33 protein-coding genes, 1 tRNA gene and 1 pseudogene are annotated in these 41428 nt (G+C 43.4%); 30 read left to right on the top strand and 5 right to left on the bottom strand.

Features of this window, described 5'->3' with window-relative positions:
- Positions 1 to 211: 211 nt before the first annotated feature.
- On the top strand, positions 212 to 2188 hold the full coding sequence (locus AB4484_RS17120) for a diguanylate cyclase domain-containing protein (protein ID WP_372079443.1): 1977 nt from the start codon (positions 212 to 214) through the stop codon (positions 2186 to 2188).
- 117 nt (positions 2189 to 2305) lie between these two features.
- Here AB4484_RS17120 and AB4484_RS17125 read toward each other — a convergent pair whose 3' ends face one another.
- Entirely contained in the window at positions 2306 to 2491 is a 186-nt protein-coding gene (locus AB4484_RS17125; protein WP_122082898.1) for a hypothetical protein, read from the bottom strand.
- A 273-nt stretch (positions 2492 to 2764) separates the two neighbouring features.
- Between AB4484_RS17125 and AB4484_RS17130 the strand changes: the two genes are divergently transcribed.
- Positions 2765 to 3433, top strand: a complete 669-nt coding sequence (locus tag AB4484_RS17130) for a DUF2726 domain-containing protein (RefSeq protein WP_061039097.1) — start codon at positions 2765 to 2767, stop codon at positions 3431 to 3433.
- Between the two features lie 266 nt (positions 3434 to 3699).
- Positions 3700 to 3776, top strand: a tRNA-Val gene (locus AB4484_RS17135).
- Between the two features lie 639 nt (positions 3777 to 4415).
- Here AB4484_RS17135 and AB4484_RS17140 read toward each other — a convergent pair.
- Positions 4416 to 5309, bottom strand: a complete 894-nt coding sequence (locus AB4484_RS17140; protein ID WP_048617232.1) for a LysR family transcriptional regulator — start codon at positions 5307 to 5309, stop codon at positions 4416 to 4418.
- A gap of 416 nt (positions 5310 to 5725) precedes the next feature.
- Between AB4484_RS17140 and AB4484_RS17145 the strand changes: the two genes are divergently transcribed.
- The 15 genes from AB4484_RS17145 to AB4484_RS17215 all read left to right on the top strand — a co-directional run bounded on the left by AB4484_RS17145 (position 5726) and on the right by AB4484_RS17215 (position 18533).
- Positions 5726 to 5932 carry a Flp family type IVb pilin gene (locus AB4484_RS17145; RefSeq protein WP_019826707.1) on the top strand — a complete coding sequence of 69 codons (207 nt, stop codon included), beginning with the start codon at positions 5726 to 5728 and terminating at the stop codon, positions 5930 to 5932.
- A 148-nt stretch (positions 5933 to 6080) separates the two neighbouring features.
- Positions 6081 to 6506: a prepilin peptidase gene (locus AB4484_RS17150; RefSeq protein ID WP_122082897.1), complete on the top strand. Its 426-nt coding sequence runs from the start codon at positions 6081 to 6083 to the stop codon at positions 6504 to 6506.
- A gap of 21 nt (positions 6507 to 6527) precedes the next feature.
- On the top strand, positions 6528 to 7352 hold the full coding sequence (gene cpaB / locus AB4484_RS17155; protein ID WP_086970046.1) for a Flp pilus assembly protein CpaB: 825 nt from the start codon (positions 6528 to 6530) through the stop codon (positions 7350 to 7352).
- Complete coding sequence (locus tag AB4484_RS17160; RefSeq protein ID WP_372079474.1) at positions 7352 to 8722, top strand: type II and III secretion system protein family protein; 1371 nt, start codon at positions 7352 to 7354, stop codon at positions 8720 to 8722. The genes cpaB and AB4484_RS17160 overlap by 1 nt, the downstream gene beginning before the upstream one ends.
- Positions 8719 to 9198 (top strand): hypothetical protein, encoded by a 480-nt coding sequence (locus tag AB4484_RS17165; protein ID WP_372079446.1) that lies wholly within the window; start codon positions 8719 to 8721, stop codon positions 9196 to 9198. Before AB4484_RS17160 ends, AB4484_RS17165 begins: the two co-directional genes overlap by 4 nt.
- Complete coding sequence (locus tag AB4484_RS17170) at positions 9198 to 10439, top strand: CpaE family protein (RefSeq protein ID WP_372079448.1); 1242 nt, start codon at positions 9198 to 9200, stop codon at positions 10437 to 10439. Before AB4484_RS17165 ends, AB4484_RS17170 begins: the two co-directional genes overlap by 1 nt.
- Positions 10436 to 11707 (top strand): CpaF family protein, encoded by a 1272-nt coding sequence (locus tag AB4484_RS17175; RefSeq protein WP_048611307.1) that lies wholly within the window; start codon positions 10436 to 10438, stop codon positions 11705 to 11707. The genes AB4484_RS17170 and AB4484_RS17175 overlap by 4 nt, the downstream gene beginning before the upstream one ends.
- Before the next feature lies 1 nt (position 11708).
- Positions 11709 to 12611 carry a type II secretion system F family protein gene (locus AB4484_RS17180; RefSeq protein WP_050650021.1) on the top strand — a complete coding sequence of 301 codons (903 nt, stop codon included), beginning with the start codon at positions 11709 to 11711 and terminating at the stop codon, positions 12609 to 12611.
- A complete protein-coding gene (locus tag AB4484_RS17185) occupies positions 12608 to 13450 on the top strand; it encodes a type II secretion system F family protein (protein ID WP_372079451.1) in 843 nt (280 codons plus the stop codon). Before AB4484_RS17180 ends, AB4484_RS17185 begins: the two co-directional genes overlap by 4 nt.
- Positions 13451 to 13459: 9 nt before the next feature.
- A complete protein-coding gene (locus AB4484_RS17190) occupies positions 13460 to 14197 on the top strand; it encodes a tetratricopeptide repeat protein (RefSeq protein WP_372079453.1) in 738 nt (245 codons plus the stop codon).
- Positions 14184 to 14666, top strand: a complete 483-nt coding sequence (locus AB4484_RS17195) for a TadE family protein (protein ID WP_050650019.1) — start codon at positions 14184 to 14186, stop codon at positions 14664 to 14666. Before AB4484_RS17190 ends, AB4484_RS17195 begins: the two co-directional genes overlap by 14 nt.
- The gene (tadF, locus tag AB4484_RS17200; protein ID WP_048611297.1) at positions 14656 to 15213 is read left to right on the top strand and encodes a tight adherence pilus pseudopilin TadF; all 558 of its coding nucleotides are present in this window, start codon (positions 14656 to 14658) and stop codon (positions 15211 to 15213) included. The genes AB4484_RS17195 and tadF overlap by 11 nt, the downstream gene beginning before the upstream one ends.
- 10 nt (positions 15214 to 15223) lie before the next feature.
- A complete protein-coding gene (locus tag AB4484_RS17205; protein WP_372079475.1) occupies positions 15224 to 16780 on the top strand; it encodes a TadE/TadG family type IV pilus assembly protein in 1557 nt (518 codons plus the stop codon).
- Between the two features lie 8 nt (positions 16781 to 16788).
- Positions 16789 to 17427: an OmpA family protein gene (locus tag AB4484_RS17210; protein ID WP_048611293.1), complete on the top strand. Its 639-nt coding sequence runs from the start codon at positions 16789 to 16791 to the stop codon at positions 17425 to 17427.
- 164 nt (positions 17428 to 17591) lie between these two features.
- Positions 17592 to 18533, top strand: coding sequence for a diguanylate cyclase domain-containing protein (locus AB4484_RS17215; protein ID WP_372079455.1), 942 nt, complete (start codon positions 17592 to 17594; stop codon positions 18531 to 18533).
- A gap of 85 nt (positions 18534 to 18618) precedes the next feature.
- Here the strand turns inward: AB4484_RS17215 and AB4484_RS17220 are convergent, their stop codons facing one another.
- Complete coding sequence (locus AB4484_RS17220; RefSeq protein ID WP_059019623.1) at positions 18619 to 19878, bottom strand: adenylosuccinate synthase; 1260 nt, start codon at positions 19876 to 19878, stop codon at positions 18619 to 18621.
- A gap of 428 nt (positions 19879 to 20306) precedes the next feature.
- Between AB4484_RS17220 and AB4484_RS17225 the strand changes: the two genes are divergently transcribed.
- The 4 genes from AB4484_RS17225 (at position 20307) to AB4484_RS17240 (ending at position 25162) form a co-directional block, all read left to right on the top strand.
- Positions 20307 to 21179, top strand: a complete 873-nt coding sequence (locus AB4484_RS17225) for a LysR family transcriptional regulator (RefSeq protein WP_372079457.1) — start codon at positions 20307 to 20309, stop codon at positions 21177 to 21179.
- A 276-nt stretch (positions 21180 to 21455) separates the two neighbouring features.
- Complete coding sequence (dmeF, locus tag AB4484_RS17230) at positions 21456 to 22427, top strand: CDF family Co(II)/Ni(II) efflux transporter DmeF (protein ID WP_372079459.1); 972 nt, start codon at positions 21456 to 21458, stop codon at positions 22425 to 22427.
- Entirely contained in the window at positions 22405 to 22821 is a 417-nt protein-coding gene (locus AB4484_RS17235) for a MarR family transcriptional regulator (RefSeq protein ID WP_280621565.1), read from the top strand. The genes dmeF and AB4484_RS17235 overlap by 23 nt, the downstream gene beginning before the upstream one ends.
- Positions 22822 to 23437: 616 nt before the next feature.
- Positions 23438 to 25162, top strand: a complete 1725-nt coding sequence (locus AB4484_RS17240; RefSeq protein ID WP_248401477.1) for a methyl-accepting chemotaxis protein — start codon at positions 23438 to 23440, stop codon at positions 25160 to 25162.
- Between the two features lie 142 nt (positions 25163 to 25304).
- Here AB4484_RS17240 and AB4484_RS17245 read toward each other — a convergent pair whose 3' ends face one another.
- Positions 25305 to 25544 (bottom strand): PAS factor family protein, encoded by a 240-nt coding sequence (locus AB4484_RS17245; protein WP_372079461.1) that lies wholly within the window; start codon positions 25542 to 25544, stop codon positions 25305 to 25307.
- A 239-nt stretch (positions 25545 to 25783) separates the two neighbouring features.
- On the opposite strand from AB4484_RS17245, the gene AB4484_RS17250 reads away from it, so the two are divergent.
- From AB4484_RS17250 to AB4484_RS17275, 6 genes are all read left to right on the top strand, one after another.
- Positions 25784 to 26782, top strand: a complete 999-nt coding sequence (locus AB4484_RS17250; protein ID WP_372079464.1) for a DHH family phosphoesterase — start codon at positions 25784 to 25786, stop codon at positions 26780 to 26782.
- 487 nt (positions 26783 to 27269) lie between these two features.
- A complete protein-coding gene (locus AB4484_RS17255) occupies positions 27270 to 29459 on the top strand; it encodes an immunoglobulin-like domain-containing protein (RefSeq protein ID WP_372079466.1) in 2190 nt (729 codons plus the stop codon).
- Positions 29460 to 30024: 565 nt separating this feature from the next.
- Entirely contained in the window at positions 30025 to 33069 is a 3045-nt protein-coding gene (locus AB4484_RS17260; RefSeq protein ID WP_372079468.1) for a beta-galactosidase, read from the top strand.
- A gap of 82 nt (positions 33070 to 33151) precedes the next feature.
- Positions 33152 to 34504, top strand: a complete 1353-nt coding sequence (gene melB, locus AB4484_RS17265) for a melibiose:sodium transporter MelB (protein ID WP_372079470.1) — start codon at positions 33152 to 33154, stop codon at positions 34502 to 34504.
- A 25-nt stretch (positions 34505 to 34529) separates the two neighbouring features.
- Positions 34530 to 35486 (top strand): hypothetical protein, encoded by a 957-nt coding sequence (locus AB4484_RS17270; protein WP_372079472.1) that lies wholly within the window; start codon positions 34530 to 34532, stop codon positions 35484 to 35486.
- A 60-nt stretch (positions 35487 to 35546) separates the two neighbouring features.
- The gene (locus AB4484_RS17275) at positions 35547 to 37124 is read left to right on the top strand and encodes a glycoside hydrolase (protein ID WP_372079473.1); all 1578 of its coding nucleotides are present in this window, start codon (positions 35547 to 35549) and stop codon (positions 37122 to 37124) included.
- A 133-nt stretch (positions 37125 to 37257) separates the two neighbouring features.
- On the opposite strand, the gene AB4484_RS17280 is transcribed toward AB4484_RS17275, so the two are convergent.
- Positions 37258 to 38262: a substrate-binding domain-containing protein gene (locus AB4484_RS17280; protein ID WP_048611268.1), complete on the bottom strand. Its 1005-nt coding sequence runs from the start codon at positions 38260 to 38262 to the stop codon at positions 37258 to 37260.
- Between the two features lie 457 nt (positions 38263 to 38719).
- Between AB4484_RS17280 and AB4484_RS17285 the strand changes: the two genes are divergently transcribed.
- Together AB4484_RS17285 and AB4484_RS17290 are read left to right on the top strand one after the other, a co-directional pair.
- Positions 38720 to 39640, top strand: coding sequence for a LysR family transcriptional regulator (locus AB4484_RS17285; RefSeq protein WP_048617194.1), 921 nt, complete (start codon positions 38720 to 38722; stop codon positions 39638 to 39640).
- Between the two features lie 181 nt (positions 39641 to 39821).
- Positions 39822 to 41411, top strand: a pseudogene (locus tag AB4484_RS17290) (TonB-dependent receptor domain-containing protein); the annotation flags it as partial.
- Positions 41412 to 41428: the final 17 nt, after the last annotated feature.

Here is a 41428-nt window from a genome sequence, read left to right on the forward strand (position 1 = left end):
TCAAGTTGATTCGGTATATAACGCCAATGAGGTAGATGATTGTCTGAGTTAAATCAAGAAAGTTGCCTGATTATTCTAATTAATGAGAAAAAGCCAACTCTGATCCACCAATGCGCAGGATTTTAATCTGTATATCTGTCGGGTATAATGTTTGACCGCTTTTAAACATACGTCGATGAAATTGGAATGCAATCAATAATGGCACTGATAAATGAATAGAAACAATGTGTTAGGTTCATTCCTTTTAGTGTTGCTGATGAGTGTTGTGCTGGGGCTGTATTTGCTCTATCCAACTTACGACGACGATTTAAAGCATATTCGACCTGAAAACCCGAGTGTTTATAGTCCAGAGAAAGAGTTATTACTCTCTCAATATGGATCTGCATTGATCGATATTCTCGATGTATCTCGTGGTGATCCCAATTTAGCTTCCCAACAACTCGAGGCTCTCCAAGCCAAGTTCCCAGACCAAGATAAAGCCATCTATCGTGCTTACGAATTGATGATTTTGTCCAACCTTGCGCAACACAAGTTGGATACCAAAGCGGTTTCCGAATACGTCAGACAGATTAAAGCGCTCGCACAACACGAACATATGGGTTGGCTAAAGGCCCAATCTCTCGTTGAATTGGCGATTGAATACATCAGTAAGGGTGAGCTAGCGGAATCTGAAATCCAAATTAGAGCAGCGATAGATATCGCAGAATCGCTCCACTATGAAGAGTTGTTGATTAAGGCCTATAACACGGCTGGAGTCATCAACAATATTCGCAATGACTTTCCCGAAGCTCAATACTTTTTCCATAAAGGTTTAGACCTTGGTAAGAAGTACCCTCAACACATCTACAACAGTAAGTTAGTGTCAAATATGGCACTGCTTTATATCTATTTGGAAGACTGGCCTAAAGCGCTCAAGCTGATTAAAAGAGCCAAAAAACTCTATTACAAGAGTGGACTACTCGAAGCGTCTACCATCGGCGTGCTGCATGTGAATGAGTCTTTTGCTTATCTGCGCAGTGGTGATTTAGTCAAAGGACGAGAAGCCTATCAAAGTGCGGCTAAGCTCAATGGCGATAACGTGAGTGAACGATACAAAATCATCCTATTAAAAGCAGAGAGTGATGTGTTGTTGGCGGAAAAGAACTTTGAGTCAGCACGACAAGTCGCAAACTTGTGTCTTAGGTACCCAGGAGTGGACAAATACACACTTCAATTGGGTCAGTGTTACCTAAATAGAGCCTTAGCGAATATTGGTTTGAACCGAGATAATTTTGTTTTTGCTGATCTAAAGCGATCGTCTGCAATGTTCGATGTTGTAGGGACTCGCAGCTGGAAGGTCCTCGGCTTAAGAACACTTGCTGAATACTATGATTCAAGAGGCGACAGCGAGAACGCACTCCGCTACTTCAAGCTCTATTATAAGGGCAACAAAGCGCTGCTTTTTGATAAGCGCCAGAGTGATATCTTTTTACTAGAGCAAGATTTTGCTACGGCATCATTAGCTCAAGAAAACGAACTACTTAACGCAGAAAAAGAGTTGGGTGAGCTGACATTAGATAAACAGCAGCTACGGAATCGAATCGTTGTTGCGTTGGGTATCATGGTGATGATCAGCGCCGCATTACTTTTGATTAGGTTACGCTCGATCCAGAAGACTAACAAAGAGTTACTCAAGCAATCAACAAGATGTGAACTGACAGGCTTATACAATAGGCGTTACTTGGAACAACGGTTAACTCAGCCGTTGCCAGACCATTTGTCGTCGTTCGGGTATACGCTCGCTATTCTAGATTTGGACAGCTTCAAACAAGTAAATGATACTTATGGGCATGATATCGGTGACCAAGTGTTGGTGGAAGTCGCTAAGCGTTTAGAGCAAATCTTATCAACAAACGATGTAGTGGCAAGATGGGGCGGGGAAGAGTTCGTTATGTTACTGGCTGGGAATCAAGAGCCTGATAAAGAGCTTGAGCTGATAAGAAAAACGATCGCTGACCGACCGATTGAAACACATTCTGGCCCACTAGAATTAACCACATCGATTGGTGCGACGACTCATCTAACGGAACAACAGTTGAATAGCCGTACCTATAAGAAACACTTGAAATCGGCAGACGACGCTCTGTATCAAGCTAAGCAGTCAGGGCGCAATAAAGTCGTTATCATTTTAGTGCCTAAACTTGGTTAATCCCCTGTAATCAAGAAACTTGAACTTCAATAACTAAGCGAATAAGAGTGCTTATCTGAATTAATACAGCTATCTACTCTTATTCGCTTAATTCATACTTTGATTTGGCTTGCTGGATTACTTAGCGACACTTTGGAGCATTTCAACCAATTCGCCTTCTGTCGCAGGTTCGCTAGCGAGTTCAATCACTGCCGAAGCGCCGCCTTTTAACATGTAGGCTTGGGTTCCGCAGTGGTCATAGTGGAACCATTTACCATCTACACATACGTCGGTATAACATCTTGGGTCTTGTTTAAGTTCCATATCAATTTCCTTATTAACATTTGCCTAACGTTTTTCAGACTAGTTGATCACAAATCTAGGTAAATTGATCTAAATCAATCTAGAGTGTAATTGATGATTTGATTATCAAAATAGGAGAGGTGTGTCTAGCGAAGGGGCGACCTCTCGCTGAGCACTGCGCTCAAAGGTCGTGATTCTGGTTGGTTACTCTCGCTCTTTTGCTTGCCAGTTGATGCTTTTCTACATACGCTAGCCACTCTCTTAATCCCTATACAGACTTGATTGTGTTGGAAAATGACTAATATCTTTATCGTTGTAATTGTTCTGGTTGTGTTCTTTTACTTTATTCAAAAGTATGTGGTGAAACACGATGACACCAAAGACCATGCTTATCAGAAGAAAGGCGCGTTGATGTCGGCGCAGCAGGCGACATTCTATAATGCGCTAAAATCCGCTGTGGGTAACCATGGGGAAGTGTTTGCGAAAGTCAGCATGTCGAATGTGCTTGTGCCAGCTAAGACGAACAACAAGAAGAATTGGTTTATCGCCAATAACAAGATCTCACGTAGTTATTTTGACTTTGTGGTTTGCGACCCGCGAACGCTAGAGCCCCGCGTGATCATCGAACTTGATAACGGCAAAGAACTCAATAAAGGGAAAGTCGATCGCGAAAAGCTACTGATTCACGTCTGTAAATCGGCAGGTTTACCCCTGATTGGAGCTTCAATTAAGCACAGCTATCAAGTGAGCCGTTTGAAGAGGTTGCTGGCAGCTCACATCGATTTAATTGAACAATCCAAAGAAGTTCGATTCTGTAAAAAGTGTGGTAGCCCGATGATCATCAAACTGGCAAGCCAAGGCGATTACAAAGGCCGACGCTTCTTCACTTGTAGCCGTCAGCCAAACTGTACCTACACCGAAAACTACAACGTTGTATTCGATGTAGATGAGGAAACGAACTAATATCTTGAGTCAAAATACTCAAGGCAGCCGTAAATAGCACAAAGCGTATCGATGTGTGTCACCATTGAAGTTGAGGTGAAATGTGATCTACTTCAAGCCATTGATCTGCTTTATGTTTAAAATTTATTCTGATTGTTGTTTTTAAAAGCAAACGAACTGTTTTGTGCAAATTTATCCTTGCACGCTACCCATTCACTCGTTATTATCCATTTCGTTCTGAAGCGTTAGCCACTTAGAAAAGCGGTTAGTTAAGTTTCACAGCATTTGCCCGCTTAGCTCAGTTGGTTAGAGTACTTGCATGACATGCAAGGTGTCACTGGTTCGAGTCCAGTAGCGGGCACCAGATTCGTTCTTTACGAACAAGCAAAAAAGCCCACCTAGTGTGGGCTTTTTTGTGTCTGAAATTCCCCGCTTTATGAATGTTCTAGTCTTCTCATCTCTTATGAGGATCTTTAGGGCTTACCTATCCAATGTTGTAGTCCGAATGTAGATTAACGTTGCTAGAAAGGTCGTTAGCATCAAAAGAGGGGCATGAGAGTCGTCTACATCGACCTACCTTCTAATCCTCTATATCGTCGCTTGTGAGAGATTAAGCGAAAGCTAAGTCGCTCTATGTCTCCTAGATACACGTATTACCTAAATAGCTCCACAGTGGACTTGTAAACGACTAATCGACAACCCCAACTGATCTCTTCGAAATACCGCCAAACACATAACCTTAGATCTTGTGACCAGTTGAATTATGAGTATGGCGATAAATAGATCTAAGTTCTTTCTGTTAATTAAATCTAAGCAATGAAAGGTTATATGTGCAGTTAAGTTTTGATTGGTGAGCTATAGAATAAACAAATTCATAACGACGTTAATTATATTTATTATCTATGATTTATTTCGGAGGTATATCAAGATGTATGGAGTTATTAGTATCACACCCTAAGCTAGTGAATGTACCAGAGCGTGATTGCCAGATTTTAAGAGAACGTTATTGAGCTAAATCAGCAACAAATGTTTGTTTGTAATTAGTTGTGGTTTGTAGCTCTTTTTTTATCCATTGGTTAAACAAGCTAAAGTCAGAATGTATGTGCCAGAAGAGGGATGCAATAACTCGTTTACCAAAAAAATCAGGGTGGTCTGTAATTACCTTAAGCTTATTCTCTTTTACGTTACCATCGATAAGAAACCCGGGTAAAAATGCGATGCCTTTTTGAGCCTTACATAAGTCGATGATGGTCCCTAAATCATCCAGTCGCCATAGGTTATATGCAGCAATGTTTGATAAGTTAAGAAGCTCTTCACAACCATCCATTAATAGCACTCGCTGTGATGGTGCGTGAGACTCAAAGGTTACCAAGTCTTCATGGGCTACCCACCAACAGTTGACGTGAAATAACTCCTCTATATTGAAGTCGTAATTTGTCTTGTGATAGGGGTTACCTAACGCTAAGTCTATCTTCCCTTCATTTATGTAGTTCCCTAAAACGAAACTCGGTTTCGTGACGACAAGTAAATCCACATTTGGGAATGCCTCTGAAAATGCCAATAGTGTCTTCTTTACGTTTTGATTGAACACCAACGGATCTATACCTACTCGGTAAACTATCTGGTCAGATATATTCATTTGTTGAGCAATGGTGACCAATTCTCGATATTTCGATACCACAGGTAAAGAGAGTTGGAATAGGCGTTCTCCTTTCTCCGTTAGCCAAACTTTAGAGTGTTCTCTATTAAATACATTGAAACCTAGATCTGACTCCAGATTCTGAACCGCTGTACTAACGGTTGACTGTGATTTTCCAAGCATGCGAGCAGCAGAGCTAAATGAACCTTCTTCAACTACTGCAATGAACGAAACAATATTTTCGAAATGTAGTTTCATGATTCGACTAACCTTTTGACACAAAGAAATTATATTTATTATTGTTTGTTGATTCGAAGAACAATAGCGTGATGATAATTGTATTTCAACAAGTTTTATAAGGAGTAATAAAGCTTGGTCAATTAATTCTTAGGTTGCTTCCAAACCTTATATAAACTTTAGATAAGTAAGAATATTGACCCGTGTCTTACTTTTTCAAGTTTATAAATTTAAATTAATATTCTTTTTGGGAATGGGTTTTATATGTAAGGTGTTGTTATTTAGCGATTTGTTTTTAATTCTTATGTTTTTATTGTGCTTATTCTGATCATTTTTTGCTCGACCTATTGATTAAATCGATAGGGGGTATTTTCCACTGAGTGGGGGCGGTAATTATAATGGCGACGAATTTTCAACAGCCCTTATAGGAAGAAATAATGATTACTAAGCTTTACGTGAAAACAAACATGTTTTTATCACAATTCAAGAACGATGAGCGCGGCGTAACTGCGATTGAATATGGTCTTATTGCTGTTGCAATGGCTGTATTAGTAACTACAGCAGTAGGCGCTGATGGCTTCATTGGTAAGCTAGAAGGTGCTTTTGAGCAAGTAGCTACGGCTATTGAAACTGCTAGCAGCTAACATCAAGCCTTATTAGCTAATGTAGAAGATATCGAAAGATATTCGTGCCAGACCCATGTTTACATTGGTCTGGCTTGGTTAATTTACATCGTGAAATAAGACTTATTCTAACCAAAATTAGGTGGTATTTCCAATTTTTAGTCATGAATTGTATTTAGTGGCTTTGGCAATGCTGAGTATATATGTGTCGGTTACTGATTTTCTCTATCGGAAGATACAAAATTACGCCCTGTACGTATTACTCTTCTTGCAGTGTTTCATATCCCCGTTAGATATTCAAATAATGAGCTTTTTACTGATGTTAGGTGGAGGGCTTATTCTTTATAAGCTGATATGGATTGGAGCGGGTGATATTAAATACGCCGCTATTTTGTCACTTACCATCCCTTTTGATGACTTATTATTGGCGTATATTCTGACGGCTTTTGCTGGTGGTATTTTAGCAGTTACTTATCTAATGACTAAAAAATTAATAAGAGGAAATACCCGTTACCAAGAGGGTATTCCATATGGGATAGCCATTAGCATTGGATTTTACTTAGTGATTTTAACTCAATCTACGCCACATATATAAACCTCCAAGAATGAGAACATTATGAGATCTCGACTGGTATTACTTGTTGCCATTGCCGCCTTGATAGTTGGCGCACTGGGCGTTAACGACTTGTTCAAGAGTGAACCTAAACCGTCAACGACCGCTGAAGTAACGGAAGAAAAAAGTGAAGAGTATGTTTCTGTTTGGATGACCACGGAACCTTATGAAAAAGGGCTTCCGCTCGATGCTCAAGGCGTCGTCAAACAACAACTCCCTCTTAGTAAAGCATTAACGCTCGGTGTCAGAGAAGACGCCCAAATCAGCTTTTCACCCTCTATTTTGTTAAATCGAAACCTTAACGCCGGCGAGGTTGTACTGCCTGAATATCAGGTGACGCCTGGTCAGCCTGGATACATTGATCTTCTGGTCACGGACGGTATGACGCTATACCCATTAAAAGTCAGCGACAAAAACCTAATTAACGACTACATCCGACCGGGTTCGTTTATCGATGTTCTGACGGTGAGTTCTCCTAATGCCAACTTGGCTGGCAATATCGATAAACCAAAGCGGTTTAGAGGAGTGAAAGCCTCAATGTTTCTTAAAAACGTCAAAGTCCTCAACATCGGAAATGACGAAACAGGCGACAGTTCTGTCACCGCTCGAGCTCCGAGCAAAGAGGACGGATTGACTACGGTAGTCATTGAAGTTAGCCCCGATGAGTTACCAAAGCTCGCACTAGCCCAGCGCACAATGCACATCGAAATTTATCGAAGCCAAACCTATACGCAACCTGAGTTCGCGGAGGTGCGCAACATTATCGATAACTATACCGGGATTGCTGAGTTACGCGGTAATGAGAATAACCCTAGAGAGGCTTTGTAATTATGATTCATCATCGAATCAAGCAAGCACTGCGTGTTTCCATATTGGCACCGCTGATTGGCTTACTTTTTATAACAAACAGTTTTGCTGCCGATCGCTCCATTACGCTCAACGATGGTCAGCACATCAAATTCAAGAGCCCGATTGGCCAAGTGTTCATTAATAACCCTGATATCGTTGACTACAAGGTAATCAATGACAACACCCTAGTAGTGTTCGCTAATAGTATTGGGCAGTCACGTCTGATCGTCTACGGAATTGACGACGAGGTATTGCTTTCCGATCGCATCATTGTTGATTTGAATCTGACGGGTATTAGACGCCAGCTCAAATTTCATTTCCCTGATGCCAAGGTCAAGGTTCAATCAGTGGGAGAGCAAGTTGCCGTTAGTGGCCTTGTGGATTCGGAAGCGACGCGTGACGACATCTATCGTTTGGTTGCCACTCTGCTAGGACGAGAAAAGACCGAGAAGTGGGATAAAACTCAGAAGCTAGAGTTTAAATCCGACAACTCTGATTATGAAGAGCCAGAAAGCATGGTCTTTGCGCGCAACATGACGTGGGAAGGGATCATCGAACGTATTGAAGTCGCGACTACCCAGCAGGTGAACGTCAAAATATCGGTGGCTCAAGTAACTGAATCGTTTGGCCAAACCGTTGGTGTCGATTGGAGCTCAGTGGGCTCAAGTGTTGGCGAGTTTGTTTTCGACCAGTTCGATGCAGCTAACCTAAGTACATTAATCACTGCGTTAGGTAACGATCAGATTGCAGAAGTGTTGGCTGAGCCTAACTTAACCGTGCTATCCGGTGAATCTGCAAGCTTTCTTGTGGGTGGTGAAGTGCCCGTTATCGTTTCTACCAGCAGTAACGTGAACATTTCATTCAAAGAGTTCGGCATCAAACTCGACCTTACTGCCAAAGTGCTTAGCCAAGACAAGATCCGCATGCAGTTAGCGCCTGAAGTGAGCGAAGTTGAGGGCTATGTCGAAGCGGCAGGAATCAAAGTCCCACAATTGGCTTCACGACGTGCCATGACAACCGTTGAACTGGCCGATGGCGACAGCTTCGTTCTTGGTGGCTTGATGAGCAGTGCTGATTTGGAAAAAATGCAAAAAATCCCTTTTGTAGGCGATATTCCAGTACTTGGCGCTGCATTCCGAAAAGCAACCACAGAAAGAAAGCGCACTGAATTGATCATCGTTGCGACCGTGAATCTTGTGGAACCGATGAAACCGAAAGACATTCAACTGCCTTACATCAAGAAGACTTCTACATTAGCGCGTTGGCTCAACGTTAAATGGGATGGCAAGTCGGTGACGTCTTCTGATGCAACGATTCGCCTGTTGTCGCAAGGAGGGTTTATCCAATGAAGAAACTATTATTGATGGCGTTATTTACCTCTTCACTTTTGGGCTGCGCCTCTGAGCAATACTTTGTCGGGCATGGTTCTGAAGCCTTGGTGTACAAAGAGCATCACAACTTTGAGTTTGCGATGAAAAACCGTGCTGAAACGGCCAAGCAGCTTAAAGGGTTGATTCAGGATATTGAATCCATGGACAAAGAAGCGACCTATGTTGTGGACTACAAATCAACTCGTAGCAAAGCGATGTTGCAAGAGATTTTCGAGCAATATCCATCGCATGTCATTGCGCCACAAAGAGTGGTGTACCGAAGTGCTCAGCTGTTGCCTAGCGACTTAAATATCCAGGTAACGCTAACACGTTTAAAGACTCAAGAATGCACGCCAGCACAGATTCACGTTCGCTTGAGGCAGCCAGACTGCTTTGCTGAATCGATGCGTTTGAAGCAAGTGGCCTACAAATCAAGATTGGTAGGAGAACAATAATGTTTGACCTGACGAAAGCATTAACAACAAAGGCCAAGCCAACTCCGACCGCAACAACAGGCGTTGCGGGGTGTACTTTGTTTTATCAATCTCAAGAGTGTTTAGACCTTGTTCAAGAAGTCTTCCGGTTTGAAGGATGGAGTGATCCTGCATGCGTCAAAGCCAAAGCGGGCTTGACCAAACTAACAGAACAACAGAGTAGCCATATCGTTATTCTGGAACTCAATGAATCGACTAATGTTGTTGAAGACGCTAAATCTTTTGCAAGCAAACTGCCCACCCACAAAGGTGTGGTCGTGATTGGTAAAGAGGATGCGATTTCTACGCTTCGATCTCTTAAAGAGATGGGTTTCTATTACGTGTTCTGGCCGGTGAACAAACAAGAGTTTGCGGACTTCTTAAATCACGTTAGCAAAAACCTGAAGACGTTCTCTGGTGTGAGCCAGAAACGCAAAGCCAAGCGAGTTGCAATTGTTGGTGCCAAAGGCGGCGTTGGCGCGTCGTTTATGACCACGGAGTTGGGCTCACTGTTATCGACTCAAGGCTCAGACACGATTCTTGTCGATCATCAATATGCCGATACCAACATTGATGTTTTGCTGGGTCTCAAAGATTTTAAGCCGCGAACCATTGATGAGTTCACTGCGCCATTGCATGAAATGGATGAAGAAGGGGCGTTGAGTTACTTAATCAACGCCCGCAAGAATTTACGTCTGTTGGCGATTGATGGCGACATGAGCCAAACCGATGTTCTTAATTACAACCAAACCTTGTGTGAGTTGTTAGCGCGCAACGCCAACTTCATTATTGAAGACTTTTCAGGTGGTGTGGATTTTAAAGTTGAACCTCAACTCTTGGTAGAAAACTTTGATGTAGTGGTGCTGGTTTTAGATGCGTCGGTGTCTTCTGTAAGAAGTGCGAAGCGATTGTTTGAAAAAGTCTCCAACTTACAGCTTTCGTTATCGTCGCGTACTCGTGTGATTACCGTGGTGAACTACCATCGCCCGGAAAACGCTTACGTCTTACAAAAGCCCGATCTGACTAAGTATTTAGGCGCAGAGGTTGATCTAGAAGTCGACTACTGCAAAGCGTTGGCACACATCATTATCGATGGCAAAAGAGGCCATAAGCATGACCGTCACATTAGCCGTTCTATGGAACAGCTAGTGAAGTTGATTAATGGTCAGCCTTTAGATCACAAGAGTATGAATTCTTGGTTGAAAAAGGTGCGTGCTAAATGAGTTCTAACAAAGACTTATACCTCGCATTTCGTGGCCAAATCTTTGAAGCCCTAGATGCAGAAGCGGTTCAGAAAATGAGCCGCCGAGACCTTGAATCCCAAATACAAGCGGCTGTCGATCTGTTGGCGAATAGCTACCAAAGACCGATCACTTCAATGATGAAGTCAGGCTTGGTGAAAAGTTTAATCGATGAATTGTTTGGTTTGGGACCTTTGCAGCCTCTAGTCGAAGATCAGTCCATTTCCGACATCATGGTCAATGGGCCTAACAACATCTTTTTCGAACGACACGGTAAGGTCAAAAAATCCGAAGTCTCGTTCGTCAATGAAGAGCAGTTGTTAGCGATTGCTAAGCGTATTGCTTCACGTGTTGGAAGACGTGTGGATGAGCTTTCGCCGACGGTCGATGCCAGGCTTGAAGATGGCAGCCGTGTGAATATTGTGATTCCGCCGATTTCATTGGATGGCACATCTATCTCTATTCGTAAGTTTAGAGAGCAGAAGATTGGCTTTGAAGATTTGATTGGCTTTGGATCGATGTCTCCAGAGATGGCGCGAGTGTTGATGATCGCTTCTCGCTGTCGCATCAATGTGTTGATTTCTGGCGGTACAGGCTCAGGCAAAACCACGTTGCTCAATGCGTTGTCTCAGTATATTGCTGAAGATGAACGCATCGTCACCATTGAAGATGCGGCCGAGCTGCGCCTGCAACAACCCAACTTGGTACGACTAGAAACACGTACCTCAAGTGTTGAGCAAACTGGAGCAGTAACTCAGCGTGAGTTGGTTATCAATGCGCTTCGTATGCGTCCAGACCGGATTATTCTGGGTGAGTGTCGTGGCTCTGAAGCGTTTGAAATGCTGCAAGCCATGAATACGGGTCACGATGGTTCGATGTCTACATTACACGCTAACACGCCGCGCGATGCGATTGCTCGTGTTGAATCAATGGTGATGATGGCGAATTTGAATCAACCACTTGATGCGATTCGTAGAACGATTGTGAGTGCCGTTCAGATGATTGTTCAGGTCAACAGATTGCGCGATGGGTCTCGTAAGATCACGAGCATCTCTGAAATCGTCGGCCTTGAAGGTGAGAGCGTGGTGATGGAAGAGATCTATCGCTTTCGTTATGACGACGCGCATTATGGAGAAACTGTTAAAGGCGAATTCGTCACCGACGGCATTATGCAACGATCTGAGCTTGTGAAAAAAGCACAATTCTTCGGGCTCTATGAAGAGCTCATCGCCGCATTTAAGGGGGCATAACATGCTTTGGGTTTCATTAATCCTGTTCGCGTTTGTGCTGCTTTTGATCCGTGATTCAAAGGTCAAAAAGGTCTACCAATTTTTCAATATCGAAGAGGCGGAAGCTGAAAATTTTAATGCGATTAACGTGAAGTCATTAGTGCGTAAGCAGGGCTGGCAAAAGTTCAAAGATTCCATCTCGCCAACATTAATGGTGTTGGGCCCGAGATCGTCGTTGTACATCGCCTTATATATAACGGGCAGCCTTATCGCGTCTTGGTACATCGTTACTGATCTACTCTCAATCACCAATTCTTGGCTAGTACTGGGTTCATCTTTGATGTTTACCTTTTTCGGCTATCGTTTTCTGGTCACAAGAAGGCGTCGAGACTTTGAGAATACGTTCCCTGATGCGCTGAATATCCTGATGAGTGCCGTCACCGCGGGTGACAGCTTAATGCAAGCCATCAGTTATGTCGGCGATGTAATGCACAACCCAATTGGCCGCGAGTTTAAGCTAATGGGAGAGCGACTAAAATTAGGCGAATCTCCCGAAGTCGTGCTTCAACGATCGTGTAAAAACTATCCGTATCCAGAGTTTCTGTTCTTTACCGTGACAATCAGGGCAAATATCGCTCGAGGCGGGCAACTCAAGGGGGTGTTAGCGCGGTTAATTAGAGTGCTGGTCGATTCTAGAACACTAGAGAAAAAGAAAATGGCGATGACTTCGGAAGCTCGAATCTCCGCCAAAATCGTTGCGGCCATTCCTCTGATTTTTATGATTATTCTTAATTACGTTAACCCTGATAATGTGGATTTTGTTCTCTATGACCCAGAGGGAAGGATCGTATTGTTTTACGTACTGGGCAGTGAGCTTTTCGGTTTGTTTATTGTTTGGCTATTAGTCAGAGGGGTACGCGCATGATGTTACTGGCTTCCCTTATTGTGTTGTTTTTTTCGTTACTCTTTTTGATTATCGATTCTATTCGTAAAGAGCAACGACATAAGAAAGTTGCGCTCTATATTGGAGACAACTCGGCTCGCGCTCCTTCTCGTGTTAACCGCTTTTTTGTTCGTTTTGGTAAAGAACATCGACACGAACTAGAGCAAAAAATGATCGAGGCGGGTTATTACAACACTGAGTGGGCGAAATTCTATTTCCCTGCCAAGTTATTGGTATTGGCGTTGGTTTCTGGGTTGGTGCTGCTGGGGGACATGGCATCAACCAACAAACTGGTCGTGGTTATTTTCTCGCTGATTGGCGTCATTGTCGTTCCAGATACCTTGTTGCAAATGCGACGTAAGATGTTGATCAGCAGAACCTCAGCTCAACTGCCGTATTTGCTCGACATGATGTCGGTATGTGTGCAAACCGGTATGACGATTGAAGCCGCGCTGGTTTATTTGGGGAAAGAGCTTGCTGAATTTGACTCAGACCTTTGTTACCAAATTAAGCGCACATCGGATTCTGCGAAAATACACGGACTTGAAAAAGCGCTCAATGATCTGAGTGAACGCATCCCGACGCCACCAGTACGAAGCTTCGTACTGACTATAATCCAAAACCTGCAATACGGGACATCCGTGGCGAGTGTGTTAAGTGATCTCGCTGAAGACATGCGAAAAGTTCAAATTCTTACCGTTGAGGAGAAGGTAGGTAAGCTCTCTGCGAAGATGAGTGTGCCTTTGATCCTCTTCATCATGTTTCCGATCGTTATCCTGATTCTCGCGCCGAGCATCATGCAAATGACATTGAACATATAGGGGATAGCAGTGATTGGAAAACGTATCTGTCTCATTGGTCTAGCGCTTAGTGTGTTGGTGGGCTGTCAATCGGCACCGTCACAACAAGACTTGCAGCTTGCCGACGTCACTAGCATGGAAAAAGTGAATAACTATGACGGCCTCATTAGCTATTACAAGTCTGAGTTAGCACAAGGCTCGGAAGACCCAGAGGTAAAAGAGAAACTGGCTTGGGCATATTTCCATAAAGGGGATATCGAGTCGGCTGACTTCTATGTTCAACACTTGCAAAAAGAGGGGTTTGAGAATCCCAACTTGTATCAGTTAGAAGGGCAAGTGTTTGATGCAAAAAATGACGTTGAAAGTGCGATTGCTGCGTATGTAACTTCTATAGAAGCGGGAAACATAACAGGCCAGATTCACGTGTTACTCGGCGTGTCATATACCAAAGTTGGAAGATTCGATGAAGCGTACCAAGAGCTTAATCGAGCTCGTTTACGTGGTTATGACGATGTCGTTGTTAAGAACAACATTGCGATGATTCAAATGGCCAATGGTGAGTACCAGCAGGCGATCGAGACGTTAGCTCCGATTTTAAAAGAAGAGCCAGCAAATAAGATCGTCAAAGCAAATCTTGCTATCGCGTTGATGAAAACCCAGCAAATTGACTCAGCCAAAAAGTTACTTAAAGGCGATTTTTCAGCAGAAGAGATCCAGAGCATTGCCGCTGAATTAACTCAGCTAGGGGTTAACGATGAAGCGTCTTGATAAGCAGAAAGGAGTGACGGCGATTGAGTTTGTGTTGGGTGCACTTGTTCTGTTTTTCGCCACCTTTGCGATTTTCGAATCGAGTTACCAAATCTATGTCGTGAACATGACCGAGTATTCGCTTAGAGAAACCATCAGGAATACCAAAATCTATGAAGGCAAAGGGATCAACGAACAGTACGAGAACAAGTTCAGGTCATTAATCGAAGACGATGACAATCTATGGAGTTTCTTAATAGATAGCTCACGGTTTTCTATTGCAGGACAGTACTTCAAAACCTATGACGATTTTATCGCGAACAGGGGGCACTCTGATCAAGGCTTGAACTTCAATTACGACTTAGCTGAAATGACTGTGACTTATCGTTACACACCCGTGATTAAACTTACTGGCACCGCAGATAGAGATATTTCACGCACCATGGTTTTGAACTTAGAGCATGAGGGGTGGAAAGATGATGCTCCGTAAGAAATGTGTGCTTTCCAAAAGGCGCCAGCAAGGCTCTTACACCATTGAGTTAGTTTTTATTCTTGTGGCCTTATGGGGCGTTTATTTGTTTGGAGCGGACTTGAGCTATCAATTGCTCGCCCGTGCCAAGCTTGATCGATCCAGCTTTGCCCTAGTCAATGTTATCAAAGAGCGTACTCGTTATTTTGAAGCCGATGTGTTGGCAGGAAAGAACTTAGCCGTGACTAACACTGAGCTACTAGAGATGACGAAAGTGGCAAGCCGAATGCTCAATACACCAGTAGACAGTGTGGCGATCAAGATTGAGTCGTTGACCAATAAAACAAATGTTGCTGAATTCACATCGAGCAAATATAGAAGTTTAAATTGCCAAACGGATTCGATTCTCGCGCATGCAGATCTAGCTCCGGTAGAGAAGGGCGTTGTTTACCCACTGTATCGAATCAGCCTTTGTGAAGAGCAAAGTTCTTGGTTCAAACCCTTCTTCAATGGTGGCACCAGTACCACGGTTAAGATTGGCTCTTCTTCAATAATGCCAGGGAGATAATGAAATGAAAATGCAGTATGGGCGTCATATCAATCGCCAGCATATCAGTCTCCAAAGACAACAAGGGGTTGCCGCGGTGTGGATGGGCTTATTGCTTGTTCCAATCATGGGCATGACCTTTTGGGCGGTTGAAGGCACACGTTATGTTCAAGAGACCAGCCGATTAAGAGATTCAGCAGAGGCGGCGGCGATAGCGGTGACGATTGAAGATCAACCGGAACAGGCTCGTGGATTGGCGACCAAGTATGTCGAAAACTATGTTCGAGACATCAAATCAACCAACCTTTCTGCAGACCGATTTCATCAAGCGGAAGACGAGGGCTCAGGGGTTCTTGAATACATTCAATACACAGTGAATGCAAAGACGACACATGACTCATGGTTCGCGAGCAGCTTTATCCCTTCGTTTGATCAGCAGCAAGATTTGGCGGGACGTTCGTTAGCTCGGAAGTACCCGGTTTACCTTGGCGATAACAACATAGATATTGTGTTTGTGTCGGACTTTTCCGGTTCAATGAACGACAGATGGGGCTCAAGTCGACACATAAAAATCGATGATTTGAAAACCGCCATTGACGAAATATCCGGCAAAATTCTTTGCACATCGATTGACCAAGATTATGTCGATGGCGAGTGGAAATACGTTTGTGATGAGCCGGGAGAGGATACAACCGGAGACAAGCTGCTTAATCGAGTAGGTTTTGTGCCTTTTAACGTTAGAACGAGGGAAATCGTCTCGGGCAATAGAGCCAACGCGACAAGCCAATTGAGCTATAAAGATAACTATAAAACGAACGTATCGCCTTATTCTTACAACGATGTTAACTGGGATTACTGGCGTACGTATTCGCAAGACTATGTGCTTAGATGTGCTGGTCGCGAGTCACGTTGTCCAAATCCAAAATCGGATAATCGAAAGTACGCTAAACGTATTAAAGATGTGATTAATCAAGATAATTACCGAGTTGCTGACGTATACAACTATGTAGATTTATCGACATCAGTGTCGACGATGTTTACGGACAAGTCGGGGTTACAGCCTGATTTCTATGGAGTGAGTGGAACTCGTCTATTTAACGCGCATGGTTCTTCCGATTCATCGCAGTTTTCCAACATTCAGCTATCGAATAAGCTCTCAGATTTAGACCCGATTAACTCGATGTGGGCAGACGGAGGTACAGCGGCGTTTCAGGGTATTTTGAGAGGCTCTCAAGTTCTCCATGATGGTGACCCGAACAGTTCCGATCAAGAAGAACAACAGGCTTACAACAAGAAAATCAAGATGCTACTGATTTTGAGCGACGGGCAAGAGAGCCCTAATAACGGCATCCTCAAAGGACTTGTCGACCGAGGTATGTGTGACAAAGCAAGAGAGGAGATACCCGGCTTATACATAGGTGTTATTGGTATCGATTTTCGAGCGTCTCAACAAAGTGGTTTTCAAGACTGTGTTGTGGATTCCAATGAAGACATCATCGATGTGTCTAACCTCGATGAATTGATTGAAAAGATAGAAGAACTCATCCGTAAAGGCTCGAAAACAAGCGGAATCACTAAGTTGTACTAGAGGAAAATATGAAAAAGTTAATGATCAGTTCAATCGTCCTATCGACATTGCAACTTAGTTTTATCGCTAATGCGGAAGAAGGCATCCATGTTTATTGCGACACTGCGTTCAGTGAATATCAACATAGTGTTAGGGTTGATGATGTCGTGGGTATCGCACAACACAGACAAGGCTTTTTACAAATTGAGCAGCAGTCTGATAGCAGTGAGTTAAAACAAGCATTGGCAGGTCAATCTAATCTAAGTACGAACCAATCCGGCTGTAAGACTTGGATCAGTAATCAAGAGCGTCAAGGGTTGTTGGCCCGTCTTCATTTTGGTTTTGATCAACACAACTTAACGCCGATGGGCAGCAAAGCATTGAGTCAGCTTGCAGGTGAACTGAAGGCTAACGGAAGTTCGATTACGGTTGATGGCCACACGGATAGCACAGGCGCAGAAGGTTATAACCAAGCGCTGGGCATGCAAAGAGCGCTTACGACGTCGGATGGCTTAATCGCTGACGGTGTCGAGAAAAACCGCCTTGTTATTCGTTCATTTGGTGAAAGTGAACCTATCGCGTCTAACGCAACGCCAGAGGGTAGAGCTAAGAACCGACGCTCAGAAATTTGGGCCTCTGCGAACGAGGCCGCTGACTTAGAAAATTAGGATGCGCGATTGGGTTTGGTTGTTGCTTGGTTCTTACTTAGTGCTTGGTTGTTGCTTAGTACTAGGTAATAACCGCCCTAGATCATCGCTCTTGGAATTTTGTTACAACGTATACATAATGAATGTTCGATTAAGTTTAACTATCTGATACTAAAGAAATATTAATGCTTTTTGATAAGTTCTCTTCTGAAGGGATGCAAAGAAATATCGATGTCGATACTTGGGTATCTATATTGGATAACATACGAGACATAATGGATGCGTCTAATGCAGGCATCATCATGATCTCTGATTTGAGTTGCTCCGGTTCCGAGAGTGTGTGGAGCTCCTCAAACATATCGTGCAACCAACATAAGAGCAAAATTAGCCTCTTTTGTGAGTATGTGCATAACGAAAATCGCACGGTCTATTTGAGTGGTCACGCTGGTGGTGATTCTGTTTCTGCGAATGGTAAGGATGCCTATAAGTCTTTTTGCGGGGTTCCTGTTAGGGATATAGATGAAGAAGTGTTTGCGGTGCTCTTGGTGTTTGATTTAGGCCCAACAACGTATACCGAAAGCCAAGTTAACTTGATTGAGAACATATCGACTCTATTGCGTTCTGAAATCCTGTTAAAAGAAGAGAGCAGGATTTTATACAAAAACAGTCACTTTGATATCATGACGACGCTGCTTAATCGAAGGGGCTTTTTCCATGAATTCAACAAAGCAAACATCAGCGATGGAGAGGTTGTTTGTTTGTATTTTGATTTGGATAACCTGAAATACATCAATGATACGTATGGTCACTTCAAAGGTGATGATTACATATCTGGCTTTGCGTCATGTATTAAGAACAATTCAAAGTACAACACGATATCGGCGAGAATTGGCGGTGATGAATTCATCGTCGTCATACACTCAGAAGAACCGGGTTTTGCTCGTGAGTTGGTCAATAAAATTCACGCTGAATTCCATGATTTCATTGAAGGCTTTCGTTGTGATGATGAGGTTTCACTCGGCTTTTCATATGGTTGTGGTATTGCAGACTCCCGAAGCTTCAATATCATTAATCTAATAAAGTCGTCCGATGAAAACATGTACCTCAATAAGAAAAAAAAGATTTAGATGTTTGTGACAGGCGTACAAAAGCCCACGAGCGTGGGCTTAGATGTAGATGTAGATGTAGATGTATGTGTAATAGCTTTCTAAACTAAGCTCGAATGATCATTTGCTCGCGCTCTGGACCTACCGATACCATCACGATTGGCACGCCCATTAGCTCTTCGATACGAGTAACGTAATCTTGCGCTGCTTGAGGAAGGCTCTCAAACGTGCGGCAACCCGTGATGTCTTCATCCCAGCCAGCCATATCTTCATATACAGGCTTTAGTTCAGCCGTTTGTGGCCAGATTGGGTTCTCAGTGTGTTCACCTGAGTAAGCGGTACAGATCTTAAGTTCAGACAAACCAGACAGGCAATCGATCTTAGTTAATGCGATTTCCGTTGCAGCTTGCAGGTCAACACCGTTGCGAGTTGCTACCGCGTCGAAGTAACCCATATCACGTGGGCGGCCTGTTGTTGCACCGTATTCGTTAGAGCTTTCGCGGAAACTGTCTTGCTCTTCCATTGCAGTTACTAGCGTACCAGTACCAACAGACGAGCTGAATGATTTAGCAACAGCAATAACACGCTCAGGGCGAAGGGCAGGTAAACCGCTACCAATGCCAGCATAAGCTGCAGTTACATTTGAAGATGTTGTCCAAGGGTATTCACCGTAAACAAGGTCGCGACCTGCGCCTAACTGAGCTTCAAACAGTAGGTTCGCGTCTTGCGATTGCAGTGCTTTAAGTGGTTCAGTCACGTTGCAAATGAACGGGCGCCAAGCTTTCGTTACTTCAAGTAGCCATTCTGTCATTTCAGAAGCAGTCTGAGAGAAGTCACATTGAGGGTAGAGCGCTTTAAGTTGAGGCATCTTCCAATCAAGTAGGAATTGAATACGCTGCTCTAAAATCTCAGGTTGATTCAGCCAACCCACAAGAATGCCTTTTTTCATTACACGATCGCCGTACGCTGGTGCAATACCTTGACGTGTTGAACCGTAAGCACCATCGCCCAAACGCTCTTCTTCAAGCGTATCTTCAAGAGCGTGTAAAGGGAGACACAGTGTTGCACGATCGGAGATCGCCATTTTCACTTTGATGCCAGCCGCTTGAACTTCTGCAATCTCTTCAGTTAGCGCAGCAGGGCTGATCACCATACCTGGGCCAAGAACCGCTGTACAATCAGGATTAAAAATACCACTAGGTAGTTGGTGTAGTTTGAATGTACCGAAGTCATTTACCACAGTATGACCCGCATTGTTTCCGCCTTGAAAACGAATGCTAGCAGAAGCTTGGTCTGCTAAAAAATCGACGATGCGGCCTTTGCCTTCATCACCCCAGTTTGCGCCCACAACAACGATAGATGGCATAATTTTTCTCCTAACTGATTGAGAAATCATGTTAGGCCTACAAAGTGGATAAGAGAAATTAATTATCTTTATTATCTTGATAAGGATTCCATATACCCTTAAAGTCTTAAGCTATAAACGAGACTCCTTATCGCGTTCGTTTATCACTGTAGGGAATGATGGGGTGGGGTGTAATTCGTAGTAGAGAGTGACGCGATTGCAGTTCCTTACAACTGGAAGTGACGAACCTAACGTCGACTCGATTTCTTGGCGTAATTCCAGAACCGAGGAACGAGGTATCTGGAATCTCAAACCACAAGCGAGATTTCCTATCGCGTTCGTTTCTCACTGTAGGGAATGACGATGTGAGGATATTCCGCACTGAAGGGAATGACGGATGGGGCATTCTTCATTTTTAGGGAATGAAATAAGTAACACGAGAGAGAGGTATGATGCTGGATATCAATTTGTTGAAGACGTTTGTGACGCTTGCGGAGTACAAGCATTTCGGGAAAGCGGCCAATGCACTGCATATGACTCAACCCAATGTGAGTTTGCACCTAAAACAATTAGAACAACAAACACGCATAAAGTTGATAGAGCGAAGCCCTTTTCAATTGACTCAAGCGGGTGAGCGGCTATTGGAAACAAGCCAAAGAACGCTACTCGAACTACAGATTTGTCAGGCCGATCTCAATGCCATTAACGACCTTAAAATAGGGACGTTAACCATTGCCGTGAGCGACATTATTTCTCGATTCTTGCTAATTCGCCCGTTCCAGAAGTTTAAAGCGCAGTATCCCGGTATTGACCTTACGCTCTTAAATACCACCTCATCTCAGGCATCGAGTTTAGTTAAAAATGCTCAGGCCGATATTGGTTTTGTTATCGCCAAAGAGCAGCACAACGAGTCATTGTATTTCACTAAGCTCCAAGAGCTTTCTTGGTGTGCGCTTGGCGATGGGTTTGACATCCAAGACTCTGATGCAGAGCTCACATTGATTCTACTGGGTCATGATACGAGAACCCGTGACTTCATTGATGAAGGTTTACCGAGCCTTAATCTACCTAGTTATAGGGTGATGGAAGTAGGGAGTGTCGACGCTCAAATCGACTGGGCAGAAGCTGGCTTTGGTGTGGCGATTGTCCCAGAGTTCGCGGTATCCACCAAGCATCATCTGAATTCAAAAGTGACACCATTGACCAACTTCTCGAGCACCAGCCTTGGTTATATTGTTCGGCAGAACCAAGTCTTGTCGAAAGCAACCAAGCAGTTGTTAGGTTGGGTGAATGATGAGATTATTTCATTGCAAAACAAATAAATACAATCATTAAGTTTGATTCAATCAGCCCACATCGCGTGGGCTTTTTTGTCGCTGAAAAGCCTAGTTTTTACTGAATCAATAATCTTTGGAACAAACTAGCGCTCACCATCAACTATTCGTCCCGCAAATCAGAGTTTCAAAATTCATCGTTGACAAAGTTTGATAATCAAACTAAATTTCAACCAATTACTTTGACTGTCAAATTACTTGTCAATCAAAGGGCTTTTATTTACAACGATCATCTAACCACAAACATCAGCTAAGGACGCCATTTTGAGTTTTCCAACACGTCACCAACACAACTTTTCTTCACATAACAGCCAAGGTGAGAAACGCACGTTCTATGTCTTGTTATTGACCGTCGTTACCATGGTTGTTGAGATCGTTGCGGGCACTATTTATGGCTCTATGGCATTACTTGCCGATGGTTGGCACATGGGGACGCACGCCGCAGCGTTTGGTATCACCTTATTTGCATACCGATATGCGAAGAAACATGCCGAGAGCGAACGTTTCTCTTTTGGTACTGGCAAAGTCAGCGTGCTAGGGGGCTATACCAGCGCGATTGCGTTAGGGATTGTGGCATTGTTGATGTTGGTGGAATCGGTGCATCGTTTGTTTAACCCACAAGCGATTCAGTTCAATGAAGCGATCATCGTTGCTTGTATTGGTTTAACTGTGAATGTGGTGAGTATGTTTTTACTTGGCGATCACCATCATGATCACGGACATGGCCACGGTCATTCACATAGCCATGAGCATGAGAGCGACCATGGTCATAAAGATGGCGAGCATCACGGACACCATCATGATCACAACCTACGCGCAGCCTACATGCATGTGTTGGCAGATACTCTAACTTCGCTGCTTGCGATTGTTGCGCTGCTATTTGGTAAGTTTTACGGTTGGAACTGGTTAGATGCAGCAATGGGAATGGTTGGCGCATTCGTGATTGCCAAGTGGACGATGAACCTTATGAAACAAACCAGTCCAATCCTGCTGGATGAGAATATCGACCAAGATTATCGTGACTCAGTGACCGAAACCTTAACGCCTTATGCGTCGGTCACCGATTTCCATATGTGGAAGGTTAGTGGGCATCACTATTCAGCAGCGATTACTCTTGAATCAAACAGTGATAAAACCGTCTCTGAATATAAACAAATGCTCGCCAAGTTTGATAAGATTAATCATCTTACTCTTGAAGTGCATTCAAACGACCATGCGAAATATAGAACAGCTTAACCAAATACTGACTGAGTTCTACGATAAAATGTCTTCGTGGGAGCAGTCTGTTGTCAAAGAGACGGGTTATTCCCTGGCTCAAGTACACACCATTGAAGTACTTGGTATGCATGGCGCGTTAAGAATGAAAGAGCTCGCTGAAAAGTTGGGCATCACCACGGGCACACTTACCGTTCAAATCGAAAAGCTAGTTAAAGCCGAATTGATTGAACGCCATGAACACCCAACGGACCGTCGTGCAATTGTGGTGGCATTAACTGATGAAGGTCAGAAGATCCACGTCCACCATAACCAACTTCACTTGAATTTGGTTAATGAGCTGACGCAAGACATCGATGAAGACGAGAAAGCGGTGTTATTGAAGTGCCTAACCAAGATGGTGAAAGCGTTTTAGCAACCTTAAGTTCGCAGCCTAACTTATTAGCCGCAAAGCGATTGATTAAGAAATCTAAAAATGGACCTGACTCGAATTGAGTAGGTCCATTTTTTTCGCCATTTACGCTGACTGTACAATCACCAATCGATGGATTTACTGTTTAAAAAACAAGTCAAAACCTCCAATATTGCGCTTCGTTCTTGCGCCTCTTATGAGCCAAAAAAGTGTCATTTCTAACCATCAGGTCAATAATAGTCCAAAGTGTTTTAATTCAAAGCCTTACATAGCAAGGTGTTCAAGCCCTCACACTCCGTCAAATAGCTGTCTCTCACTTTTATCATTCAACTAATGTACATGTAATAAATTTGTGTTATTGATAAATTTAACTTTAGTTGGCTGTTTCATTTGCTGTTTAAATGCAATTAAGAACGTCATAGCTAGTGGACTTAGAAGCCACAGTTTTAGACGCTCATTATCGATATAAAAACCATAACAATAATCAGGTCGCGCAAGTTGGATATCCATTCTTTGATGCGATTTATTTAGATACTCATAGTTAATTTAGTAAAGACGAGCCACGTATATGAACATAAAGAAAAAGCTCTATTCGTTGGGGATGTTCTCCATCTTCGGCATGATTTCACTGCTGTTTACCACATCACAATTTGCAGACACCACCGCTCAAATGAGTGAAGCCAAACAAATAACCAAAGAACTTGAAGTGCGTTTGCTCAACCTTCGCCGTAACGAGAAAGATTTCTTGCTGCGTAGCGATATGAAATACCTCGACAAGTTCGACGTAAACTACAACAAATTCTTAGCGTCTGAATCTGAGCTAGATACAGTGCTCAGTGATTTAGGTTTAGCCAACAGCACACACCTACGTGAAGACATCGAAACTTACCACACCAGCTTTGTTAATCTAGTAAAAGCGAGCGAAGTCTATGGTCTAGCACGTGACAAAGGCATGTTAGGCCAGTTTCATGTTTTGCTCGATGACATCAGTGCGACAGCCAGTGCGGAACAAAAAATCGAACTTTACCTGTTCAATGACTTAATTGAGAAGGGAGAGTTTGACCCGAGTGTTCTTTCTATAACTTCGAATATGAGTAGCTCAGCGGCTTTGATTGACGCTGCTCGCCAAGTGGTTGAGCAAAAGCGCGTGATCGGTTTGAAGCATAACGAAGGCCTGCTAGGCGAAGCGCGTTCTGGTTCACACGCTATCGAGACTCAGTTTAAAGAGTTCTCGGCGGTGCTAGACCAACAAACGCAGCAAGAGATGGACAAACTATCGCTGATCAACAACATCCTTTGCGTCACACTACTTGTGTCGATCATTTTGTTCAGCTGGTTAATCGTCCGTTCTATCATTGGTAAAATTGAGTCACTGCTTTCGGTTATCCGTAATATCGTTAACTCAAACGACGTGTCTATTCGCTCTCACCTAGATGGTAAAGACGAACTCAGCACGCTAGGCCAATACTTCAACCAATTGCTTGACCAACTTGAAGGGCTTATCGCGGCCTCTCAATCTAAATCACTGCAACTGACACAAAGCACGTCGAACATGCATGACGAGCTAGAGTCTGTCATCAAACAGTTTGAAGTTCAAGCTAACCATACCTCAACCATGACAACGTCAGTTCAAGAGATGGTACTCACCATTGGCGAGATCTCAGAAAGCACATCGGTTGCGGCTGAAGGTGTACATCAAGCGAAAGTGAATGCCGATAAAGGACGTGAAGTGGTGGTTGAAACCATCAGCAATATCACCCAGTTGTCTGAACGTCTTTCAAGCAGCCAAGATTCGATCAGCTCACTGAACCATCATGTTGACCAAATCGGCGATGCAGTAAACATCATCCAAGGTATTGCAGAACAAACTAACCTATTGGCATTGAACGCAGCCATTGAAGCTGCACGTGCGGGTGAACAAGGTCGTGGCTTCGCAGTAGTTGCCGATGAAGTACGCGCACTAGCAAGCAGGACTCATCAATCGACCACAGAAATAACCTCAGTGGTGAGTGCGATTCAAAGCCAGATGCAGGCGTCGATGACAGAGATTGGCGAATGTAATCAACAAGGCCAACTAACGTTGAAAGACTCAGAAGAGCTGGATGCAAGCTTGCAACTTATCTTGAGCGATATGGAAAGCATCCAAGGTAATTCAGAACGTATTGCCTCAGCGATTGAGGAGCAGGGTGCAGTAATGGCGCAAGTGAGCGACTCAATCACTGAGCTGAACACTATCTCGAACGACAATAACGCTTCGGCGCAGCATTGCTTAGTTGAAGTGGACAAGGTAGCAGAGCAAGCGAACGACATGGACCAAGCGGTCGCACAGTTCAAGACTTCGTAAACATTCAGAAGACACTAAACCAAAGGCGCGGATCATCTGCGCCTTTTTTGTGTCTGAAATTCAATTAGATAAATGACAAGAATAAAAAACGGCCCGATCTGGGGGAAGATCTGGGCCGTTATATTACGTATTTAAAGGGGAATTACTTATTTCGGCCTTCCAGCACATCCAGTGCCATTTCAACCGCTTTATCAATATTGTCGCATCCCGCTAACTTACCTGAGCTGATAGGACCAAGCACATTAGCGTATAACGAGAGCTGCTTGTTAAATGGCAGGCTCAACTGCTCATATAAACGCTGGCGAATCTCGGCATGTTGCTCAGGAGCGTGAGCAGCAAGGCTTTTCAAAGTGTCATAAACAAGAGTGGTGGTAGTGTTCATTCGTCTCTTTATCATTAAGTGGGAGGCGCTTATTTTATAATCTTTTCAGGTTCGTTTACTGTGATATAAGTCATACAATATTATTAATGTGTTTATCTTTTGAATCTAATGAGAATAAGGCATTCCAAAATAGACTTAAGTATCTGTGAAATATAACTAAAATAATGACAGACTATCGAACACACAAACGAATTGGCGCGTTTCTGGCAAACGGTTAAATCTATAGGAAGAGGAACAACATGCACTACGACGTATTCAACGGAGACGCAGATGGCATAATCGCGTTGTTACAGCTGCGATTAAGTGAGCCAAGAGAGAGCGTGCTCATTACTGGTGTAAAGCGTGATATTAAGTTGGTCTCTCAAGTTGTTACTCAAACTATGGAGCCGGGTAAGCAAGGTGATGTTTCTTCCGTTACCGTTTTAGATGTGTCGATGGAGAAAAACCTGCAAGCATTGCACTCACTGCTAGACGCCAACATCAAGGTATTTTATTGCGATCACCACCGAACAGGGGATGTCCCAACTTCTGATCATTTAGATACTCTGATTGATACCGCGCCAGAGAGCTGCACGAGCTTGCTGATTAACCAGAAGCTGAATGGTGCGCATGTGGCTTGGGCAATCGCAGCTGCCTTTGGCGACAATCTAAAAACGGTGGCGGCGCGGCTAGCGGATGAAAATGGATTCGATCAACCTCAAACCGAGTTTTTAGAAGAACTAGGTAGCTTGGTTAACTACAACGGTTACGGTTCGTCACTCAGTGATTTGCATTTCACGCCAGCTGAGCTCTACAAAACCCTTTATCAATACTCGAATCCGTTTGATCTTTTGGATGATAAAGACTCTGTGTTTTATCGACTACGAGCTGCTTATCAAAATGATCGCCAGCAGTTATCAAACCTTGCTCCTGTTTATGAAAGTGAAGTCGCACGTGTGTTTGAACTACCGGGTGAGACTTGGGCAAGGCGCATCAGTGGCGTATTTGGTAATGAAATCGTTAATCAAGATCCAAACCGAGCGCAAGCAGTATTAACGAAAAACCAAGATGGCGAGTCTTACACGGTGAGCTTACGAGCACCACTATCAAACAGAACGGGTGCAGACGAAATTTGCTCAAGTTTTGCAACGGGCGGAGGAAGAAAAGCAGCCGCTGGAATTAATCAACTTAATGAACTTGAGAAGGTGAATTTTATTTCACTATTGAATGCATATTATTCATCTGGTGCCGAGGGTTAACTGAAAAATTCCTGAGGTATACATCCAAAATTCCACAAATTCTTGCTCCTATATTCCGTTATACGTGTGCATTGCTAGCACATGTATTATGGCTATATCCAGGCTATTTTAGTGATGTCACTCGCAATGGTATCTGGTCTGAGTTCAGTAATTACGGCGTGTTTGGGGTGATTTTTTACAATTTAAAGTCCATTTTTTCCTATTGGTGATGTTTTATATTTTTGGTTAATTATCTTAGTGAATTAAGGTTGATTAAATATTTGCATGGTCAATGCATTCAGCCGAAAATAACAGTTTTTAGCATTTCAATTTGAATGAAAAGTCAAAATCATATTGATTCTAATATTCAATCTGTGACTTAAAATCACAAGTTAAATCAAAGGTCGTTATTTCCTATAAATTCCATTACTTCTCTATAAATATTCATGATTACAATGAATTGGTTCGGTTGTGATTGGCACAGCTGTTAAGTAAGGAAGTGGGACTAATGTTGAAACGTAAAGCTCTACAATTAGCAGTATCGGTCGGCATGGCGGCTATGTCTGGCGCTGTTTATGCGAATGGTTCAGATATGACGAATCCAGACTCTGGCGTCGTGGTTGGCTATTGGCATAACTGGTGTGACGGTGGCGGCTACCAAGGTGGTAATGCGCCATGTGTGACGTTGGATGAAGTGAACCCAATGTACAACATCGTGAATGTGTCATTCATGAAGGTCTACGATGTGGCTGATGGTCGAATCCCAACTTTTAAACTGGACCCAACCATTGGGCTTTCAGAAGAACAATTTATTGACCAAATCTCGGAACTCAACAAGCAAGGTCGCTCTGTGCTCTTGGCTTTGGGTGGTGCGGATGCACACGTAGAGCTAGAAACCGGTGATGAAAGAGCCTTTGCTGATGAGATTATCCGTCTAACTGAGCGTTACGGTTTCGATGGCCTAGACATCGACCTTGAACAAGCAGCCGTAACCGCAGCAAACAACCAAACCGTGATTCCAGATGCACTTAAGCTAGTGAAAGATCACTACCGTGCAGAAGGTAAAAATTTCCTTATTACTATGGCGCCTGAGTTCCCGTATCTAACGACAGGTGGCAAGTACGTTCCTTATATCGATAATCTAGAAGGCTACTACGACTGGATTAACCCACAATTCTACAACCAAGGTGGCGATGGTATCTGGGTGGAAGGCGTAGGTTGGATTGCTCAAAACAACGATGCGTTAAAAGAAGAGTTCATCTACTACATTTCTGATTCTCTTATCAACGGAACGCGTGGTTTCCACAAGATCCCACATGACAAGCTCGTGTTTGGTATTCCTTCAAGTATCGATGCCGCAGCGACAGGTTTTGTGCAAGAGCCACAAGATTTATACGACGCATTTGATAGCCTAACGGCGCAAGGCCAACCGCTACGTGGTGTGATGACTTGGTCTATCAACTGGGACATGGGCACCAACAAAAACGGTCAACAATACAACGAGCAGTTCATTAAAGACTACGGCCCGTTTGTACACGGTCAAGTAACGCCACCACCAGTCGAGGGTGAGCCCGTTCTTAAAGGTGTCGAAAATACGCGTGTTCTTCACGGAACAACATTTGATCCTATGGATGGCGTGACGGCAACAGACAAAGAAGACGGCGATCTAACGTCATCAATCGATGTTGAAGGTTACGTTGAAACCAGTGTTATCGGCACTTACGTTCTAACTTACCGAGTGAAAGACAGCGATAACAACGAAACCACTAAAGCGAGAACGGTAGAGGTTTACAGCCAGAAGCCAGTATTTAATGGTGTGTCTGACACGACTGTTGTGTTGGGAACTGCGTTTGATGCAATGGCAGGCGTGACGGCGAATGATGCAGAAGATGGAGACCTGACAAGCACCATCACACACACTGGCAGTGTCGATGTAAATGAAATCGGCAACTACACACTTGTGTATAGCGTAACAGACAGCGCGAACCAAACTGTAACCGCTGACCGTAAGGTATCTGTCACTGATGGTTCTAACTGTGCTGCCCCATGGGATGCCGACACCGTTTATGTTGAAGGTGACCAAGTATCTCATGACGGTTCAACGTGGGGAGCAGGGTGGTACACTCGCGGCGAAGAACCTGGAACGACAGGTGAGTGGGGCGTTTGGAGAAAAGTTTCAGATTCTTCTTGTGGTGGTAACCCAGATCCGGGCGATGACTTAGAGCTTGCTGTTTCAGGGCTTCAATCAGAATATGCGCCAGATAACGGCAATGTTCGTTTAGATCTAACACTGACATCAAATGAAGCGTTAGATGTTACCGCTATGGTGATCAACAGTGCAGGTACTGTGGTTGAGCAAACTAAGGTTAACGTAACGGACAGCCGCGCCATTACCATCGACTTATACGATGTAGCGGAAGGGCAATATGGACTTGAAGTGGTCGGTAAAGCATCTGACGGTGAAATGGTGATGGTAAACGATTCGTTCGCTGTTAAAGACGGTGGTGGTACAACACCTCCTCCAGGTGATTATCCTCCATATGAAGCGGGCACCAACTACGCAGCGGGTGACATTGTGGTCGGCAGCGATAATGGCTTGTACGAGTGTAAGCCTTGGCCATACACGGCATGGTGTGCAAGTGCGTCTTACGCTCCAGCTGATAGCCAATATTGGCAAGATGCTTGGACAAAGCTGTAGTCATATAGCTAAACGCTAGTTATATAAAGTAGACGATCAAAGAGAGGCCATTGTGCCTCTCTTTTTTATTTGGGTAATTTCAAACCTATAAAGCAACCTAAAAAGGTGTGATCTTCGCTATAGATTTAACCAACTTTACCGAAGTTAAACGTTACTCTCACGGTAAATGACCTATGAACGATTAAAGTAATGTGCGGTGCAAATACTATGAAGTGTTACTGTAACAGTGGCTGTAACCATATGTGTAACAATGGGATTTGTATATGTAATGGCAAAGATTTCTTAACGGGGTTGTATGGTTGTTAGTCGATATATGACTTTTCTAAATGATTTAATTTCGAGCTTAACGCTTATTTATGGGCTAAATTGGTGATGTGTGCTGTTTTTTGTGTCTATTTGTAACCCGTTTCATTATAAAAATGCTACTTAGTGTGTAAAATTTAGATAAGGTGGATCTTTTGAGTTTCAATTGTAACCGGTTACAATTGCTGTGGCTTTAATCACGGTGTGATTTAAATGTCTTCGTTAACATGATTCCAAGATCATTTAAACGTTAGGTCCTGAAATGTACGTTACGAATACACGTGTCTGGGAAAGTCCAGAAATTACTTCTTTCAATCGACTACGAGCACACACGCCACTATCTAGTTGGCGTAGTGAATTTTGTGCTCAGGTTGGAGGTATAAGCTCATCGGTAATGAGCCTAGATGGAGAATGGGATTTTTCATTATTTCCGTCTCCTGATTCTGTTCCTGAAAACTGGATGGCAGATGAACAACTTCCGAGTCAGAAAATTACAGTTCCAGGTAACTGGCAGTTACAGGGGCATGATTTCCCAATTTATACCAATGTGAAATACCCATTTCCATGCAACCCTCCATTTGTTCCAAAAGAGAATCCAACAGGTTGTTATCAGACGACTTTTGAACTACCTGAGAATTGGGAGCAAGAGTCGCAAACGCGAGTCATTTTCGATGGGGTAAATAGTGCATTTTACGTTTGGTGTAATGGTGAGTTTGTAGGTTACTCACAAGATAGTCGCCTTGCTGCTGAGTTTGACCTTACTCCATATCTAACCGAAGGCAATAACACATTATCCGTCAAAGTTCTTCGTTGGTGTGATGGCAGTTACATGGAAGGTCAGGACATGTGGTGGATGAGTGGTATTTTCCGCTCTGTTAGTCTACTCAATAAACCAGTTCGCCACATTAAAGACGTAAAAGTGACGCCAGACCTTGATGCAGCTTATAGAGATGGTGAGCTGAAAATCAATGTCGATACCATGAATGGTGACGGCTTGTCGGTTAAAACCTCACTGTATGATGGTGAGAAAGAAATTGCGTCAAATGTTACGGAAGTCGGTACGGCGCCAGTCGATGAAAAAGGCGGATACAGCGAACGTTGTTTCGCCACGTTAAAGACAAACAATCCAAAGAAGTGGAGTGCTGAAGCTCCAAACCTTTACCGCCTGGTTGTGAGCTTAGTGACAAGTGAAGGTGATGTGATTGAGTGTGAAGGCTACGATGTCGGTTTTCGAAAAATCGAAGTCATAGGGGGTCAGTTGTGCATCAATGGTCAAGCACTGATGATTCGTGGTGTAAACAAGCACGAGCACGATCCAACAACAGGTCATGCAGAAAGCCTTGAACGTGTAGAGCAAGATTTAAAACTGATGAAACAGCATAATTTTAATGCTGTCCGCTGCTCTCATTACCCTAACCAGCCTGGCTTTTACAGCCTGTGTGATCGCTTAGGTTTATACGTTGTCGATGAAGCGAACATTGAAACTCACGGCATGACACCAATGGGACGAATTGCCGATGATCCTCAATGGGCGAGTGCTTTCTTAGAGCGAATGACCCGCATGGTGGAGCGAGACTTTAATCACCCTAGTATCATTATTTGGTCACTTGGCAATGAGTCTGGTTATGGCTCAAACCATAACGCGATGTATCAGTGGACCAAACGAGTCGATCCTTCTCGTGTTATTCAGTATGAGGGAGGCGGTTCTAACACAAGCGTCACCGATATTATCTGTCCTATGTATGCTAGAACCGACGCTGATCAAGAGCATACCAATGAACCTAAACTTTCATTAAAGAAATGGGTTGGTATTGGTGATGAAAACCGTCCAATCATCTTGTGTGAATACGCGCATGCTATGGGTAATAGCCTTGGTGGCTTCGCAGAGTATTGGGATGCATTTAGAGCTCACCCACGTCTACAAGGTGGCTTTATTTGGGATTGGGTCGACCAAGGGCTAGATAAAATCAGCGAAGATGGTGTTCATTACTGGGCATATGGTGGCGATTTCGGTGACGAAATTAACGACCGTCAGTTCTGTATTAATGGCTTAGTCTTTCCTGACAGAACACCACACCCTACATTATTCGAAGCAAAACGGGCTCAGCAACCATTTAGTTTTGAACTTGTATCTTCACAACCGCTTGCAATTAAAGTGACCAGTGAACATTTGTTTGTTGATACGGCTCACCACAGCTTAGATTGGACAGTCATTGATGATAAGGGGGCTGTCATTAGAAGTGGTGAATTGAGCCTAAATCTACCAGCTCAACAGACGCAGCTGATTGAATTAGATTCTGAGTTTGGACTGCTTAATGCTGAGGCTCATCTTAATGTCGCTATTCGATTGCAGCAAGATACTAACTGGGCTAATGCTGGACATATTGTTGCGGAACATCAGGCTACATTAGGCAAAAAACTTCAGCTTGAAGTCGTTGAGAGCAAAATATTTGTACCCGCTAAATTCGAACAGGTTGATGGCGGGCTGCGTGTCACGGCAGCGGATAATCAATGGTATATCAATGCGACCACCGGTGAAGTGGAAAGTTGGAAAAAAGCGGACCGTGAACAGCTGCTTTCTCCAATTCGCGATAACTTCTTCCGAGCACCACTTGATAACGATATTGGTGTGAGTGAAGTCGACCGCCAAGACCCAAATGCTTGGATGGTTCGTTGGCAAAATGCTGGATTGTTTGACTTAGAGCACCGCTGTAAGGGTGTTGAGGTTAATGTCGCGATTGGAGAAGTACGTGTGCGACATGCGTATTTTTCAGCCGATAAGTTGGTTTTAACATCTGTTTGGGATTACCGCTTTACGCAGCAGGGTGAGGCTCAAGTATCGGTATCTGTCGATGTTGATGACTCAATGCCACCAATGCCAAGAATTGGCGCTGAAATGCATTTGAGCGAGTGTCCTCAAAGTGTGGCTTGGCTAGGGCGAGGTCCACATGAAAACTATCCTGACCGTAAGGCAAGTGCTGACTTTGGCCGTTGGATTCAACCAATTGTGAGTATGCATACGCCATACATATTCCCGTCTGATAACGGATTACGTTGCGATACCCAACAACTTCAAATCGGTGACATTGAGCTATTAGGTCACTTCTATTTCAGTGTTAGTCAGTACGGGCAGCAACAACTCGCTCGAGCTAAACATACTTATGAACTGGAAAGGCAACCGGGGTTATTTGTTTACTTCGATGGCTTCCATATGGGAGTAGGCGGGGATGATTCTTGGACACCAAGTGTTCGACCTGAATATCGCTTGCTACGCAACCAATATCAATGGAAATTCGTTTTAAAATAACAACTTGAGCTCACCTCCATTGAGGGGTGAGCCACCCTCTGAACTCTGAATTATTTTAACTACAAAGGCTAAGGAGCCTTATATGTCTGAAGGTAGTATATCGATAAAAACAAAATTTTCTTACGGCCTTGGTGCGCTGGGAAAAGACTTCGCTTGTTCCATTATTTACATTTTTCTTATGTTCTATTACACCGATGTGGTTGGTATTTCTGCCGCTTTCGTTGGTACGCTATTTCTTGTCGCGCGATTTGTTGATGCAGTGACAGACCCTGTTATGGGCATGATTGTTGATAACACTCGAACTCGTTTCGGTAAGTTTCGACCTTGGATTGTGATAGGTACGCTCGTCAATTCGGTATTCTTATTGTTGGTATTTAACACCCATAATATTGAAGGGAATATGGTGTATGTGTACGCAACGGTCACGTATATTCTATGGGGTGTAACTTACACAATCATGGACATTCCTTACTGGTCGATGATTCCTTCGATGTCTTCAAAGCGCGTTGAGCGTGAAAAATTAGTGGTTTGGCCCCGTCTGTTTGCTAGTTGTGCATGGACACTAATGGGGACGTACGGACTGTACTTCGTTGGTTTCTTTGGTGGTGAAGACAAGGGTTCTGGGTTTGTATATCTGAGCTTGGCAATTATCGCGGCATTCATAGCGAGCGCGTTGATTACGTTCTTTAACGTCAAGGAACGCATTAAAGATAAGCGTGTATCTACAGACAAATTCACGTTCAAGGATGTAAAAGACATTATTGGCAAAAATGATCAATTGAAGTCACTAATTGGCGTAGTGCTAACGTTCAATATCGCTATTCAGTTGGTTGGCGGCTTTGCTATCTATTACTTCAGTTACGCAATTGGGCGTGAAGATTTGTTCCCAATGTTCGCTTTAGTATCTGGTATGGCTGAAATTGCTGGCGTGTTTTTGTTCCCTAAGCTTTGTAACTTAATCAACCGAAAGTTTATGTGGCTGGTAGCATGTCTGTTCCCGCTGTTATGTAGCTTAATTCTTGTTCTAACGGGTATTTTCGCTCCTGAAAACGGCATCTTAGTCGGTATTGCTGGTGCAGCGCTCAAATTTGGTGGTGGTTTATCAAACGGCCTATCGACAGTGATGTTAGCTGACGTAGTCGATTATGGAGAATACAAAACAGGGCACCGCAGTGAAAGTATTATTTTCTCTATTCAAACCATGCTAGTTAAATTTGCAGGTGCGCTTTCAGGCTTCTTTGTCGGCATTGGATTAACCGCAGTGGGTTATGTTCCTAATATTGAGCAGAGTGAAGAAACTATATTAGGTTTAAGAGCGTTAATGGTTGGTATTCCTACATTGTTAGTATTACTTAGCGCTTATATATACCAAAGAACATATCGCCTGAATGGTGAATATCAAAATATGGTTTTAAAAGAAATTTCTTCTACATAATTATATCCAATAATAAAGGTTAACAATGAAATTAAATAATAAGGCATCTTATTTGATGTGCTCTGCGCTTGCTTTTTCTTCATCGACTATGGCTGGTTATATCGAGCTAGGTAATGAATATGAGAACTGGGGTGACCAAGAGCAACGATCGAATACCATGCCATACATAGCAATGGAATTTAATCCAATCGAAGATTCATCCATGTTTTTGTACGCTAACTTCAGCTACCGCCACATGATTGAGAGTGAAGAGCGAACTTGGAATGACCGTTCTCGACAGGATGTCGCGATTGGTTGGTCCGAGGGATACAAAGACTTTTGGTGGGGGCCTAAATTCCAAATTCGAAATGAAATGTACGCAAATGATACTCGCCGCACAGAATATCGATTTTATAATAATATGGCGTATTACCTAGCAGAAGACCATGAACTTATCTTAGACGGCTTTATTGCACCTGTTGGTGTTAGAAATCGACCTCGTGGTGAAGACTGTGTTGGTGAAAATGGCTGTCAGGACGAGGCTAACGACGATTTAAGAACCAGCTATACGGACTATTATCACGAGCTAGATTTTGGTGTTCGCTCTCGTTTAGCTTACGACAAAACATTGCAACTAACGTTATATAGTGAAGTTAGTAAGCAAAGTGAGTTCGAAGGGGATAACCGTGCTTGGGAAGAAGAGAAGCGCGTAGAATGGCAAGTTCGTATGAACTACACACAAACATTTAACGACCTCACTGTAACGCCTTTTGTGCGCTATACCTTCTACCGAAATGCAGAGAGTGTTGATTACGGTGATAAAGACGAACTGCGAATTCGAGCGGGCTTCTGGGGTGATTACAAAATAGATGATAAGTCTAAGTTTGTATTTGAAACCTATTACCAAACTGAAGACAAAGAAAACTTTGAGCAGGATTGGAACCAAAATCAATGGGAAGATGATTATTTCTTTGTGAAACTTGGATATCGCCGTTCTTTCTAATTAATTCTGAATATATCCTAAATCTATACGATTATTAAATTAATAATATCGAGATGTGAAATGAGAAAAATATTATTATCAATGGCAGTCGCATCAATACTGTCAGTGCCGAGTTATGCCCAAACACTAGATGTGGAAATTGAAAATACCAAACAAACAATACACAGCTTTGGTGCTTCGGATGCTTGGTCTATTAACTCAACAATTAATAAGTGGCAGAAAAAAGGGGACGATGCAGCTATCGACCACCTCGCTGACTTATTATTTTCTACTGACAAAGGCATTGGTTTAACAGCGTGGCGATTTAATATAGGTGCAGGTAGTACCGAGCAAGGTGATGGTAGCTTTATTCGTGATCCTCTTCGCCGTGCGGAACTATTGGTACCTGAGCCGGGTGGCGCGATAGACACGACTAAGCAGCAAGGACAAATTCGTTTCATGCAAGAGGCTCATCAACGTGGTGTAGATAACTTTATCGCGTTTTCTAATAGCCCACCACACTACCTAACAAAAAACGGCTTAACACACCCAACAGCAGCGGATGACCTTGGCTCTACTAACCTTAAGCCTGAAAATGTGGATGCATTCTCCGACTTTTTGGTTGAAGTGTTGACCTATCTACGTAGTGAAGACGTAGGGATTCCGGTTAATTACATCAGCCCAATTAACGAGCCGACGTGGGAGTGGGAAGGGCAGACTCAAGAAGGCAACCGCTACAATATGCAAGAAGTCAAAGCAGTATACCGTAGCTTAGATAAAAAGCTGACCGAAGCGGGTATTCGTAGCGACATTCATATTGATGGCGGTGAAGTGGTCGAATTCACTGCAGCACTTCGAGATGCTTATAAGCGTAACTTTGATGGTACATCTCAAACTAATGGCATGAACTCTCGTGGTGTTGGCTTGTACCGAAACTACATTGATGAACTGTTAGGGGATCCTGAAATTAGAGACATCATTGGTAACCAAATCTCGGTACATGGGTATTTTTCTGATGCTTGGCCAGACCGCCTAGGCAAACTGCGTGATATGACATATGGAAATTTGCAGGATGTGTCTCCAGGTGCAGAAATTTGGATGAGCGAAATGAGCATATTGGGCGATGGCGGTTATTCTCGTGACTTTGATGGTCACGGCTTTGAGGCTGATGATATGGATTATGCGTTACATGTGGGACGTATCATGCATCGAGATCTGACTCGTTTGAACGCATCAGCATGGCATTGGTGGTTAGGCTTGACACCATATGACTACAAAGATGGCATGGTGAAAATTGACCCATCGTTAGAAGCTAATACGGTAGAAGATTCGAAAATGATGTGGACTGTCGGTAACTTCAGTCGCTTTGTTCGCCCGGGTTATCAGCGTGTAGAACTGAGTGGGGTAGACAACCTTGATGGCTTGATGGCATCGGCTTATGTCAGTCCAACACAAGATAAAGTGGTGATTGTTGCCGTTAATACGAGTGATAAGGTAGAGAATGTTTCTATTAACTTAGAAGGCGTTGTTAATTCTGCCACTTATACAACACACATTACCAATGCGCAGCATGATTTGGCGTTGGTTGAATTAGAAAAAGAACAAGACGATTACCTTGTACCTCCGCGCTCAACGGTGACATTTGTTGGCTCACTATAACGTAAAATTTAGCTAGTAATAATAAAGAAACCCCAGTCTGAATAAGGCTGGGGTTTCTTTTATAAACAGAATGCGAGAATAAGAGCCTAAAGACAAGCTTGTATTCAGTGTTGATTCTCTAACAAATCATAGGTTAATTGTTAGGTGAAGCAATGGAATTGCGGCTCACCAGTGTAGGAAGGTAAAGGTTTCCTTTATGCTCGTGAGGAGACTTTTCTACCAACTGGATAGACAGCTTTGCCGCTTGGCTCGCCATGATTTGTACTGGGTAACGAACGGTGGTCAGAGTTGGCTGTAAATAGCTGGCTATCATGGCATCATCAAACCCGATGACAGAGACATCTTCTGGTACACGTAGGTTGTTTTCTTTAAGCACTGAAATGGCACCTGCAGCCATTAAATCGTTGTATGTCGCGATAGCGGTAAACGGCTCATTCTTCGCTAATAAATTTCGCATCGCATCTGCGCCGCCAATCTCATTCGGTTCACCGGACACCACCAGAGCCTCCGAGTAGGGCAGTTGGTTCTTCTCCAGTTCAGAACGATAGCCCAGTTTCCTATCTATTGAGTCATCGATATTATGAGAGGAAGCTAAGTAACCAATTCTCTTATGGCCAAAGCGAATTAGGTGGCTTAATGCTAGGCTGCTGCCTCGAATGTTATCTAAAGCGATACAGCGTTCCGCTATCTCTGGAATATAACGGTTAATAATGATAAGCCCAGGGATCTGCTTCGAAAAATCAATTAGTTCTTGGTCCGATAGGCCTTTGCTATGAATAACGAGATGTTCGCACTGATTATTTATCAACAGTTCGATGGCTTCTCTTTCATAGGTTTCATTGTGGTAACCGTGCGTAATCAAGATATGCTTTTTGTGTTCACGTGCGATTTCGTCAATGGCTTGAACCATAGCACCATAAAATGGATTTGATACGTCTGCTACTAACACACCAATGGAAGACGAAGTTTTATTCGCAAGAGCTCTTGCATTCGCATTTGGGCGATAATTCAATCTTTCCATCGCTTCGTGCACAGCTTTCGTTGCTGTTTCGCTCGTATGTGGGAGTTTATTTATTACTCTCGATACGGTAGCAACGGATACTTTAGCTTCTTTCGCGACGTCTCTTATGTTGGCCATAATGTTCTTTATGTTGAGTGTGTTGTAACAGTTTTCATCGTAGTGCTTCGGGTCCTTTAGAGGGGAACGCCTTGTACGGTTTAAACTTTTCCGTTGGTACGTATAGTAGCAATATACGAGGCTGAGTCCATATGTTTACTTTGCTGATTGATGTTTAGTTTTTGTGTTTCAAACCTTGCATTTGTTTTGCTTTTTCTACCACCTTTCTTCTGACTCTAGGGTATTTTCGTTCCACTATTACGACCGTTTGAGAATACTATCGTTATAGAATCAGAGCTCAATATTAGTCAAAACTGTTTTGCGTTAGTTCATTTTACTAATGGATAAATGGACTATTTATTTTATGTCTTAGGTTGTATTGCTCTAGATCAAAATAGGAGTGATTATCAATTGTATTACTTGTTAAGAAATAGCACTATGCGCTCATTGAATTTTCTATATTGTTAATATTTGCATAATGAATCTTGCTCAAGTCGACCTCAATCTACTCGTTATTCTTAAACACCTTCTTGAAGAGAAGCACGTTTCCAACACGGCGTTGGCACTGGATATGAGCCAACCTACGGTGAGCCGATCTCTGCAAAAACTGCGTACCGTTTTCAATGATGACCTACTGGTGCGAGCGGCTTATGGCTATGAGTTAACGCCAAAAGCAGAAGCCATTAAGCAAGATCTCAACTCGGTCCTGACACGTTTAGAAAAGCTGGTGCATGGCGATGTATTCGAGCCGAAAAGTAGTGACAGTACGGTTCGCTTCTTTGGTTTAGTGCCTAATGTCGCGCACTTGTTGCCGAAGGTAGTTGCGGAGATACGCCAACAAGCGCCGAACATGATTGTTGATATCGACTCGATTCCTAAACGACACTTTGAGCCTTTGTTATCCGGTGATGCGCACTTTGTGTTGTCGACCCATGAGCCGTTAAGTTCAGAGCAAAATTTGTATAGAATGTTCGTGATTAGCCGCGATTACCGTTTGTTGATGAGTAAAAATCATCCTTTGGCGGACAAAGAGATCACCGTTGATGACTTGTTGAATAGCCAACTTGGTCAAATCTCACTGCAAGGGGATAAGAAGCTCTCGATCGAAAGTCGATTTAAAGATCTTGGCTTAATTGATAAGCAGCGCCAACTCTCCATTCCAATTCAGCTTTCCAATTTTAACGTTGCACCGGATATGGCTGAAGCAACCGACATCATCTTTCATTTACCGACACCTTTTGCTCAACAAGCCGCTAAGCAAAGAGATCTGGTTTGTAAACGTGTGCCTAAAGCGTTGCGCCACCCATCAGAAGACGTCTATTTATATTGGCATAAGCGCTTTCATAACGACCCGATGTGTCGCTGGGTTCGCAATATATTCAAAGAGCTTTATACATAATTCATCTATAAGGTGAATGAAACTTATGAATATCTATCAAGTTGAATATAGATCTCTTTCATTATTTGAATGATGAATAACGAGAATCGATTTTTGGTATGAAACTTTCGTTGATAAGAATGGTAGCTGGTTGTTTAATGCAAACCATTATCATTACTAATCACATATAAGAATGAATATCATGTCTGAGAGATCTCTTTTGATTCGCAAACCTTTATCGATCGCAGTCGCTGTTATTTGTACCTCACTTTCAGCTAACGTGTTAGCGCAAGAAGAAGCGCAAGCAACAGATGAAAAAATGGTTGTTACGGCAACTCGTACCGAGATGGCACTAAAACAAGCGCCAGCTTCAATGTCGGTTATCACCGCGCAAGACATTGAAGACAGCCCTGGTATTACTTTGGCTGACATCGTTGCTGAATCAACGAGTGTTGAGTCTGATTTTGATAGCACACGTGCTGGTCGTCAGATGATCTCTATTCGTGGTATGGATTCAGACTACACACTTATCATGGTGAATGGTCGCCGTCTAAGCTCTGCAAGTGCCATCATCCGTGGTAACGATTTCGACCTATCAACTATTCCTGCTGATTCAATTGAACGTGTTGAAATTATCCGTGGCCCAATGTCTGCACTTTACGGTTCAGATGGTATGGGCGGTACAATCAACATCATCACTAAGGCTCCAGAAAACGATTGGAGCTCTACACTGAGCATGGACTCGTCATCTCCAATGGATGGCAACGGTGGCCAAGAGCAGTCTGTTGGTTTTACTACTTCTGGTGCGTTGATTGAAGATGAGCTGTTCGCGCGAGTTTCTGTTAACCAAACAAGCCGTAACGCTTGGCAACCATATTCTGGTACACACAGCTCTGGCTACGATCGTGAAGATATTACAGCTTTAGAAGACCGTGACACGCTAAGCATGCTTGCAAGCCTGACATGGCATGCAACAGATAACCAAACCATCGATTTCGATTTTGGTTACAGCGACGACGAGCGTAATTCTGCGGCTGAAAGTTCAAGCTCTGTTATTGAGTCTGACACGCGTGTTGTGCGTAATAGCCAAGCGATTACACACAGTGGTTTTTGGAGCTGGGGTGACACGCAAGTACGTTACTCACGCGAAAATGTGACTGACAATGATGCGGCTGATCTGGGTAATAACTTCAGCAGCGACATCGAAGAGTTAACTCAGATTGTTGAAGCGTCTGCGACTACTTATCTTGGTGAAAGCCATACGCTAACGTTTGGTATGGATTACCAACTGAGCGAGCTGACGAACAAAGAGAACCTAGTGAGTGGTTCGTCTGAAGCTTACCAAGGTGCACTGTTTGTACAAGATCAATGGTTAATGACGGATCAACTAACGGCAACCATTGGTGGTCGTTTAGATAAACATGAACTGTACGGTGAAGAGTTCAGCCCACGTGTGTACTTGGTACACCAAACAACGAATGACCTGATCATCAAGGGTGGTGTGGGTAAAGCATTTAAAGCACCAACATTGACTCAAAACCAATCTGACTATCAGGTACCAAGCTGTAAGGGTGGCTGTGCGTTAGTTGGTAATGAAGATCTAAGCCCAGAAACAAGCTTAAACTACGAGTTGGCGGCGGTTTACACTCAACCTCGTTGGAACATCGAAGCGGCATTGTTCCGAAATGAGATTAATGACCTGATTGAAAGAACGGAAGGTTACTGTCCAGAAGGCGGTGATTGGAACGAAAGTGCTCGTCAATGTGAAAACCCAGACGGCACACCAACGGGTCACGGCTAGAGCATTTT

The organism is Vibrio sp. 10N.261.46.A3 (genome assembly GCF_041472995.1).
Classification (GTDB): domain Bacteria; phylum Pseudomonadota; class Gammaproteobacteria; order Enterobacterales; family Vibrionaceae; genus Vibrio; species Vibrio coralliirubri.

Coding starts and splice junctions, on each gene's coding strand:
- AB4484_RS17120 (WP_372079443.1), top strand. CDS start 212: ATGAATAGAAACAATGTGTTAGGTTCATTCCTTTTAGTGTTGCTGATG.
- AB4484_RS17125 (WP_122082898.1), bottom strand. CDS start 2,491: ATGGAACTTAAACAAGACCCAAGATGTTATACCGACGTATGTGTAGAT.
- AB4484_RS17130 (WP_061039097.1), top strand. CDS start 2,765: ATGACTAATATCTTTATCGTTGTAATTGTTCTGGTTGTGTTCTTTTAC.
- AB4484_RS17140 (WP_048617232.1), bottom strand. CDS start 5,309: ATGAAACTACATTTCGAAAATATTGTTTCGTTCATTGCAGTAGTTGAA.
- AB4484_RS17145 (WP_019826707.1), top strand. CDS start 5,726: ATGATTACTAAGCTTTACGTGAAAACAAACATGTTTTTATCACAATTC.
- cpaB (WP_086970046.1), top strand. CDS start 6,528: ATGAGATCTCGACTGGTATTACTTGTTGCCATTGCCGCCTTGATAGTT.
- AB4484_RS17165 (WP_372079446.1), top strand. CDS start 8,719: ATGAAGAAACTATTATTGATGGCGTTATTTACCTCTTCACTTTTGGGC.
- AB4484_RS17170 (WP_372079448.1), top strand. CDS start 9,198: ATGTTTGACCTGACGAAAGCATTAACAACAAAGGCCAAGCCAACTCCG.
- AB4484_RS17175 (WP_048611307.1), top strand. CDS start 10,436: ATGAGTTCTAACAAAGACTTATACCTCGCATTTCGTGGCCAAATCTTT.
- AB4484_RS17180 (WP_050650021.1), top strand. CDS start 11,709: ATGCTTTGGGTTTCATTAATCCTGTTCGCGTTTGTGCTGCTTTTGATC.
- AB4484_RS17185 (WP_372079451.1), top strand. CDS start 12,608: ATGATGTTACTGGCTTCCCTTATTGTGTTGTTTTTTTCGTTACTCTTT.
- AB4484_RS17195 (WP_050650019.1), top strand. CDS start 14,184: ATGAAGCGTCTTGATAAGCAGAAAGGAGTGACGGCGATTGAGTTTGTG.
- tadF (WP_048611297.1), top strand. CDS start 14,656: ATGCTCCGTAAGAAATGTGTGCTTTCCAAAAGGCGCCAGCAAGGCTCT.
- AB4484_RS17205 (WP_372079475.1), top strand. CDS start 15,224: ATGCAGTATGGGCGTCATATCAATCGCCAGCATATCAGTCTCCAAAGA.
- AB4484_RS17210 (WP_048611293.1), top strand. CDS start 16,789: ATGAAAAAGTTAATGATCAGTTCAATCGTCCTATCGACATTGCAACTT.
- AB4484_RS17215 (WP_372079455.1), top strand. CDS start 17,592: ATGCTTTTTGATAAGTTCTCTTCTGAAGGGATGCAAAGAAATATCGAT.
- AB4484_RS17220 (WP_059019623.1), bottom strand. CDS start 19,878: ATGCCATCTATCGTTGTTGTGGGCGCAAACTGGGGTGATGAAGGCAAA.
- AB4484_RS17225 (WP_372079457.1), top strand. CDS start 20,307: ATGATGCTGGATATCAATTTGTTGAAGACGTTTGTGACGCTTGCGGAG.
- AB4484_RS17235 (WP_280621565.1), top strand. CDS start 22,405: ATGCGAAATATAGAACAGCTTAACCAAATACTGACTGAGTTCTACGAT.
- AB4484_RS17240 (WP_248401477.1), top strand. CDS start 23,438: ATGATTTCACTGCTGTTTACCACATCACAATTTGCAGACACCACCGCT.
- AB4484_RS17245 (WP_372079461.1), bottom strand. CDS start 25,544: ATGAACACTACCACCACTCTTGTTTATGACACTTTGAAAAGCCTTGCT.
- AB4484_RS17250 (WP_372079464.1), top strand. CDS start 25,784: ATGCACTACGACGTATTCAACGGAGACGCAGATGGCATAATCGCGTTG.
- AB4484_RS17255 (WP_372079466.1), top strand. CDS start 27,270: ATGTTGAAACGTAAAGCTCTACAATTAGCAGTATCGGTCGGCATGGCG.
- AB4484_RS17260 (WP_372079468.1), top strand. CDS start 30,025: ATGTACGTTACGAATACACGTGTCTGGGAAAGTCCAGAAATTACTTCT.
- melB (WP_372079470.1), top strand. CDS start 33,152: ATGTCTGAAGGTAGTATATCGATAAAAACAAAATTTTCTTACGGCCTT.
- AB4484_RS17270 (WP_372079472.1), top strand. CDS start 34,530: ATGAAATTAAATAATAAGGCATCTTATTTGATGTGCTCTGCGCTTGCT.
- AB4484_RS17275 (WP_372079473.1), top strand. CDS start 35,547: ATGAGAAAAATATTATTATCAATGGCAGTCGCATCAATACTGTCAGTG.
- AB4484_RS17280 (WP_048611268.1), bottom strand. CDS start 38,262: ATGGCCAACATAAGAGACGTCGCGAAAGAAGCTAAAGTATCCGTTGCT.
- AB4484_RS17285 (WP_048617194.1), top strand. CDS start 38,720: ATGAATCTTGCTCAAGTCGACCTCAATCTACTCGTTATTCTTAAACAC.